Annotated in this window: 52 protein-coding genes, 2 tRNA genes, 2 rRNA genes and 1 pseudogene (1 of these 57 cut by a window edge); 37 read left to right on the top strand and 20 right to left on the bottom strand. The window is 71.0% G+C overall.

What is annotated here, in order from left to right:
• Positions 1-1,413: the 3' portion of a glycosyl hydrolase 115 family protein gene (locus TBIS_RS01760; RefSeq protein ID WP_206771192.1), read on the top strand. The gene continues 1,653 nt to the left of window position 1, outside the view; 1,413 of the gene's 3,066 nt are visible here — the last part of the coding sequence; its start codon lies off the left edge, out of view; the stop codon is at positions 1,411-1,413.
• A 192-nt stretch (positions 1,414-1,605) separates the two neighbouring features.
• Here TBIS_RS01760 and TBIS_RS01765 read toward each other — a convergent pair whose 3' ends face one another.
• Both TBIS_RS01765 and TBIS_RS01770 read right to left on the bottom strand, forming a co-directional pair.
• Complete coding sequence (locus TBIS_RS01765; RefSeq protein WP_242384296.1) at positions 1,606-2,751, bottom strand: glycoside hydrolase family 12 protein; 1,146 nt, start codon at positions 2,749-2,751, stop codon at positions 1,606-1,608.
• A 279-nt stretch (positions 2,752-3,030) separates the two neighbouring features.
• Positions 3,031-3,375: an STAS domain-containing protein gene (locus TBIS_RS01770; protein ID WP_158306165.1), complete on the bottom strand. Its 345-nt coding sequence runs from the start codon at positions 3,373-3,375 to the stop codon at positions 3,031-3,033.
• A 514-nt stretch (positions 3,376-3,889) separates the two neighbouring features.
• Between TBIS_RS01770 and TBIS_RS01775 the strand changes: the two genes are divergently transcribed.
• The 9 genes from TBIS_RS01775 to TBIS_RS01815 all read left to right on the top strand — a co-directional run bounded on the left by TBIS_RS01775 (position 3,890) and on the right by TBIS_RS01815 (position 8,437).
• Positions 3,890-4,099 (top strand): hypothetical protein, encoded by a 210-nt coding sequence (locus tag TBIS_RS01775; protein WP_013130617.1) that lies wholly within the window; start codon positions 3,890-3,892, stop codon positions 4,097-4,099.
• Between the two features lie 62 nt (positions 4,100-4,161).
• Positions 4,162-4,608: a hypothetical protein gene (locus TBIS_RS01780; RefSeq protein WP_013130618.1), complete on the top strand. Its 447-nt coding sequence runs from the start codon at positions 4,162-4,164 to the stop codon at positions 4,606-4,608.
• A gap of 86 nt (positions 4,609-4,694) precedes the next feature.
• Positions 4,695-4,767 (top strand) — tRNA-Thr (locus TBIS_RS01785).
• A 155-nt stretch (positions 4,768-4,922) separates the two neighbouring features.
• Positions 4,923-4,995, top strand: a tRNA-Met gene (locus tag TBIS_RS01790).
• Positions 4,996-5,077: 82 nt separating this feature from the next.
• A complete protein-coding gene (gene rpmG, locus TBIS_RS01795) occupies positions 5,078-5,242 on the top strand; it encodes a 50S ribosomal protein L33 (protein WP_013130619.1) in 165 nt (54 codons plus the stop codon).
• A 387-nt stretch (positions 5,243-5,629) separates the two neighbouring features.
• Positions 5,630-6,079 (top strand): MaoC family dehydratase N-terminal domain-containing protein, encoded by a 450-nt coding sequence (locus TBIS_RS01800; protein WP_013130620.1) that lies wholly within the window; start codon positions 5,630-5,632, stop codon positions 6,077-6,079.
• 2 nt (positions 6,080-6,081) lie between these two features.
• Positions 6,082-6,510, top strand: coding sequence for a MaoC family dehydratase (locus TBIS_RS01805; RefSeq protein ID WP_013130621.1), 429 nt, complete (start codon positions 6,082-6,084; stop codon positions 6,508-6,510).
• A gap of 74 nt (positions 6,511-6,584) precedes the next feature.
• Positions 6,585-7,634 (top strand): UDP-N-acetylmuramate dehydrogenase, encoded by a 1,050-nt coding sequence (locus TBIS_RS01810; protein ID WP_013130622.1) that lies wholly within the window; start codon positions 6,585-6,587, stop codon positions 7,632-7,634.
• 245 nt (positions 7,635-7,879) lie between these two features.
• Positions 7,880-8,437: a TMEM165/GDT1 family protein gene (locus tag TBIS_RS01815; RefSeq protein ID WP_013130623.1), complete on the top strand. Its 558-nt coding sequence runs from the start codon at positions 7,880-7,882 to the stop codon at positions 8,435-8,437.
• Between the two features lie 95 nt (positions 8,438-8,532).
• On the opposite strand, the gene TBIS_RS20005 is transcribed toward TBIS_RS01815, so the two are convergent.
• Complete coding sequence (locus tag TBIS_RS20005) at positions 8,533-11,442, bottom strand: AAA family ATPase (RefSeq protein ID WP_280938081.1); 2,910 nt, start codon at positions 11,440-11,442, stop codon at positions 8,533-8,535.
• A gap of 164 nt (positions 11,443-11,606) precedes the next feature.
• The gene (locus tag TBIS_RS01825) at positions 11,607-11,792 is read right to left on the bottom strand and encodes a hypothetical protein (protein ID WP_013130625.1); all 186 of its coding nucleotides are present in this window, start codon (positions 11,790-11,792) and stop codon (positions 11,607-11,609) included.
• A gap of 519 nt (positions 11,793-12,311) precedes the next feature.
• On the opposite strand from TBIS_RS01825, the gene deoC reads away from it, so the two are divergent.
• From deoC to TBIS_RS01840, 3 genes are all read left to right on the top strand, one after another.
• Positions 12,312-13,253 carry a deoxyribose-phosphate aldolase gene (gene deoC / locus TBIS_RS01830; RefSeq protein WP_013130626.1) on the top strand — a complete coding sequence of 314 codons (942 nt, stop codon included), beginning with the start codon at positions 12,312-12,314 and terminating at the stop codon, positions 13,251-13,253.
• Positions 13,254-13,257: 4 nt separating this feature from the next.
• The gene (locus tag TBIS_RS01835) at positions 13,258-14,694 is read left to right on the top strand and encodes an aldehyde dehydrogenase family protein (RefSeq protein ID WP_013130627.1); all 1,437 of its coding nucleotides are present in this window, start codon (positions 13,258-13,260) and stop codon (positions 14,692-14,694) included.
• A gap of 170 nt (positions 14,695-14,864) precedes the next feature.
• Positions 14,865-15,731 (top strand): aldehyde dehydrogenase family protein, encoded by an 867-nt coding sequence (locus TBIS_RS01840; RefSeq protein ID WP_013130628.1) that lies wholly within the window; start codon positions 14,865-14,867, stop codon positions 15,729-15,731.
• 211 nt (positions 15,732-15,942) lie between these two features.
• Here TBIS_RS01840 and TBIS_RS01845 read toward each other — a convergent pair whose 3' ends face one another.
• A complete protein-coding gene (locus tag TBIS_RS01845) occupies positions 15,943-16,521 on the bottom strand; it encodes an LURP-one-related family protein (RefSeq protein WP_013130629.1) in 579 nt (192 codons plus the stop codon).
• A 210-nt stretch (positions 16,522-16,731) separates the two neighbouring features.
• Between TBIS_RS01845 and TBIS_RS01850 the strand changes: the two genes are divergently transcribed.
• The 7 genes from TBIS_RS01850 to TBIS_RS01880 all read left to right on the top strand — a co-directional run bounded on the left by TBIS_RS01850 (position 16,732) and on the right by TBIS_RS01880 (position 22,304).
• The gene (locus tag TBIS_RS01850) at positions 16,732-16,941 is read left to right on the top strand and encodes a PspC domain-containing protein (protein WP_050760608.1); all 210 of its coding nucleotides are present in this window, start codon (positions 16,732-16,734) and stop codon (positions 16,939-16,941) included.
• Between the two features lie 113 nt (positions 16,942-17,054).
• Entirely contained in the window at positions 17,055-17,693 is a 639-nt protein-coding gene (lipB, locus tag TBIS_RS01855; RefSeq protein WP_013130631.1) for a lipoyl(octanoyl) transferase LipB, read from the top strand.
• A 96-nt stretch (positions 17,694-17,789) separates the two neighbouring features.
• Positions 17,790-18,560 (top strand): DUF72 domain-containing protein, encoded by a 771-nt coding sequence (locus tag TBIS_RS01860; RefSeq protein WP_013130632.1) that lies wholly within the window; start codon positions 17,790-17,792, stop codon positions 18,558-18,560.
• 351 nt (positions 18,561-18,911) lie between these two features.
• Positions 18,912-19,841 (top strand): metal ABC transporter substrate-binding protein, encoded by a 930-nt coding sequence (locus tag TBIS_RS01865; RefSeq protein ID WP_013130633.1) that lies wholly within the window; start codon positions 18,912-18,914, stop codon positions 19,839-19,841.
• A complete protein-coding gene (locus TBIS_RS01870; RefSeq protein ID WP_013130634.1) occupies positions 19,838-20,608 on the top strand; it encodes a metal ABC transporter ATP-binding protein in 771 nt (256 codons plus the stop codon). Before TBIS_RS01865 ends, TBIS_RS01870 begins: the two co-directional genes overlap by 4 nt.
• Positions 20,605-21,477, top strand: a complete 873-nt coding sequence (locus tag TBIS_RS01875; protein ID WP_013130635.1) for a metal ABC transporter permease — start codon at positions 20,605-20,607, stop codon at positions 21,475-21,477. Before TBIS_RS01870 ends, TBIS_RS01875 begins: the two co-directional genes overlap by 4 nt.
• The gene (locus TBIS_RS01880) at positions 21,474-22,304 is read left to right on the top strand and encodes a metal ABC transporter permease (protein ID WP_013130636.1); all 831 of its coding nucleotides are present in this window, start codon (positions 21,474-21,476) and stop codon (positions 22,302-22,304) included. The genes TBIS_RS01875 and TBIS_RS01880 overlap by 4 nt, the downstream gene beginning before the upstream one ends.
• Positions 22,305-22,344: 40 nt before the next feature.
• Here TBIS_RS01880 and TBIS_RS01885 read toward each other — a convergent pair whose 3' ends face one another.
• From TBIS_RS01885 to TBIS_RS01910, 6 genes are all read right to left on the bottom strand, one after another.
• A complete protein-coding gene (locus TBIS_RS01885) occupies positions 22,345-23,145 on the bottom strand; it encodes an SAM-dependent methyltransferase (protein ID WP_013130637.1) in 801 nt (266 codons plus the stop codon).
• A gap of 298 nt (positions 23,146-23,443) precedes the next feature.
• Positions 23,444-24,244, bottom strand: a complete 801-nt coding sequence (locus TBIS_RS01890) for an SAM-dependent methyltransferase (RefSeq protein ID WP_013130638.1) — start codon at positions 24,242-24,244, stop codon at positions 23,444-23,446.
• A 296-nt stretch (positions 24,245-24,540) separates the two neighbouring features.
• On the bottom strand, positions 24,541-25,341 hold the full coding sequence (locus tag TBIS_RS01895; RefSeq protein ID WP_013130639.1) for an SAM-dependent methyltransferase: 801 nt from the start codon (positions 25,339-25,341) through the stop codon (positions 24,541-24,543).
• Between the two features lie 320 nt (positions 25,342-25,661).
• The gene (locus TBIS_RS01900) at positions 25,662-26,462 is read right to left on the bottom strand and encodes an SAM-dependent methyltransferase (RefSeq protein ID WP_013130640.1); all 801 of its coding nucleotides are present in this window, start codon (positions 26,460-26,462) and stop codon (positions 25,662-25,664) included.
• A 508-nt stretch (positions 26,463-26,970) separates the two neighbouring features.
• Entirely contained in the window at positions 26,971-27,774 is an 804-nt protein-coding gene (locus TBIS_RS01905; RefSeq protein WP_050760401.1) for an SAM-dependent methyltransferase, read from the bottom strand.
• Between the two features lie 532 nt (positions 27,775-28,306).
• On the bottom strand, positions 28,307-28,654 hold the full coding sequence (locus TBIS_RS01910; protein WP_013130642.1) for an ArsR/SmtB family transcription factor: 348 nt from the start codon (positions 28,652-28,654) through the stop codon (positions 28,307-28,309).
• A 129-nt stretch (positions 28,655-28,783) separates the two neighbouring features.
• On the opposite strand from TBIS_RS01910, the gene TBIS_RS01915 reads away from it, so the two are divergent.
• The gene (locus TBIS_RS01915) at positions 28,784-29,872 is read left to right on the top strand and encodes an NADH:flavin oxidoreductase/NADH oxidase (protein ID WP_013130643.1); all 1,089 of its coding nucleotides are present in this window, start codon (positions 28,784-28,786) and stop codon (positions 29,870-29,872) included.
• Positions 29,873-30,117: 245 nt separating this feature from the next.
• Positions 30,118-31,080 (top strand): LLM class F420-dependent oxidoreductase, encoded by a 963-nt coding sequence (locus tag TBIS_RS01920; RefSeq protein WP_013130644.1) that lies wholly within the window; start codon positions 30,118-30,120, stop codon positions 31,078-31,080.
• Positions 31,081-31,341: 261 nt separating this feature from the next.
• Here TBIS_RS01920 and TBIS_RS20190 read toward each other — a convergent pair whose 3' ends face one another.
• Positions 31,342-31,773 carry a hypothetical protein gene (locus TBIS_RS20190; RefSeq protein ID WP_425263892.1) on the bottom strand — a complete coding sequence of 144 codons (432 nt, stop codon included), beginning with the start codon at positions 31,771-31,773 and terminating at the stop codon, positions 31,342-31,344.
• A pseudogene (locus tag TBIS_RS20195) lies at positions 31,719-32,276 on the bottom strand (maleylpyruvate isomerase N-terminal domain-containing protein); the annotation flags it as partial. The gene TBIS_RS20190 and the pseudogene TBIS_RS20195, both read right to left, overlap by 55 nt.
• Positions 32,277-32,609: 333 nt before the next feature.
• Between TBIS_RS20195 and TBIS_RS01930 the strand changes: the two are divergent.
• The 4 genes from TBIS_RS01930 to TBIS_RS01945 all read left to right on the top strand — a co-directional run bounded on the left by TBIS_RS01930 (position 32,610) and on the right by TBIS_RS01945 (position 36,074).
• Positions 32,610-33,062, top strand: coding sequence for a DoxX family protein (locus TBIS_RS01930; protein ID WP_013130645.1), 453 nt, complete (start codon positions 32,610-32,612; stop codon positions 33,060-33,062).
• Positions 33,063-33,273: 211 nt separating this feature from the next.
• Positions 33,274-33,606 carry a divalent-cation tolerance protein CutA gene (gene cutA / locus TBIS_RS01935; protein WP_013130646.1) on the top strand — a complete coding sequence of 111 codons (333 nt, stop codon included), beginning with the start codon at positions 33,274-33,276 and terminating at the stop codon, positions 33,604-33,606.
• 193 nt (positions 33,607-33,799) lie between these two features.
• Positions 33,800-34,606, top strand: coding sequence for an AfsR/SARP family transcriptional regulator (locus TBIS_RS01940; RefSeq protein WP_013130647.1), 807 nt, complete (start codon positions 33,800-33,802; stop codon positions 34,604-34,606).
• Positions 34,607-34,955: 349 nt separating this feature from the next.
• A complete protein-coding gene (locus TBIS_RS01945) occupies positions 34,956-36,074 on the top strand; it encodes a HesA/MoeB/ThiF family protein (protein ID WP_013130648.1) in 1,119 nt (372 codons plus the stop codon).
• 154 nt (positions 36,075-36,228) lie between these two features.
• Here TBIS_RS01945 and TBIS_RS01950 read toward each other — a convergent pair whose 3' ends face one another.
• On the bottom strand, positions 36,229-37,557 hold the full coding sequence (locus tag TBIS_RS01950) for an extracellular catalytic domain type 1 short-chain-length polyhydroxyalkanoate depolymerase (protein WP_013130649.1): 1,329 nt from the start codon (positions 37,555-37,557) through the stop codon (positions 36,229-36,231).
• Between the two features lie 417 nt (positions 37,558-37,974).
• Between TBIS_RS01950 and TBIS_RS19255 the strand changes: the two genes are divergently transcribed.
• The 4 genes from TBIS_RS19255 to TBIS_RS01965 all read left to right on the top strand — a co-directional run bounded on the left by TBIS_RS19255 (position 37,975) and on the right by TBIS_RS01965 (position 40,386).
• On the top strand, positions 37,975-39,156 hold the full coding sequence (locus tag TBIS_RS19255) for an XRE family transcriptional regulator (protein WP_013130650.1): 1,182 nt from the start codon (positions 37,975-37,977) through the stop codon (positions 39,154-39,156).
• Positions 39,153-39,410, top strand: a complete 258-nt coding sequence (locus tag TBIS_RS19490; RefSeq protein WP_013130651.1) for a hypothetical protein — start codon at positions 39,153-39,155, stop codon at positions 39,408-39,410. The genes TBIS_RS19255 and TBIS_RS19490 overlap by 4 nt, the downstream gene beginning before the upstream one ends.
• Positions 39,407-39,634 carry a hypothetical protein gene (locus TBIS_RS19495; RefSeq protein ID WP_013130652.1) on the top strand — a complete coding sequence of 76 codons (228 nt, stop codon included), beginning with the start codon at positions 39,407-39,409 and terminating at the stop codon, positions 39,632-39,634. The genes TBIS_RS19490 and TBIS_RS19495 overlap by 4 nt, the downstream gene beginning before the upstream one ends.
• Before the next feature lie 302 nt (positions 39,635-39,936).
• Entirely contained in the window at positions 39,937-40,386 is a 450-nt protein-coding gene (locus tag TBIS_RS01965) for a DUF2267 domain-containing protein (protein ID WP_013130653.1), read from the top strand.
• A 44-nt stretch (positions 40,387-40,430) separates the two neighbouring features.
• On the opposite strand, the gene TBIS_RS01970 is transcribed toward TBIS_RS01965, so the two are convergent.
• Positions 40,431-41,012 carry a CBS domain-containing protein gene (locus TBIS_RS01970; protein WP_013130654.1) on the bottom strand — a complete coding sequence of 194 codons (582 nt, stop codon included), beginning with the start codon at positions 41,010-41,012 and terminating at the stop codon, positions 40,431-40,433.
• 362 nt (positions 41,013-41,374) lie between these two features.
• On the opposite strand from TBIS_RS01970, the gene TBIS_RS01975 reads away from it, so the two are divergent.
• Positions 41,375-41,980 (top strand): CBS domain-containing protein, encoded by a 606-nt coding sequence (locus tag TBIS_RS01975; RefSeq protein ID WP_013130655.1) that lies wholly within the window; start codon positions 41,375-41,377, stop codon positions 41,978-41,980.
• A 26-nt stretch (positions 41,981-42,006) separates the two neighbouring features.
• On the opposite strand, the gene crcB is transcribed toward TBIS_RS01975, so the two are convergent.
• From crcB to TBIS_RS01990, 3 genes are read right to left on the bottom strand one after another with little or no spacing between them, the layout of a single operon-like run.
• The gene (gene crcB / locus TBIS_RS01980) at positions 42,007-42,381 is read right to left on the bottom strand and encodes a fluoride efflux transporter CrcB (RefSeq protein WP_013130656.1); all 375 of its coding nucleotides are present in this window, start codon (positions 42,379-42,381) and stop codon (positions 42,007-42,009) included.
• A complete protein-coding gene (locus TBIS_RS01985) occupies positions 42,378-42,725 on the bottom strand; it encodes a DUF190 domain-containing protein (RefSeq protein WP_013130657.1) in 348 nt (115 codons plus the stop codon). Before TBIS_RS01985 ends, crcB begins: the two co-directional genes overlap by 4 nt.
• On the bottom strand, positions 42,722-43,222 hold the full coding sequence (locus TBIS_RS01990; RefSeq protein ID WP_013130658.1) for a FluC/FEX family fluoride channel: 501 nt from the start codon (positions 43,220-43,222) through the stop codon (positions 42,722-42,724). Before TBIS_RS01990 ends, TBIS_RS01985 begins: the two co-directional genes overlap by 4 nt.
• 272 nt (positions 43,223-43,494) lie before the next feature.
• Between TBIS_RS01990 and TBIS_RS01995 the strand changes: the two genes are divergently transcribed.
• From TBIS_RS01995 to TBIS_RS02020, 6 genes are all read left to right on the top strand, one after another.
• Complete coding sequence (locus tag TBIS_RS01995) at positions 43,495-44,343, top strand: hypothetical protein (protein ID WP_013130659.1); 849 nt, start codon at positions 43,495-43,497, stop codon at positions 44,341-44,343.
• A gap of 242 nt (positions 44,344-44,585) precedes the next feature.
• A 16S ribosomal RNA gene (locus tag TBIS_RS02000) occupies positions 44,586-46,122 on the top strand.
• Positions 46,123-46,295: 173 nt separating this feature from the next.
• A 23S ribosomal RNA gene (locus TBIS_RS02005) occupies positions 46,296-49,336 on the top strand.
• Together the 16S and 23S rRNA genes form the textbook arrangement of a ribosomal RNA operon.
• Before the next feature lie 713 nt (positions 49,337-50,049).
• Positions 50,050-50,349, top strand: coding sequence for a hypothetical protein (locus tag TBIS_RS02010; RefSeq protein ID WP_013130660.1), 300 nt, complete (start codon positions 50,050-50,052; stop codon positions 50,347-50,349).
• A gap of 551 nt (positions 50,350-50,900) precedes the next feature.
• Positions 50,901-51,620, top strand: coding sequence for a YwiC-like family protein (locus TBIS_RS02015; protein WP_013130661.1), 720 nt, complete (start codon positions 50,901-50,903; stop codon positions 51,618-51,620).
• A gap of 231 nt (positions 51,621-51,851) precedes the next feature.
• On the top strand, positions 51,852-52,532 hold the full coding sequence (locus TBIS_RS02020) for a hypothetical protein (protein ID WP_013130662.1): 681 nt from the start codon (positions 51,852-51,854) through the stop codon (positions 52,530-52,532).
• Positions 52,533-52,884: 352 nt separating this feature from the next.
• On the opposite strand, the gene TBIS_RS02025 is transcribed toward TBIS_RS02020, so the two are convergent.
• Positions 52,885-54,411: an MFS transporter gene (locus tag TBIS_RS02025; protein ID WP_013130663.1), complete on the bottom strand. Its 1,527-nt coding sequence runs from the start codon at positions 54,409-54,411 to the stop codon at positions 52,885-52,887.
• 292 nt (positions 54,412-54,703) lie between these two features.
• Positions 54,704-55,318 carry a TetR/AcrR family transcriptional regulator gene (locus tag TBIS_RS02030; RefSeq protein ID WP_013130664.1) on the bottom strand — a complete coding sequence of 205 codons (615 nt, stop codon included), beginning with the start codon at positions 55,316-55,318 and terminating at the stop codon, positions 54,704-54,706.
• Positions 55,319-56,016: the final 698 nt, after the last annotated feature.

The raw sequence follows: 56,016 nt of genomic DNA on the forward strand, positions 1-56,016 counted from the left end.
CCGGCCAAGGACCTCGCCACCGACCCCGGCGCGGTGGTGTACGACGACGAGGCGAGCCCGTTCCGCCTCACCGCGTACCGGGAGATGGACCGGGTCACCGCTGAGTGGCGGCGGCTCGCCGAGCGGGCCGAGCGGGTCCGCGCCGCGCTGCCGAAGGAGTACGACGACGCGTACTACGAGCTCGTCTACTACCAGGTGAAGGCGACGGCGAACCTGTACGAGCTGCGCCGGGCGCAGTTCCTCAACCGCCACTACGCCGAGCAGGGCCGCGCGGCCGCCAACGACCTCGCCGACCTCGCCGAGGAGCGGTTCGCCGAGGACCAGGCGATGTCGGACTACTACAACAACGAGCTGGCCGGCGGGAAGTGGCGCGGCTTCCAGACCCAGCCGAAGATCGGCTACGGGGACGTGGCCCGGTACGGCCCGGACGCCGGATGGCAGCAGCCCGAGCGGGACAACGAGGCGCTGCCCGACGCGATCTACCCGCCGCTGCGGCGGATCGAGCTCCCCGAGAAGGCCGAGCTCGGGGTGGCCGTCGACGGTTCCGACTCGTGGTGGCCGCACGAGACGTCCCCGGCGACGCTCCCGGTGTTCAGCCCGTACCAGACCCAGCCGCCGCAGTACATCGAGGTGTTCAACCGGGGCACCGTCCCGTTCGAGTACACGATCGAGCCGGCCGTGCCGTGGGTGACCGTGACCCCGGCCGCGGGCCGGGTGGAGAAGGAGGTCCGCGCGGTCGTCGAGGTCGACTGGAGCCGGGCGCCCGTGGGCCGCACCGAGGTGCCCATCACCATCAGTGGGGCGGGTACGACCGTGGAGGTCCTGGCGATCGTCGACAACCCGGCCCTGCCGCGGCGGGAGTTCCGGGGCCACGTGGAGGCGAACGGGTACGTGGCGATCGAGGCCGACCACTACACCCGGGCGGTGAACACCGACGGGATCACCTGGACGCTCATCCCGGGCATCGGCCGGACCGGGAACGGCATGACGCCCTTCCCGGTCACCGCCGGACGCCGGACCCCCGGCGGGGACGGCCCGCGGCTGGAGTACACGGTCACCCTGTTCACCGCCGGCGAGGTCAGGGTCACGGCGTACCTGTCGCCGCGGAACAACGTCTTCGCCACCGACGGCCTGGCGTACGCGATCTCGATCGACGACGCCGAGCCGCAGATCGTGAACATCACCAAGGCCACCGGCGCCGACGACACGGCGATGAACCGCCAGTGGCAGCGGAACACCTCGGACAACATCAACGTGACCACGACCGTCCACACGGTCGGCGCTCCCGGGGTGCACACGCTGAAGTTCTGGATGGTGGACCCGACCGTGGTCGTGCAGCGGCTCGTGGTGGACACCGGCGGCCTGCTCGACAGCTACCTGGGGCCGCCGGAGAGCCTGCGGGTCGCGTCGTAGCCGGCCACGGCGGCCACGGTGACGGCCTCCTCCCGGGGGAGACGATCCCCGGCCGCGGCCTCCACGCCCTCCGCCGACCGGAACGGGCCGCGGCCGGGGAACAGGGCCGGTCCGGTGTATCACCGCACCGGACCGGCCCGCGGCTTCGCCGTACCGCCCGCCGTGGACCTCAGCGATCAGGGCACGGCGTGGTCAGGCGGTCTGGCACCGGGTGCCGTTGAGGGTGAAGTCCGCCGGATCGCCGTTCGACCCGGTCCAGGTGCCCTGGAACCCGAACGACACGGACCCGCCCGGCGGGATGCTCGCGTTGTACGACATGTTCTGCGCGGTCACCGTGGCGCCGCTCTGGGAGATCGTGGCGTTCCAGCCGTTGGTCACCCGCTGGCCGCTGGGGAAGGTGAAGGTCAGGTTCCACCCGTTGATCGCGGACGAGCCGGTGTTGGTGACGGTGACGTCGGCGGTGAACCCGCCCAGCCACTCGTTCTTGCGGTAGGCGACCCGGCACGCGGCGCCGCCGGGCGGCGGGCTCGCCGGCGGCGAGGTGGTGACCGGCGGGCTCGGCTCGGTGGGATCGGAGCCGCCGACGCTGTAGGAGAACTCGTTCACGGTGAGCCCGGTGCCGCCGACCCACGGCTCGAACCCGGCCTGCACGCTGGTGAGGTACCACGACCGCTGGGCGTACCCGCGGCGCACCGCGTCATCGAAGAACTCGCGCACCGCGAAGCTGATCGAGTCGACCGGGGTGGTGCGCACGTACGAGATGACGTTCCAGCCGGTGTTGCCGTACCAGACCTCCCAGGTGGCGCCGGCGAGGTTCACCGTGTCGACCCGGGAGCCGATCGGCTGGATCGAGCCGACCCGGTTGAGCCAGACCATGATCTCGGCGCCGGTGTTCTGCCCGTCGGTGCGCGGGGTCGGGTCGAACCACAGGTCGTACGAGGCGTTGTAGACCCCCGAGCTCGGGTAGGTCATCCGCACGCTGGTCCGGATGGTGTCGAACAGGCTGTCGGTCGCCTGCATGGGGAGCCGGCTCCCCGAGGAGCAGGTGCCGTAGTGGCAGCCGGCGAAGACGGACGGGTACGCGCCGGGTGCCCCGTTGGTGGGCTTGTTGTGGTTCGCCTGGCTCACCGTGAAGCCGGTGTCGGTCACGGTGATGCACTGCTGGATGTCGCTGCCCCAGTTGTTGTTCTGGACGACGTACTTGCCGCCTTGGATGGTGGTGGTGCCCCACTTCTCGCAGATCACGGTGTCCGCCTGCGCCGCCGAGGTGGCGATGACGAGCGAGGCGGCGACCGAGCCGAGCACGGTCAGCCCGGCGAGGAACCGTCGCATGCTCATGGCATGGACCATGACAGGGGCCGCGGCGGGGCGCATGGGTCGATTCCCGTCATGCCCGGCACGACCGTCGTGACCAGGGGGAACAGCGCGTCATCAGGTGAATCTTTCAGGGGTGCGCGCCGATTGACCCGTTGCCGGTGATTCGCCGGACCGTTCCGGCCTTCGGGTGGCCGGCGGCGGGATTCCGATGCGCCGGATCCGTGGTCCGGATCCCTTATGGCGTACGAATGGAATTCGTTTCGGTACGGATTTCTCCCCGGGCCAGGGCCGGTGGGCGGATCAATTCCGGGCGGGCTCCGGGATGGCGGCGGCCGAGTCGAAAACCGGGAAGAGCCGGTTGAGATTGGTCCACTGCAGGATCCGCTTGACCTGGCCGCGCGGGCCGATGAGCGCCAGGTCGCCGTTCTTCTCCCGCAGCTTGTTGAGCAGGCGGACGAGCATGCCGAGGCCGGTGGTGTCGATGAAGTTCACCGCGGTGAGGTCGACGGCGAGCCAGGGGCCGTGGGCCGCGATCGCCGTGAGCACGGGACGGCGCAGCTCGTCCACCGCGTAGAGGTCCAGCTCACCGCGCAGGCTCAGCACCGTCCACTGAGTAGAGCCGGGCGTGTGTATGGTCCACGTCACCACCGTGCTCTCCCTGTCGTCTCGCCCTGGTCGCGGTCGATGGCTCGCCTCCCCCGAGGCCGTCCGAAATGCACTTAGTGGGACGAACTATTCAGCCAATTGTCAACGCGCGACAAGTTTTCTTCCATCGAGGGTAACAGTGTTTACCCTCGGTAGCGCGCATTGCAGGTGACCGGCAGCGGTCATTCCGTACGTAATTCGCCGTCGAATATTCGGCGGTGCACTTCGGGCATTCGCCCGCCGATCGCGCGCCGGGTCCGGAGCCCTGGACCGGTGTGCCCCGGCACGCCGTGATGGCGCATCGTCCCAGGCCGCGGCCGGTTCGAGCCGGCGCAGGCCCTACCCGGTGGCCCCGGAGCCAAGCGGAGGGTGGCCGCAAAGGCAGCGCCGCCGTGAGCGGGGGTGGGGACCGTGGGCCGCTCGGGCCGCGGGGACGGCCGTCCGCCGGTCACAAGTGAGCGTCGATACCCCGGGGATGTGTGGTGACCATGGGATTCGCGATAGCTTGTGGGCCATGCGCAGCCGATGGATCGGACCAGACGGTTATGAGATCGTGCCGGCCCGCATCGGCGGCAGGCAGGTCCTCCGCGTCCAGCGGTACGGCGACTTCGTCGCCGACTGCCTGTCCGTGGAGGAGGTGGCCCAGTATGTTGATCTGGCCGACCTGTGTGAGGTGATCCCGCTCCCGGTCCGGCGCGACGACACGCAGACCGCGGTCCGGTAGCCGGCACCGCCGCACGGCGTAACCCCCTCCGCGCCGGGCAACGAGACCACTGAGGGGGAACGATGCGCCTGCCGCTCACCGCGTGCCTGATGTACCGGGCGACGCTGGCCGTGTCGATGCTCGGTCTCGGTCTGACCGCCTGCGCCTCTCACCGGGAGACCCCCACGACCGCCCGGCCGCAGGTCTACGTGCTCAACTTCTACGGCGCCGAGGAGGGCCGGGCCGAACAGCGCCCGCGCGATCTGGTGCTCTCCGAGTTCACCACGATCAACGCGGTGACCTGGCAGAGCTGGGGGCCCACCCGGGCCGTCGGGCGGGGCAAGCTCTCCGGGATGTGGTGCCTGCCCGAGTGCGGGGACGCTCCGTACGACGCCACGGTGACCCTCGGCGCGGTCGTTCCGGTGCGCGGGAAGGGCTATTTCAGCAGGTACGCGGTGACGGCGCGGCTCCCGGACGATCAGCGGAAACGGGCGGACCTGACCGGGCGGCTGCCCATCCCCGGCGAGTGAGGAAAAGTCCCCGATTCGATTTCGCATCCGCCCCGGAGGGTGTGTATCGTATGTGGTGTCCACCGCGGACACCGCGGATGCGACAGGCCCCTATAGCTCAGTCGGCAGAGCGTCTCCATGGTAAGGAGAAGGTCAACGGTTCGATTCCGTTTGGGGGCTCTGGGCGAAGTCCTATCCGGGCGGGAGAGCTCGGATGGGGCTTTTGGCGTGGCAGGGATCTCCCCCTGGGTCCCGATCACGCAGACCGGTGCGATACGCGAACGCCGGTACCGATCGGGTATCCTGAGCACGCCGGTCCCTGTCATACCGGTCAAGGCGGAGTAGCTCAGTCGGCAGAGCAAGCGGCTCATAATCGCTGTGTCGCCGGTTCAAGTCCGGCCTCCGCTACTATCCACGCCGGGCCACCGCGAGACCGCGGTCCCGGCCTGGTTTGTGTCCGTAGTTCCCAGACCGAGAAAGGCACTCCCACGTGGCTTCCACCGACGTTAGGCCGAAGATCACGCTGGCCTGCCAGGAGTGCAAGCACCGCAACTACATCACGCGGAAGAACCGTCGGAACGACCCCGACCGGCTCGAGCTGAAGAAGTACTGCCCCAACTGCAAGACCCACCGCGTGCACCGCGAGACTCGCTGATCACGGGGTCGCGAACTCGCGCTTGCGGTTCCACGATCGTGTGCCACGATGGACCGGCGTTCCTGGGCGGGAGCGCCGGTTAGTCGTTTCTGGGCACGTTCGAGCGGCTTCTTCCGGTCCGGTTGAGCGGGCCGGCGCGCCATGGACGCCTTCCGGCCTCGCTTCGCGGCTCGGCCTCGCGTCGCGCCCCCACACGGCGGCCGATGGTCCCCGGGTACGGCGACCGCACCGCCGCCGGCTTCGGGGAGGGGATGCACCGGGAACCTGACCGGCGGGCCTCCGGGGGTCATGGGAACCCGGGACGCCCGGCGCTGCGGGACACCGCCCGGCCGCGGGTGCTGTTACCGTCGGCTCGACAGCTGTTCAGCCGCGAAGGAGCACGGCCTGATGGCGTTGAACCGTGATTTCATCGGGCGGTCCGGCAAGTCCTCCGCCCCTTACGAGGTCAGCCGCGTCAAGATCAAAGAGTTCGCCGAGGCGATCGGCGACATGAACCCGATCTACCACGACCGGGAGGCCGCCATCGCGGCCGGGCACCCGGACGTGGTCGCGCCGCCGACCTTCCCGATCGTGTTCAGCCTCGCGGAGGCGGGCAAGGTGCTCAGCGACCCCGAGCTCGGGCTGAACTACGCCATGGTCGTCCACGGTGAGCAGCGGTTCGAGTACGACCGCCCGATCTACGCGGGGGACCGGCTGCTCACCACCACCACGATCACCGAGATCCGCAGCGTCGGCCGGAACGAGTTCGTGACCCTGCGGAGCGACATCACCACGGTCGACGGGGAGCCGGTCTGCCGGGCCTACTGCATGCTGGTCGAGCGCGAGGGGGCGGCCTGACGATGACTGCCAAGGTCAAGTACGACGAGGTCGAGGTCGGCCAGGAGATCCCGGCCGCCGGCTACCGGGTCCGCCGGCTGGACCTGGTCAAGTACGCCGGCGCGTCGGGCGACTTCAACCCGATCCACTGGAACGAGCGCTACGCCAAGTCGGTCGGCCTCCCCGACGTCATCGCGCACGGCATGTACACCATGGCCCAGGGCGGCCGGTTCCTCACCGACTGGGCGGGCGACCCGGCGGCCGTGGTGGAGTACGGCGTCCGGTTCTCCTCCATGGTCGTGGTCCCCGACGACGAGGAGGGCGCGACCGTCACGGTGAGCGGGCGGATCGAGGAGAAGCTGCCGGACAACCGGGTCGTGGTGGCGCTCACCGCCACGTCGAACGGGAGCCGGGTGCTGTCCAAGGCGCGTGCCGTGGTCCGGCTCGCCTGACCGGCGGCTCACTATCCTGATCGCCCGGGACCGCCGAGGCGGCCGGTCCCGCGAGACGACCGACGAGGGGACGCATGACCGACCGGTTGGCAGGGGTACGGCTCGCGCCGTACACGACGTTGCGGGTGGGCGGCCCGGCCCGGGCGTTCGCGGAGGCCGGCTCGGCCGAGGAGCTCATCGGGCTGGTCGCCGGCGCCGACCGGGACGGCGAGCCGGTGCTGGTGCTCGGCGGCGGGAGCAACCTCGTCGTGGCCGACGAGGGGTTCGCCGGGCTGGTCGTCCGCGTGCGCAGCCGGGGCGTGGCCGTCTCGGCCGAGGGCGAGCGCGTGGTGGTGACCGCCGAGGCCGGGGAGGACTGGGACGCGCTGGTCGCCCGGTGCGTGGCCGAGGGCCTGGCCGGCATCGAGTGCCTCTCCGGCATCCCCGGCCTGGCCGGGGCCACCCCGATCCAGAACGTCGGCGCGTACGGCCAGGAGGTCGCCCAGACGATCACCTCGGTCCGGGTGTACGACCGGCGGGCCGGGGCGACCACCGTGCTCACCCCGGAGGAGTGCCGGTTCGGGTACCGGCACAGCCTGTTCAAGGAGGATCCGGGCCGGTACGTCGTGCTGAGCGTGAGCTACGCGCTCACCCGGTCCCGGCTCTCAACGCCCATCGCCTACCGGGAGCTCGCCGCCGCGCTCGGCGTGGAGCAGGGGGAGCGCGCGCCGCTCGCCGAGGTCCGCGCCGCGGTGCTCGAGCTGCGGCGGCGCAAGGGCATGGTCCTCGACCCCGGGGACCCGGACACCCGGAGCGCCGGGTCGTTCTTCACCAACCCGATCCTCACCCGCGAGCAGGCGGCCGAGCTTGAGCTGCGCGCCCCGGGCTTCCCGCGGTGGGACATGCCGGACGGGACGGTGAAGGTCCCGGCCGCGTGGCTGATCGAGAACGCGGGGTTCCCCAAGGGCTACGCGCGGGGCCGGGCGCGGATCTCCACCAAGCACACGCTCGCCATCACCAACCCGTCGGGCGAGGCCACGGCGCGCGAGGTGCTCGCGCTCGCCCGGGAGATCCGGGCCGGCGTGCAGGAGAAGTTCGGGGTGGAGCTCGTCAACGAGCCGGTGATGGTCGGGATTTCGCTGTGAACGTAACCGCCCGACCGGGCCGTGCGGGCCGGTAAGGTAGTTGAAGCCCGAAGGGGAGTAGTCCGGAATTCACCGATCGACATACTGGCCTGAGCCCAGAGGGGTTCCGGCCCGGTCGTGAAGCCCATGTGGCGGACGAGACCTTCGGCCCGACAGCCGTACGTTCGTGCTGCCGGGCCGGAAGTCCGACCGCCTCAGGGCGCGGGGAACGGCCCGGCAGACGCCCGAGTCGAAAGGCGTCTCGCGTGCAGGCCTTCTGGACCTCTCTGGCAGTGATCTTCGTGGCCGAGCTGGGCGACAAGAGCCAGCTCATGGCCATGACCTTCGCGACCCGGTTCAGGGCACTCACCGTTCTCACCGGCATCACCCTCGCCACGCTCCTCGTCCACCTGGTGAGCGTCGTGTTCGGCCGCGCGGTCGGCGACGCGCTCCCCGAGGGCCTCATCTCGGTCATCGCGGGGCTCGCGTTCCTCGGCTTCGCCCTGTGGACGCTCCGCGGGGACGAGCTCAGCGAGGAGGAGAAGAGCAAGGCGGCCACCGTGACCCGCAACGCCCTGATCGCGGTCACCGTGGCGTTCTTCCTCAGCGAGCTCGGCGACAAGACCATGCTCGCCACCATCACGCTCGCCACCCAGCACGGCTGGTTCGGCACCTGGATCGGCTCGACGCTCGGCATGGTCGCCGCGGACGCCGTCGCCATCCTCGTCGGCCGCTACCTCGGCACCGCCCTCCCCGAGAAGTGGATCAAGTACGGCGCGGCCGCGGCGTTCGCGGTGTTCGGGGTGCTGCTGCTGATCGGGTAGCTCGCCCTCCGGCCGATGGCGGCGAGGAGACGGGCCGAGAACGGCGAGGAGACAGCCGTCCCGCCGGCCTCTCGAGCAGAGCGCCGCGGGGCGCGTCAGTCGAGCAGTGAGAGCCGATGGGCCGCGGCCGCCGCCTCGCCCCGGGTGGCGGCGCCCAGCTTGGCGAGGATGTTCGAGACGTGCACGCTCACCGTCTTGGCGGAGATGAACAGCTCCGCGGCGATCTCCCGGTTCGTCCGGCCGGCCGCCACCAGCCGGAGCACCTCCCGCTCCCGCGGGGTCAGCGCAACGCCCCCCGCGCTCCCCGCGCCGGCCGTCCCCGGGCCCGCGCTTCCCGCGCGGGCCGTCCCCGGGCGGCCGAGCGGGATCTGGTGGCGGCGGGCGAGGGTCTCGATCCGGGCGGCCAGCGGGGCGGCGCCGAGCTGGGTGGCGATCGGGTGGGCCTCGCGCAACCGCACGGCCACCCCCTCCCGGTCCCCCGACGCCACCACGGTCTGGGCGGCGTGCACCAGGGCCAGCGCCCGCTCGTACGGGCGGTTGAGCCTCCGCCACATCTCGGCCGCCGTGTCGAACGACCCGCGGGCCACGTGCCGGTACGCCTCGCAGACCGGCCCGTGACCCTCCACGGGCCGGTCTCCGTAGCTCAGCTCCGCCACCCTGGCGCGCAGCGCGGCGGCCCGCTCGGGGGCGACCGCGGCGGCGGCCTCGCAGGCGTACCTGATCGTCGCGGAGAGCCGCCACGCCAGCAGGGGTTTGTTCCGCAGCGGGGCGTCGAACAGCCGCTCGGCCACCTCGATGGCGCGCAGCGGCTCGCCCATGAGCAGGTGCCAGCAGATCAGCAGGCGCGTGTTGTTCGCCAGCTCCTGGACCCCCTCCGCCTGCACGTCGGTCAGCGCGCGCAGCTCCGCGAGGCCGGCCCGGGCGACGTCCTGCTCGCCGCGGGCGATCGCGATGTCGGTCCGCACCCGGAGGCAGTGCGCCCGCACCCGGGGCGCCGGGTCCATCGCCAGGGCGCGCTCGACCACCTCGACCGCCTCGTCCCACCGCCCGAGCGAGACCAGGGCCTCGGCGCGGTTGTTCGCGATGAACACTCCCTGGTGGCGGTACCGGCCGTACTGCCGGGCGAGCCGCTCGCCCTCGTCGGCGAGCGCCACCGCCTCCTCCGACCGGCCCAGGTTGTCGAGCGTGTCGATCTTGTTGGCGAGCGCGCGCAGCACGACGAGCGGGAAGTTCAGCCGCTTGCCCAGGCTGATCGCCCGATCGTCGAGCACGCGGGCCTGTTCCAGGTCCCCGGCGAGCCAGTGGCCGAGGGAGAGGTTCAGCACCAGGTCGGCCTCGTTGCGCTCATCGCCCTTCCGGCGGGCGATCTCGAGGGCCTCCTGGGTCGCCTTCGTCCCCTCGGTCACCTGGCCGTTGAGCAGGAGCACGTAGCCGAGCCGGAGCAGGACCGTGGTCCGCGTGTCGCTCGGCTCGGGGACGAGCCGTTCGGCGCGCCGGAGATCGTCGAGCGCGCCGGGCCGCCCCCGCTGGAAGTTGATGTTCGCCCGGCGTACCAGCAGCTCGGCCACCCGCTCCGGCGCGGTCTTCTCGTCGAGCTCGGCGAGCGCCGCCTTCACGTACCGCAGCCCGCGCTCCATGTCGCCGGAGACGAAGGCCGCCTCCGCGGCACGTTCCAGCACGCCGACGTGGTCGGCCCCGATCCGCTCGGCCGCGTCCGGGACCTTGTCCCAGAGGGCGAGCACCCGGTCGAGGAACTGGGCCTGCTCGGTGTACGCGAAGGACCGGTGCGCCGCCTCGGCCGCCTCCCAGGCGGAGATGAGCGCCCACAGGTCGTTCCGGGCGGCGTACCAGTGGTGGGCGATCTCGAAGGCGGCGCGGCCCGGCGGGACGAGCGCGTGGTCGTTGCCGATCTCCTCCGCGTACCGCGCGTGCAGCCGGGCGTGCTCCCCGGGGAGCAGCTCGTCGTGGACGGCCTCGCGGATGAGCGCGTGCCGGAAGGCGTACGCCCGCCCGTCGGCGACCTGGAGGACGTTGGCGGCGATGGCGGGGCGGAGCGCGTCCTCCAGCTCGGCGTCGGAGAGGCCGCTCACCGCGGCGAGCAGGTCGTGGCCGACCCGGACCCCGCCGGCCGCGGCGATCCGGAGCACCTGCTGGGTCCGCTCGGGCAGCCGATCCACCGGGCGGAGGATGAGGTCGTGGAGCGATTCGGGGACGGCGCAGTCCTCCCCGGCCTCGAGCAGGGCCTCGACGAAGAGCGGGATCCCGCCGGATCGTTCGAAGATCGTGGTGACCCGGTCGTACTCCGGGGTGGTGCCGAGGATGCCCGCCACCTGCAGGGCGACCTCGTGCCGGGTGAACCGGGGGAGCTCGATCCGGACCACGCTGCCGAGCCGGCCGAGCTCGGCGAGGACCGGGCGCAGCGGGTGCGTCCGGTGGAGCTCGTCGGACCGGTAGGTCAGGACCATGAGGACCGGCGCGGCGGTGAGGTTGCGGCTGAGGAACGCGATGAGGTCCCGGCTCGACCGGTCGGCCCAGTGGACGTCCTCGATCGCCAGGAGCACCGGCCGCCGCTCGGCCAGCCGTTCGACGAGGATGAGGATCAGCTCGAAGAGCCGGATGCGGGCCGACTCGGTGTCGCCGTCCGCGTTCGGCTCCCCGAACTCGGGGAGGAGCCGGGCGAGGTCGCGCGCGGCGCCGTCCGGGAGCAGGGCGGTCACCTCGGCCGCGCTCAGCTCGCGCACGAGCTGCCGCAGCACCGCGATGAACGGGGCGTAGGCGAGGCCTTCGGCCGAGAGCTCCACGCAGCCGCCGATGAGCACATGGGCGCCGTCCAGCCCGGCCTCTTCGGCGAACCGGGCGAGCAGCCGGGTCTTGCCCACGCCGGCCTCGCCGCCGATCAGCACGGTGGTGGTCGCCCGCTTGCGTGCCTGGTCGAACGCGTCACGGAGGCTCTCCAGCTCCGCATCCCGTCCCACGAATGCTGGGCTCACCGGTCGGCGCGTCATGGGGACAAGCATCTCACGCCCGTCCGACAGAATTCGCGCGCATTTTCGATATCCGCGGCCTGACCTGCGGCAACGCCACCCGGGGCGGGCGCGGGGCTGGCGGGGTCACGGAGGCCGTCCGGCCCGGCCGGGAGGGAGGAACCGGCCGGGCGCCGTGGACCGGGTCATGACCACTGCCGTCCGCGCAGCGCGATGCGCGGCGCGCGCCGCCGCCCGACCGGTTCGGCCTCCTCGTCCTCGTTCCGCTTGCGGGACCTCCGCGCCTTGCGGGCGCGGGCCTCGCCGAGCGCCTCATCCCGGAGCTCGTCCATGTGCATGAGCACGAGCTGGTACTGAAGCTCGGGAAACATGTGAAATCCTTCCTGTCCGTCGCTTGGGGTGCGCTTTTCCGTGGGGCGGGCCCGCGTTCCCCACGGAATCCAGCGTCCGGCTAAGGAGGCCACCGCCACATCGGGCAAATGCCGTAACTTCGGCCCATTCCGGGTCGGCCGATGGGCTTAGGACCCGCCCTAAGGAGGACGGACCGGCCCCGTGCGGCCTAAGGCGGCGGCGGTCCGGCCTCAGGCACCCGGCGGCGGCTCGGCGTCCCGGATCCCGCGGCGGGCAGGGCGGTGGACACGCCCGCGGAGGACGCGGTCCGCGTCCGCGGCCCCCGCACCGACTCCGGCGCGGTGGACACGTCCCGAAGGGGTACGCGCCGTGGGAGACGCCCCCGCCGGCGGGCCTCCGCCACGCGGCGGCGGTCCGGCGTCCGTTACGGGCCGGCAGGGGCGCAGATCCGCAGTCGGCGGACGGGACGTCCGATACCCCTGGAGCGGGCGGGTTTGGACACGCCCCTCCGGGTCGGCAATGCTGGTTGCGTGTCAACCATGACTGCTCCGCTTGCGGAGGTCGCCGCATCCAACGCGTCCCTGCGGGCGTTCCTGCACGGCCTGCCCGGCGTGGACCGGGTGGGCGCGGAGGCCAGGGCCGCGATGCTCGGCACGCGATCGATCAAGACCACGGCGAAGAAGCACGCCATCGACCTCGCCATCCGCATGCTCGACCTCACCACGCTCGAGGGCGCGGACACCCCGGGCAAGGTGCGGGCGATGTGCGCGAAGGCGGTACGGCCCGACCCCTCCGACCCGGACGCCCCCTCCGTCGCCGCCGTCTGCGTCTACCCGGACCTGGTCCCGGTGGCCGTGGCGGCGCTGCAGGGCACGGGGGTGAAGGTGGCCTCGGTCGCAACGGCGTTTCCGAGCGGGCGATCCTCGCTCAATGTGAAGGTGGCGGAGACCGAGTACGCGGTCGCCGCCGGCGCGTCCGAAGTGGACATGGTGATCGACCGGGGCGCCTTCCTCGCCGGCGACTACCTCAAGGTGTACGAGGAGATCGCGGCGGTGAAGGCGGCGTGCGCCGGACGCGCGCACCTGAAGGTGATCCTGGAGACCGGCGAGCTCGCCACGTACGACAACGTCCGGCGGGCCTCCTGGCTCGCCATGCTCGCCGGGGCGGACTTCATCAAGACCTCGACCGGCAAGGTGTCGCCGGCCGCCACGCCCGCCGTGACCCTGATCATGCTGGAGGCGGTGCGCGGCTACCTGAAGGCCACCGGGCGCCGGGTCGGGGTGAAGCCGGCGGGTGGCATCCGGACCACCAAGGACGCCATCAAGTACCTCGTGCTGGTGAACGAGACCGCCGGCCCCGACTGGCTCGACCCCGAGTGGTTCCGGCTGGGCGCCTCGTCGCTCCTGAACGATCTGCTGATGCAGCGCCAGAAGCTGGCCACCGGCCGGTACGCAGGCCCCGACTACTTCACCCTGGACTGACGCCATGTTCGAGTACGCGCCCGCGCCCGAATCGCGGGACATCGTCGATATCCAGCCGTCGTACGGCTTGTTCATCAACGGGGAGTGGGTCGAACCCCACTCCGAGGAGCGGCACCCGACCGTCAACCCGGCCACCGAGGAGCCGTTGTCCGAGATCGCCTGGGCGGACGAGGCCGACGTGGACCGGGCGGTCGAGACCGCGCGCAAGGCGTTCGTCACCTGGTCGGCGATGCGCGGCGCCGAACGGGCGAAGTACCTCTTCCGGATCGCCCGGATCATCCAGGAACGAGCGCGCGAGCTCGCCGTGCTGGAGACCCTCGACAACGGCAAGCCGATCCGCGAGTCGCGCGACGTGGACCTGCCGCTGGTCGCAGCCCACTTCTTCTACTACGCGGGCTGGGCGGACAAGCTCGCCTACGCCGGGCTCGGCCGGCCCGGGAGGGAGCCCCGGCCCATCGGCGTGGCCGGGCAGGTGATCCCATGGAACTTCCCGCTGCTCATGCTGGCGTGGAAGGTCGCCCCCGCGCTCGCCTGCGGCAACACGGTCGTGCTCAAGCCCGCCGAGACCACCCCGCTCACCGCGCTCGCCTTCGCCGACATCTGCCGGCAGGCCGACCTGCCCCCCGGCGTGGTCAACATCGTCACCGGTGCCGGGGAGACCGGAGCGGCGCTGGTGCGCCACCCCGGCGTGGACAAGGTCGCGTTCACCGGCTCGACCGAGGTCGGCAAGCTCATCGCCAAGGCCGTGGCGGGGACGGGCAAGCGGCTCACCCTGGAGCTCGGGGGCAAGGCCGCCAACATCGTGTTCGACGACGCGCCCATCGACCAGGCGGTCGAGGGGATCGTCAACGGCATCTTCTTCAACCAGGGCCACGTGTGCTGCGCGGGGTCCCGGCTGCTCGTCCAGGAGTCGATCGCCGATGAGCTGATCGAGGCGCTCAAGCGGCGGATCGCCCTGCTCCGGGTCGGCGACCCGCTCGACAAGAACACCGACATCGGCGCGATCAACTCGGCCGAGCAGCTCGCCAAGATCCGTGAGCTCGCCGAGTCCGGGGAGGCGGAGGGCGCCGAGCGGTGGTCGCCGCCGTGCACGCTCCCGGACCGGGGGTACTGGTTCCCGCCGACGGTGTTCACCAACGTGGCGCAGTCGCACCGCATCGCGCGGGAGGAGATCTTCGGCCCGGTGCTCTCCGTGCTCACGTTCCGCACCCCCGCCGAGGCGGTGGAGAAGGCGAACAACACGCCGTACGGCCTCTCCGCTGGGGTGTGGACGGAGAAGGGCTCGCTCATGCTGTGGATGGCGTCCCGGCTCCGCGCCGGGGTGGTCTGGTCGAACACGTACAACCGGTTCGACCCGGCGTCGCCGTTCGGCGGGTACAAGGAGTCGGGTTACGGCCGCGAAGGTGGTCGGCACGGTCTGGAGGAGTACCTTGCGTTGTGATGATCCCCGTCGCCGCCGCCTGATCCGCGGCGGGGGCGGCGTCACTTTCCCGCGCGTCCATCGCTACCCCCGGCTCGCGGTGTGGCGCGGCCGGTACGCCCACCGGGGCGGGGTCTGCCGGTGCGGCCACACCGACCGTCCCGCGCGTCCGCTGCAGATTGGAACCTTCGATGACTGAGCGCCTGGCGGTACGGAAGACGTACAAGCTGTTCATCGGCGGGGCGTTCCCGCGTTCGGAGAGCGGAAGGTCGTACGTGGTGCACTCCTCCTCCGGTGAGTTCCTGGCGAACGCGGCGAAGGCCTCGCGCAAGGACGCCCGGGACGCGGTGGTGGCCGCCCGGAAGGCGTTCCCCGGCTGGTGGGGCGCGACGCCGTACAACCGGGGGCAGATCATCTACCGCGCCGCCGAGATGCTCGAGGGCCGCCGGGCGCAGTTCGCCGCGGAGACGGCCGCCCTCGAGGGGATCGACCTCGAGCGGGCCGGGGAGCTGGTGGACGCCGCGGTGGACCGGCTCGTCTGGTACGCGGGCTGGTCGGACAAGATCGCCGCGGTGCTCGGCTCGGCCAACCCGGTCGCCGGGCCGTACTTCAACCTGTCGTCGCCGGAGCCGGCCGGGGTGGTCGCCGTGATCGCCCCGCAGACGGCGTCGCTCCTCGCGCTGGTGAGCGTGATCGCCCCGGTGATCGTGACCGGCAACACCTGCGTGGTGGTCGCCGCGGAGCGGGCCCCGCTGCCGGCGATCACCTTCGCCGAGGTGCTCGCCACCTCCGACCTGCCGGGCGGGGTGGTGAACATCCTCACCGGCTCCACGGAGGAGCTCGCCCCCTGGCTCGCCGGGCACATGGACGTGAACGCCATCGACCTCACCGGGGCCGGGCCGGAGCTCGCGGTCCGCTGTGAGGAGCTCGCGGCCGAGAACCTCAAGCGGGTGCTGCGCCCGCCGGCCATGCCGATCGACTGGTCGGCCGATCCGGGGATCGAGCGCATGGCCGCCTTCCTCGAGATCAAGACCGTGTGGCACCCGATGGGCGCCTGACCTGCCCCGGCGGTGGGCGTCCGGGCCTGCCGTGGCCGCCCGCGCCGGCGGAGGGCGTCCGTACCCGCGCCGATGAGCGCCGGACCCGTTCCAGGGGTGGGCGCCCTGGGTCTGCGGCCGCCGCGCGCGTGATCCAGGCCGCCGGAACCCGCCGCCGGGCGGTGCCGGGCCGATCCCGGGCCGGTGGGCCCCGCTCACCGGCCCCGGCCGATCACCGCCCCTCGAGCGCGTCGAGGGCGATCGCCATGGCGATGACGAGCCGCCGGTCCAGGCGCGGGTCGCGGACGTTGATCAGGTAGGTGTCCCGGATGCCCCACCGGCTGTCGACGGAGAACGCGATCGACGCGCCGATGCTGAAGTCGAAGTGGTACGGCAGCCAGGAGAGCGCGTCCACGAAGCGCCGCAGCACCGCCACGACCGGGTTGCGCTCCTGCCCGGTGAGCGTGGGCAGGCCCGGCTGCTGCAGGTGCCAGGTGGAGCGGAGCAGGGAGCGCATCCCGCGCTTCCAGAACTTCCCGATCGGCTTCCCGGCCTCGTCCACCACGTCGTACTCGCCGGCGAAGTCGACGACGGTGCGCGCCTTGAAGCCGGTGAGGACCCGCGAGCGCGACTCGTCGGTGTAGACGGTCACCTGCTCCTTGAGGGCGAGCCGTTTCTGCTCGGCGAACGCGACCACGGGCCCGGGCGTGCCGTCCGGCTCGGCGAGGTGGACCGTGTACTGATTCACCATCACGGTGATCTTCTGGCGCAGTAGCAGCCGGGTCTGCTCCTGAAGTGCAGCGAGCTCCATGCGTGACTCCGTCGGGGAATTCAGCCGTCACCCTATATGCCCGGAAAGGCGACGAAGATCACTGTTGGTGGCCCCTGATCCGGGATCACCGGGCATCCCTGATCCGGAAATCAGGGTCATCTCAGGGTCACCGCAGGAACGGCCCGCGCCCCACCCCTCGTTGACCTGGGTGAACGTCCACACCGGCCGGTGGTGAAGGGGGTTTCCGTGGTGTACCGGTCGAGAGAGCACAAGATCATCGCGGGGGTGTGCGGCGGCATCGCGGAGCGCTTCGGCATGAGGCCGACCACGGTCCGGCTGCTCTTCCTCCTCTCCTGCATCCTCCCCGGGCCGCAGTTCGTCATCTACCTGCTCCTGTGGATCCTGCTGCCGAAGGCCCCGCCCACGTACGCTCCGCCGTACCACGGCCGCCACTGGTGACCGGGCGCCGCTGATCGGGGTGCCGGGGCCGCTTGACCGGGGGGTGCCGGGGGCAGGGCCGCGCCGTATCCTCGACACGCCGCCATATCCTCGACAGGCGAAGAGGTGACGCGATGTTCCAGCCAAGGCCCCTGGCGCTCATCCAGGACGATCTGGTCGAGTACGAGAAGGCCATGGAGCGCATGGCCGCCATGGTCGAGGAGCGGCAGAAGGACGAGCGGCCCGACACGCTCTGGCTCCTCAGCCACCCCCCGGTGTTCACCGTGGGCAAGCGGACCCGGGCCGAGCACCTGCCCGACCCGTCGTTCGGCATCCCCGTGGTGCCGACGAACCGGGGCGGGCAGCTCACCTATCACGGCCCGGGCCAGCTCGTCGGCTACCTGATCGTCCGGCTCCGGCCGGGGGAGGGCATCGTCGACTACATCCGCGAGGTCGAGCTCCGGCTGGTCGAGGCCCTCCGCAGGCTCGGCGTGCCGGCCGAGCGGCGGGACACGCCCCCGGGCTCCGAGCTGCTCACCGGGGTGTGGACCACGAACACCAACCGGAAGATCGTCTCGATCGGCATGCGCTCCAGCCGCTCGGTCACCAGCCACGGTTTCGCCCTCAACGTGGACGGCGACCTCACCCCGTGGACCCTCGCCGTGCCGTGCGGCATGCCCGACGTGGAGATGACCTCCATCCTCCGGGAGCTCGGCCACGCCTCGATGGAGGAGACCCGCCGGGTGGTCGCCGAGGTGTTCGAGGCCTCCTGATCGCGCCCGCCCCGGGGACGTGACCGGCCGCCCAGGCCGGGTAGGGAGGACGGTGAACCCCGGCCGCCGGCCGCGGCCGCCGAGGAGGGAAGGGGCATGCCGATCCTCGTCGGAACCTCGGGATGGCAGTACGACTCCTGGTCCGGGCTGCTCTATCCCGGCGTGCCCCGGCGGCTGTGGCTGGAGCGGTACGCCGAGGCGTTCGCCACGGTCGAGAACAACAACGCCTTCTACCGGCTGCCGAAGCGGGAGACGTTCGAGGCGTGGCGGGAGCGGACGCCCGCCGACTTCGTGATGGCGGTGAAGGCGAGCCGGTTCCTCACCCACATCAAGCGGCTCAAGGACCCGGAGGAGCCGGTCGACCGGCTGATGGGGGTGGCGGCCGGCCTCGGCGGCAAGCTCGGCCCGATCCTGCTTCAGCTCCCGCCCACCCTCGAGGCCGAGCCCGAGCGGCTCCGGCGCTGCCTCGCCCGGTTCCCGGACGGCGTCCGGATCGCGGTCGAGCCCCGGCATGCGTCGTGGTGGAGCGGCGAGGTCCGGGACCTGCTCACCGGGTACGGCGCCGCGCTCTGCTGGGCCGACCGACTCGGGCGGCCGGTGGGCCCGCTGTGGCGCACCACGGACTGGGTCTACCTGCGCTTCCACGAGGGGGCGGGCCGCGACTGGCCGCACTACGGGGAGCGGGCGCTCCGCTCGTGGGTCGACCGGCTCGGCGGCGTCGCCGACGCGTACGTGTACTTCAACAACGACCCCGGCGGGGCCGCGGTGCGGAACGCGATCGACTTCGCCGGGTACGCCCGGGCCGCCGGGTACGCGGTGACCCGGGCGAGACTGCCGGAACGACCGCCGGCGGCGAGCCCGGTCTGACCCTCGGCGGCCGCGCCGCCACGGCGTTCCGGCTCGGTCAGGGGCCGGCCTGCCGTACCCTCTGCCTGGGACATCCCCGCGGGCTGCCCGTGGGACATCCCCGCGGGCCGTACCGTGCGGGTGAGCCGGGCGTGCGGGACCAGAGTGCTGACCGTCGCGCGCGAACGGGCGCTGACCGCCGCGGGAGGCCGGGGTGCCGACCGCCGTGCGGGCCCGCGCCGCGCCCGGGCGGGACGAGCGCCGCCGGGAACACGGCAAAGAGAATGAATTTGACAATCATTTTCATTTGCCGGAGGATGGCGTCAGATGTCCCGTATGGCCCTTCTCAGCCCTCCGGCCTAAGGAACCACCGTGCTGTCGCTCATCTCCCGGTCGCTGTGCATCGCCCTGCTCGTCCTGACCGCCGTGGCCTGCGGCGGCGCGAGCGGGCCGCCGTCCGCCGACGGATCGCGGCTGAACGTGGTGGCCACCACCACCCAGGTCGCCGACTTCGCGGCGAACATCGGCGGGGACAAGGTGCGGGTGCACGGGCTCCTCAAGCCGAACGTGGACCCCCACGACTACGAGCCGACCCCGCTCGACATGCGGATGCTCGCCGAGGCCGACGTCGTGGTGAAGAACGGGGTGGGCTTCGAGAAGTGGCTGGACCAGGCGATCGAGGCCTCCGGGTTCCGCGGCACCCTGGTCGATGCCTCCCAGGGCGTACGGCTCCGCACCGGGGAGGGGGCGAGCGCCGACCCGCACATCTGGCACGACCCCCGCAACGCGAAGACCATGGCGGCGAACATCGCGCGCGCCTTCGCCGCGGCCGATGCCGCCAACGCCGCCGTCTACGAGCAGAACCTCGCCGCCTACCAGGCCCGGCTCGACGAGCTCGACGCGGAGATCGAGAAGAAGATCCAGTCCATCCCGGAGGACCGGCGCAAGCTCGTCACCGACCACGACACGTTCGGGTACTACGCCGACCGTTACGGGCTCACCGTGGTCGGCTCGGTCATCCCCAGCTTCGACACCTCGGCCGAGCTGTCCGCCAAGCAGATCACCGACCTGGTCGCCAGGATCAAGGCTGCCGGTGTGACCGCGATATTCTCCGAGGCATCGCTTCCGCCGAAGACGGCCGAGGCCATCGGCCGGGAGGCGGGGGTGCGGGTCGTGGCCGGTGAGGACGCCCTGTACGGCGACTCCCTCGGACCGGAGGGCTCGGCCGGAGCGACCTACCTGCAGATGATGCGGCACAACACCGACACGATCGTCGCCGCTCTCGGGGGTGCGGCCACATGACCGAGCGACCGCCGTCCACGCCCGCGCTGATCCTCGACCGGGTGAGCGTCGCCTACGGGGACGTCCCGGTGCTCGAGGACGTCACGGGCACCGTGAACCCGGGCGAGTCCGTCGCCCTGATCGGCCCCAACGGCGCGGGCAAGTCCACGCTGATCAAGGCCGTCCTCGGCATGGTCCCCGTGGTCCGCGGCCGGATCGAGGTGCTCGGCGGGCCGCCCGCCCAGGCCCGCCGCCACGTGGCGTACGTGCCCCAGGCCGACACCCTCGACCCCGACTTCCCCATCTCGGTCGAGCAGGTGGTGCTGATGGGCCGCTACCGGTGGATGGGCCGGTTCCGCCGGGCGTCCCGGGCCGACCGGGAGGAGGTGGCGGCCGCGCTCGAGGCCGTGGGCCTCGCCGACCGGGCGCGTGACCGGTTCGGCACCCTCTCCGGGGGCCAGCGCCAGCGCGTGCTCCTCGCCCGGGCGATCGCCGCCCGGCCCCGGCTGCTGCTGCTCGACGAGCCGTTCAACGGCGTCGACGCGGTCAGCCAGCACGCGCTCCTCGAGGCGCTCGCCGGGCTGAAGGCGCAGGGGACCGCGGTGGTGGTGAGCACCCACGACCTCGCGATCGCGCACCTCGCCTGCGAGGAGGTGTGCCTGATCAACCGGCACCAGTTCGGCTTCGGCCCCACCGGCGAGGTGCTCACCCCGGAGCGGCTGCGCGCCACGTACGGCGGGCGGGCGCTGGAGCTGCGCGGCGACCGCGTGATCGTGGGGCAGACATGAGCCTCATCGAGCCCTTTCAAACGCCGTTCATGGCCCGGGCGCTCGCCGAGCTGATCATCCTCGGCGTGCTCGGCGGCACGGTCGGGGTCGTGGTGCTGCTCCGCCGGCTCGCCTTCCTCAGCGACGCGCTCAGCCACACGATCTTTCCCGGTGTGGTCGCCGGCTACCTGCTCGCCGGGGAGGACGGCGTGTTCTGGGGCGCGCTCGCCGCCGGGATCGCCACCGCGGCGCTGCTCACCCTGCTCACCCGCCGGGTGGCGCAGGACGCCGCGCTCGCCCTGCTGCTCACCACGCTCTTCGCGGCCGGCGTGGTGCTGGTCTCCCGGCGGTCCGGCTACGCCTCCGACCTGACCGCGTTCCTCTTCGGCCGGGTGCTCACCGTGACCCCCGAGCAGCTCTGGCAGACCGCGGCCGTGGCGGCCGTGGTCATCGCGCTGCTCGCCGCACTGCGGCGGCCGCTCCTGCTCCGCGCCTTCGACCCGGTGGGGGCCGAGGCGGCCGGGGTCCGGGTGGGCCTGCTCGACCTCGTGGTCAACGTCGCGGTCGCGCTGACCGTGGTCGCGGCCGTGCGCGCGGTCGGCATGGTCCTCGTCATCGCGCTGCTGATCGTCCCGGCCGCCGCCGCCCGGGTCCTCTCCGACCGGCTCACGGTCATCGTGCCGCTCGCCTGCCTGATCGGCGCGGCCGGCGGGTGGCTCGGGCTCGTGGTGAGCTGGGAGGCCTCGATCGGGTACGGGCTCCGCCTCGCCTCCGGCGGGACCGTGGTGCTCGTCCTCGTCGCCATGTACGGCCTCGCCCAGGCCGCCGGGCTGGTCCGGCGGCGGGTACGGCTCGGCCGGGCGCGCACCGGGCTGGAGGCCGTGCAATGACCTGGTTCGACTCGAGCGTGCACCGGGCGCTGGCCGAGGCCGTGCTCGTGGGGGCGCTCGGCGGCGTGGTCGGGGTGCACGTGCTCATCCGGCGGCTGCCGTTCTTCACCATGGCGCTCACCCACGCCACCTTCCCGGGGATCGTGATCGCGGCGCTGCTCGGGGCCGACCTCTACCTCGGCGGGGGTGTGTTCGGCCTGCTCATCACCCTCGCCGTGGTGCTCTTCTCCCGGGTGCGCGGCCAGGACTTCACCGCGGCCACCGGCATCGCGCTCGCCGGCGGGTTCGCCCTCGGGGTGGTCCTGGTCTCCGCCCAGGACGGCTTCGCCAAGGACCTGACCGCGTACACGGTCGGCGACATCCTCGCGGTGAGCGCGCGGGACCTGGCGATCACCGCCGGCATCGCGGCCGCGGTGACCCTCCTGCTGGTCGTTTTCCGCCGGGAGCTGCTGATCACCGCGTTCGACCCCGTGGGGGCGGCCGCCCTCGGCCTGCGCACCGCGCTGATCGACTTCATCCTGCTCGCCGCGGTCGTGGTGACCGTGGTGGCGACCGTGCCCGCGCTCGGCGTCATCCTCACCGTCGCCCTGCTCGTGGGGCCCGCCGCGACCGCGCGGCTGCTCACCGACCGGTACGCGCTGCTCTTCCCGATCTCGGCGGCGATCGGCGTCTCGTGCGGGGTCGCCGGGGTGTGGCTGTCGACCGTGTGGAACGTCGCGGCCGGGGCCTCGATCGCCCTGCTCGTCGGCGTCGTGTTCGGCCTGGTCTTCCTCGGCTCGCACGGTGCCGCCCTGGTGCGACGGCGGGCGGCGGCCCGGCCGCTGTGACGCACGCCCCCGGCCGAGCGCCGGGGAGCGGACCCGGTGATCAGCCGACGACGCCGACCCCGCCGTAGACCACGGCACCCTCGGTCCGGGTGCGCACCGGCTCCCCCTCGCGTGGCCGCCACTCGTCGACCGTCACCACGCCGGGCTCGACGAGCTCGCACCCCTCGAAGAACCGCAGGATCTCCTCCCGCGTCCGGGCGACCGCCTCCCCGGCCGAGGACCGGGCGTAGACCCGCCTTATCGCGGCGACCCCCTTGTCATCGAGCCGGCCCGCGGAGCCGTGGCTGATCACCAGGTGGCTGCCGGGGGCGAGGCGGTCGCGCAGCTTGGCGACCGCGGGGTAGGCGGCCTCGTCCGGGAGGAAGTGGAGGATGGCGACCAGCAGCAGGCCGACCGGCTCGTTGAAGTCGAGGTGCTCCGTGACCTCGGGGTTGTCGAGGATGCTCTCCGGCTCGCGCAGGTCGCCCTGCGCCACGGCCACCTGCGGGTTGCGGCCGAGCAGGGCCCGGGCGTGTGCCAGCACGATCGGGTCGTTGTCGACGTAGACGATCCGGGAATCGGGGGCCTTGCGGAGTGCGACCTCGTGGACGTTCTCCTGGGTGGGCAGGCCGGTGCCGATGTCGAGGAACTGGCGGATGCCCTGGTCGGCCAGGTACTCCACGGCGCGGATCAGGAAGCGCCGGTTCGCCCGGACCTCTTCCTGAGCGTTGGGGGCGGCCTGGATGAGCTTTGCCGCGGCCTCCCGGTCGGAGGCGAAGTTGTCCTTGCCGCCCAGCAGGTAGTCGTAGATGCGGGCCGGGCTGGGCACGCTGGGGTCGATTCCCGGTGGGATCTTCTCCATGATCACATCACGTCGGCGAGCATCGATGATCATTGACTGTAACGAGCATTCGTCCCCTTGGTCACTGGGTTCGCCGCATTCGGTCACGGATTCCCGATGAGCCCGCCATCGACCGCCCAGGCCGTGGTGGGCCGGGCGGCGCGCGGCCGCCGCGGCCTGACCATCGACGCCCTCCGGCCGCCGGGTGCCCGCCCTTCGCCGTGGCCCGTACGGCGGCGCCGTACGGCGGGGCGGGCGAGGCGTGATCGGATGGCGCACCGGCCGGTACGCCGGTGGGCCGGCGTCGCGGGAGCGGCGGTCAGCGGAGGACCCCGACCCCGGCGAAGCCGCCCACGCCGGGAAGTCCCGGCATGATGACCTCGTCCTTCCGCGGGCGCCATTCCCTGATCCGGACCAGGCCCGGCTCGACGAGCTCGAATCCGTCGAAGAACCGCGCGATGTCCTCCCGGGACCGCGGGACCGCCACGCCGGCCTGGGACTGGGTGTAGATCCGCCTGCCTTTCTCGAGCGTCCTCTCGTCGAGGTCACCGGCCGAGACGTGGCTGATCACCAGGTGGCTGCCGGGGGCGAGCCGGTCGCGCAGCTTGGCGACCGCGGGGTAGGCGGCCTCGTCCGGGATGAAGTGGAGGATGGAGACCAGTAGCAGGCCGACCGGCTCGTTGAAGTCGAGGTGCGCGGTGACCTCGGGGTTGTCGAGGATGCTCTCGGGTTCGCGCAGGTCGCCCGCCACCGCGATCGTCTGCGCGTTACAGGCGAGGAGCGCGCGGGCGTGGGCGAGCACGATGGGGTCGTTGTCGACGTAGACGATCCGGGAATCGGGGGCCTTGCGGAGTGCGACCTCGTGGACGTTCTCCTGGGTGGGCAGGCCCGCGCCGATGTCGAGGAACTGGCGGATGCCCTGGTCGGCCAGGTACTCCACCGCGCGGACGAGGAAACGCCGATTCGCTCGCGCGCTCTCCTTGATATTGGGCGAGAGCTCCAGCAGCTTCTGCGCGACCGCGCGATCGACGGCGAAGTTCTCCTTTCCCCCGAGGAAGAAGTCGTAGATGCGGGCCGCGCTGGGCACGTCGGGGTCGATGCCCGGCGGAACCTGTTCCATGGCACACCCCATCGACGAGCGCTGATGATCTTCAAATTCTGGCGATCGTTTCCGGTTTAGCAGTGCTCTGCCAGGGGTGCGGTGGTTCGCACAAGGTGGCGGCGGACGCCGGTCGGCGATCTCACCGGTGCGCCGGCGCCCACCTGAGCCGCCGCCCCGCGTGGTGCCGGATCCCTCGGCCCGGGGCGGCGCGGGCGCCGCTCCCCGCCGGTCCGGCGGTGGGCGACGACCGTCACGGGTGCGGTACGGCCGGCGTCGGTCCCGGTGCGCCGGGCCGCTCAGGGAGGCGTCGCCGATCAGCGGAGGATCCCGACCCCCGCGTAGCCGTCCACGCCGGGAAGCCGCGGCAGCTTGACCTCGTCGTCCCGCGGGCGCCAGTCCTCCACCCAGACGAGGCCGGGCTCGACGACCTCGAATCCGTCGAAGAACCGCTCGATCTCCTCGCGCGTCCGTGGGATCGCCGATCCGGCGGAGGACCTGGCGTAGATCTGCTTCACCTCCGCCAGCCCCTTCTCATCGATCTGGCCCATGGAGGCATGACTGATCACCAGGTGGCTGCCGGGGGCGAGGCGGTCGCGCAGCTTGGCGACCGCGGGGTAGGCGGCCTCATCGGGGATGAAGTGGAGGATGGCGACGAGGATCAGGCCGACCGGCTCGTTGAAGTCGAGGTGCGCGGTGACCTCGGGGTTGTCGAGGATGCTCTCGGGTTCGCGCAGGTCGCCCGCCACCGCGATCGTCTGCGCGTCGCAGGCGAGGAGCGCGCGGGCGTGGGCGAGCACGATGGGGTCGTTGTCGACGTAGACGATCCGGGAGCCGGGGGCCTTGCGGAGTGCGACCTCGTGGACGTTCTCCTGGGTGGGCAGGCCGGCCCCGATGTCGAGGAACTGGCGGATGCCCTGGTCGGCCAGGTACTCCACGGCGCGGATGAGGAAACGCCGGTTCGCCTGGGCCGCCTCCTTGGCGTTGGGGGCGTGCTCCAAGATCTTCTCGGCGGCCGCGCGATCGACGGCGAAGTTGTCCTTGCCTCCGAGCAGGTAGTCGTAGATGCGTGCCGGGCTCGGCACGTTGGGGTCGACCCCCTGCGGAAACTTGTCCATGTGTCACACTCTGACGGCGAGCTTTGATGATCTTGAACAGGTAGCGGTTCTTGCCGATCGCGGGCCGTGCCGAGGTCCGGGCCGCAGCCGAGGAGCGCCGTAACCGGCGGGCGGCCTCTGGAGCCATCGCCCGGGCTCCGCCGTTCACCGGGACCGGACCGAGCCCTTCGCTGAGCGCCGCCACGGCCGGAGCCGCCACGGCCGGAGACCGTGCGGTCCGCCCGGGGCCGCGGGGCCGCCCTCCGCGCGGAGGCCCGGCGGAGGGCGCGCGAAGCTCGCTCCGGGCCGCGGCGCTCACCGGGCCCAGGTCGAACGGCGGGTCAGCGGACGATCGCGACCCCGGCGTAGCAGTCACTGCCCTGCATCCGCGGGATCCGGTCCTCGCCCTCCGTCCGGCGCCAGTCGTCCGGCCAGACCAGGCCGGGCTCGACGAGCCCGTACTCACCGAAGAACCGCTGGATGTCGCCGCGCGACCGCGGGACCAGCGCGCCGGCCGACGACTTGGCGTAGACCTGCTTGCCCTCCTGGACGGTCTTCTCGTCCAGATCCTCGGCGGAGATGTGGCTGATCGCCAGGTGGCTGCCGGGGGCGAGCCGGTCGCGCAGCTTGGCGACCGCGGGGTAGGCGGCCTCGTCCGGGATGAAGTGGAGGACGGCGACGAGGAGCAGGCCCACCGGCTGGCCGAGGTCGATGTGCTTCGTGACCTGGGGGTTGTCGAGGATGCTCTCCGGCCGGCGCAGGTCGCCTTCGACGGCGACCACGCGCTTCTCATCGGCGAGGAGCGCGCGGGCGTGCACGAGCACGATCGGGTCGTTGTCCACGTAGACCACGCGCGAATCCGGGGCGTGCCGCAGCGCGACCTGGTGGACGTTCTCCTGGGTGGGCAGGCCGGTGCCGATGTCGAGGAACTGGCGGATCCCCTGCTGGGTCATGTACTCCACGGCGCGGATGAGGAAGCGCCGGTTCGCCCGGGCCACCTCGCGGGCGTTGGGGGAGAGCTGCAGAACCTTCTCGGCGGCCGCGCGGTCGGAGGCGAAGTTGTCCTTGCCTCCGAGCAGGTAGTCGTAGATCCGGGCCGGGCTGGGCACGGTCGGGTCGATTTTCGGCGGGACCTTATCCATCGTCACACCCCGTCGGCGAGTAATGATGATCTTTAACTCTAGCCATCGGATTTCCCGATAGCCATGGCTCGCCGGTGAGCGTGTGTTTCAGCCGGGGTGCCGATGGCGGCGCCAGATGCCGTCCAGACGTGGCAAAACGTTCCAAATCCTCACACGGTGCCTCGTTGCTCGCCCGATACGCGCTCTGGTACGGGCGCCGCATCGGTGACCGAAACCGCGTGCCCGTTTTCCGCGGGGTGCGATGCCCGATATCACCCTCCGCCGAGGCGGTCCCTGGGGCCGTCACGCCCGGCCGGCGTCCGGAACGCGGGCCCGGCCGTCCGGAATGGCGGCCGGGTGCATCGGGCCGCGGCCGGGCCGCCGGTCAGCGGAGGGTCCCGGCCGTGGCACAGCGGTCACCGCGGCCGGAGCGGAGGCGCGGCTGATCACCAGGGCGGGGTGGATCCGGCTTCGGGCGCCGCCGGTACCGGCCTCGACGGCCGGGCCACCCGGTGAGCGCGAGCGCCGATCATCGGAGGATGCCGACGCCGGCGTAGCTGTCGACGCCCGGGAGCCGGGGGAGCCGTACCTCGTCTTCTCGCGGGCGCCAGTCGTCGGGCCAGGGGACTAGGCCGGGCTCGACGAGCTCGAACCCGTCGAAGAACCGCAGGATCTCCTCCCGTGACCGTGGGATCGCCATGCCGGCCGACGATCGGGCGTAAATCTCCTTGCCCTTTTCGATCACGTCTTCGTTGAGGTCGCGGGAGACGGAGCCGTGGCTGATCACCAGATGGCTCCCCGGGGCGAGCCGGTCGCGCAGCTTGGCGACCGCGGGGTAGGCGGCCTCGTCCGGGATGAAGTGGAGGACGGCGACGAGGAGCAGGCCCACCGGCTGGCCGAAGTCGATGTGCTGTGTGACCTCGGGGTTGTCGAGGATGCTCTCCGGCCGGCGCAGGTCGCCTTCGACGGCGACCACGCGCTTCTCATCGGCGAGGAGCGCGCGGGCGTGCGTCAGGACGATCGGGTCGTTGTCCACGTAGACCACGCGCGAATCCGGGGCGTGCCGCAGGGCCACCTGGTGGACGTTCTCCTGGGTGGGCAGGCCGGCGCCGATGTCGAGGAACTGCCGGATGCCCTGCTGGGTCATGTACTCCACGGCGCGGATCAGGAAGCGCCGGTTCGCCTGGGCCCCCTCTTTGAGGTTGGGGGAGAGCCGCAGCAGGTTCTCCGCCGCCTCACGGTCGGCGGGGAAGTTGTCCTTGCCGCCGAGCAGGTAGTCGTAGATGCGGGCCGGGCTGGGCACGGTCGGGTCGATCTGCGGCGCGTTCTCCATGCGGCACCCCATCGGGAGCAGTGCGATGTCGAATGCGGCGACAACAGCGGTCCTTTCACTTTAATGATCATTTGTCCCCGCTGTCAGCGCTTCGCAACGGATCGGCGCGCCGTACGGCGGGGAGTGGTGATGCGCGACCGAGACCGCCGGCGTGAGGTCGGCACCCCTGCGGCCCGATCCGCGCTCCGCCGCTCCCGATCCCGTTCGCCGGTCTGGAGCCACGCATGGGCCTCATGCCCGCGGTCGGCGTGCACGCCGCCGCCGTGCTCGCCGAGCTCGGCCGTACCGCGAGGAGATCGCCGGACTCGCCAGGCGCGAGATCAGGCGACCGGCCCGGCGGCGACCGAGACGAACGAGGTTCGGAGTCCGCTGCGTGGCGGCGACAAGGCGGCACGGCCTCATCGATGCGCGATGGGCGGCCGGGTCACCGCGCCGTCCGGGCGCCCGCCGGCGGATCAGGCGCGACGGGGCGTTCGCGCGGGATGCGGGAGAAGCGCTGCCGATCACTGGATGCTGCCGAGGGCCGGGGCGGTCACGCGCCGGTGCGCCGGCGCTGGGCGGCGTCGGCGGCGAGCACCGCGTCGAGCAGCCCGGGGAAGAGCCGGTCGAGATCGTCGCGGCGCAGCGCGTTCATCTTCGCCGTGCCGCGGTAGACCTGGGTGATGACGCCGGCCTCGCGCAGCACCCGGAAGTGGTACGTCGAGGTCGACTTGCTCACCGCGAGCTCGATCGCGGAGCAAGGGGCCTCGGTGCCGAGCTCGGCGAGGCGGCGGACCACTTGGAGCCGTACGGGGTCGGCGAGCGCATGCAACACCGCCTCAAGCCGGATCTCCTCCGGCTTGGGGTGCTCGAGTACGCGGCCCGGCGCGGCGGATGGCACGGCTCTCCTTATCGGTCGACCGGCCCTCATTGTATGACACCTTTCGTAGTTCGACAGTATTCGTAGTACGATGACCGTCGTAGTTCGATGCGATGAGGCGCATCGGCCCGATCCGGAGGAGCGATCCCCTTGAGCGTGTTGTTCGAGCCGTTGCGGCTGCGCGGGCTGACCATCCCCAACCGGGTGTGGATGTCCCCCATGTGCCAGTACTCCGCCGCGGAGACCGGCCCCGACCAGGGGGTGCCGAACGACTGGCACTTCGTCCACCTCGGCACCCGCGCCATCGGCGGCGCCGGTCTGATCATGGTCGAGGCGACCGCGGTCACCCCGGAGGGGAGGATCAGCCCGTACGACCTGGGGCTCTGGAACGAGCGCCAGCAGGAGGCGTTCGCCCGCATCACCCGCTTCCTGCGGGAGCACGGCGCGGTCCCCGCCATCCAGCTCGCCCACGCCGGCCGCAAGGCGTCCACCGACCGGCCCTGGCTCGGCGGCCGTCCGGTCGGCCCGGAGCACCACGGCTGGCGGCCGGTCGCGCCCAGCCCTGTCCCGTTCGCCGACGGCCACCCGGTCCCGGCCGAGCTGAGCGTCGAGCAGATCAAGGGGCTGGTGGAGGCCTTCGCCGCGGCCGCCCGGCGGGCGCTCGCCGCCGGCTTCCAGGTCGTGGAGATCCACGGCGCCCACGGCTACCTGATCAACGAATTCCTCTCGCCGCACAGCAACCACCGCACCGACGCGTACGGCGGCTCCTTCGAGAACCGGATCCGGTTCGCGCTCGAGGTCGCCGACGCGGTGCGGGCGGTCTGGCCGGATGACCTGCCGGTCTTCTTCCGCGTCTCCGCCACCGACTGGCTCGCCGAGAACGGCCGGGCGGGCTGGACCGTCGACGACACCGTACGGCTCGCCAAGGAGCTGCTCGCGCACGGCGTCGACCTGCTCGACGTCTCTTCGGGCGGCATCACCGGCGGGGTGACCATCCCCGCGGGGCCCGGCTATCAGGTCCCGTTCGCCGCCCGGGTCAAGGCGGAGACCGACCTCGCCGTGTCGGCGGTCGGGCTGATCACCGAACCCCGGCAGGCGGAGGAGATCGTGGCCTCGGGCAAGGCCGACGCGGTGATGCTCGGCCGGGAGCTGCTGCGCAACCCCTACTGGCCCCGGTACGCCGCCCGGGAGCTCGGCGCCGAGCCCGGCTGGCCCAACCAGTACCACCGGGCGGTCTGAGCCGCCGACCCCAGCCCGCGCCGCCGGGGAGATCGACGGCGTTCCGGGATCCGGGAAGAGCCACACCGATCCCGGGCCGCGCGCCAACTCCGCGCGGCCGTACGAGACCGCGGCCCGCACGAGGACCGACGGCCGCGAGCGGCGGCAACGGCGCCGCCGCAGCGGTCCGGCCGGGCGGCCTCTGCCGACGGCAAAAACACTCCCGTGCCCTGCCGAGACGTCCGAGGGATGGGTACGGGCGCGGTATGGCAGAGATCGGTTACACCCTGCTGTGCGAGCAGGCTCCGCCGCGGCAGCTCGTGGACGACGCGGTGACGGCCGAGCGGATCGGCTTCGGCTTCGCGGTCATCTCCGACCACTACTTCCCGTGGCTGGAGGAGATGGGCCACTCGCCGTACGCGTGGTCCGTGCTCGGCGCCGTGGCCCAGGCCACCGAGCGCATCCCGCTCATGACCTTCGTGACCTGCCCGATCATGCGCTACCACCCGGCGGTGGTCGCGCAGAAGGCGGCCACCATGGGCGTGCTGAGCGGGGGCAGGTTCACCCTGGGCCTCGGCTCCGGGGAGAACCTCAACGAGCACGTCGTCGGGCTCGGCTGGCCCGCGGTGAGCGCCCGGCACGAGATGTTCCGGGAGGCCGTCGAGATCATCAAGGATCTGTTCGAGGGCGGCTACCGCTCCTACCGGGGCGCGTACTTCGATCTCGAGTCCGCCAAACTCTACGACCGGCCCGACCCGCCGGTGCCGATCGCGATCGCGGCCTCCGGCGAGCGGTCGGTGAACCTCGCCGTCGAGTACGGCGACGCGCTGGTCTGCGCGGATCCCGACGGCGACCTGGTGCGGCGGTACCGGTCCATCGGGGGCGAGGGCAGGCCGGTCTACGGGCAGGTCGCCCTCTGCTACGACCGGGACCGGGACGCGGCGGTCGAGCGCGCCCACCGCCTCTGGCGCTGGTCGGTCACCGGGTGGAAGGTGATGTCCGAGCTTCCCGCGCCGGTCAACTTCGCGGCCGCGACCACGACCGTGCGCCCGGAGGATGTGGCCCGGCAGGTGCCGTGCGGCCCGGACGTGGACGCCGTGGTCGCCGCGGTGCAGCGGTACGTCGACGCGGGCTTCACCCACGTCGCCCTGCTGCAGATCGGCCACGCCGAGCACCAGCGGGAGTTCTTCGACTGGGCGGAGAAGGAGCTGCTCCCCGCGCTGCGGTGACCGGTGCGCCGCCCGGCCGCGACCGGTCCGCCGCCCGGCCGCGCGCTCATGCCCGGCCCGGGCGGCGTCGCGCCGCCCTGCCGGGCGCCGCGAGATCGCCGCGGGCCGCGGGCCGTACGGAACCCGCGTGCCATGGGCGCGCCGGGTCCGCGTACGCGCGCGGCGCTCTAAGGCCGCGGACGGAGGAGCGGGTCCGTGGCCGGGTACCGGTCCCATGGATCCGGCGTCCGGGCCGCCCGGCGGCGTGGGCGGCGGGCGAGGTCACTTGAGGACGATCGTGGCCTTCTCCCGCCACAGCTCGAGCACGCGCCGGTCGCCCTGCACGTCGATGCCGGTGGAATCCGTGCGGTTCCACAGGAACACGTAGAGGCGGGCCGCCGGGCCCGAGATCACGCAGTCGGCCGGGCCGGCTCCGGAGGTGACGGTCCGCCCCTCCGGCTCGATCCGGATGGTCCAGGCGGCCTCGTGGTCGGTGGCCCGTGCCGCGAGGCTGACCGGAGGGTCGGCGACCAGCCGGCCCCGGGGCCGGGCGTAGAAGCCGGCCAGGAGCCGTCGGCCGCGAAGGCCGGGTCGAACGGCGTGATCGCGTGCCCCGCCGCGAGCTCCGCGTCGACGCGGTGGATGGCGGTCTCGTGCGCCTGGCGGCGCGCCCAGAACGCCAGGGGCGAGGGGGCGGGCAGGAAGGCCCAGCACTCCAGGTCCGGGTCGGCGTCCTTCAGCGTCCGCACCAGCTCCGCGTGGCTCTCGAGGTACCAGTCGAGCAGCCCGTCGTCCGGCGGAGCGGTGAAGAAGCCGCGCCGCTCATCCGGGCCGTACGGCTCCGCGCGCCCGGTGGAGACGAACGCCGTGGCCCACCGGTGCACGCCGCCGGTGTGCCGCAGCAGGTCCCGGATCAGCCAGCCGGGACAGGTGGGCACGGGTGCGCCGAGCCCGGCCTCCTTCGCCGCCTCGGCGAGCCGCCGCCCGGACCGGTCGAGTTCCCCCAGGTATCCGGCGATGTCCATGGGCGAATCCTCGCACGGGAGCCGTCCGGCGGGAACACCCCGGCGGGAAACCGAACCTTTTTCCAGAGAAAGGGAAAGTTTCACCCCCGGCCGGTGATCGCCAGGGCGGGTTTTCCTTCGATGCCCGCTGAAATTCGCAGGTGACGCCGGGAATACGCCCGAACCGGTAAGGAATGCTTTCCGGAACGGCATCGCCGGTGTTTTGCCGAGCCCACCGGCGGATGGGTATCCGTGTTCCGGGGATCGGCGGTGCGCGGCGAATCTCCGGGAGAACCGGCCCGAGCCCGGCGAGCGCTCCCAGACGGGCCATCCCCGATGGGCCGGAGAATGCGATGTCCCGGTCCGTTGATGTCACGCGCCGGTGCCCGATCCGGCTTTTTCTCCAGGCATTGCGCGGATGAGCGCAGCCCGGAACCGGCCGCGGGTACCGACCGGGGAGACAACGCCGCCGATCCCCATCGGCCTGCCGGGCATGTCACGGGTCCGGTGCCGGAAAGGGAAGCCCGTATCGCGCGAGGGGAGACGATGAGACTCGATCGGTTCCACGGGGGCGTGCTGTCCCTGTTCCGCATGGTCGTCGGCCTGCTGTTCCTCACCCACGGCGCGGCGTCGCTGTTCAACGTCTTCGGCGGCCACATGGGCACGGGGCAGGCCATCCCCGCCGGCGCCTGGCCCGGCTGGTGGGCCGCGCTCATCCAGCTCGTCTGCGGCGGGCTCGTGCTCGTCGGGCTCTTCACCCGGGTGAGCGCGCTGCTGTGCTCCGGCTCCATGGCGTACGCGTACTTCGTCGTGCACCAGCCGAAGGCCCTGCTGCCGCTGCAGAACGGCGGTGAGCTCGCGGCGCTGTTCTGCTGGGGGTTCTTCCTCATCGCCGTGCTCGGCCCGGGGCCGTGGGCGGTGGAGCGGCTGATCCCGCGCCGGGCCAAGGGCGGGCGCGAGGGCAGCAGGGCGTCCCTGGCGACGCCGGCCGGGGCCTGACCGGCCGGAACGGCGCCCACCGCTGATCGATGCGGCGGGCCGCACCGCCGCGCGGCCGGCCGCGGGCGACCCCATCCGGCCGGTCCCCGGCGTCCGAGCCGCCCCCGGCGCCCGGCCCTCGTGCGCGTCCTGACGGCCGGGCGGCCGGTTGCCCCGGCGGCCCGGCCGCGCTATGTGGTCGGATGGGTTGTCGTCGACGGAGGGATGAGCCGTGGAGTGCATCGAGGTCAGGGTGACCGCCGGCAGCCGTGAGGAGGCGGAGCGGATCTGCACGGAGGCGGTCTCCCGCCGGCTGGCCGCGTGCGCGCAGGTGGTGGCGCCGATCACCTCGACATACCGGTGGCAGGGCGAGATCGAGCGGTCGGAGGAGTGGCTGCTGCTGCTCAAGACCACGGCCGGCCGGTTCGAGGAGCTCGCCCGGTGCGTGACCGAGCTGCACTCGTATGAGGTCCCGGAGATCATCGCGGTTCCGATCACGCACGGCTCCGCGGCTTACCTCGACTGGGTGAGGCGGGAAACCGCTCCGGAGAGTGCCGCGGAATAAGACCGCGCGTGGTCCCGCGGATACTCACCGTTTTCCGGCGGACGTATTTTCGGACGAGTCCACGGCCTGAACCGGTCATATGTTCTTGACAATCACGATAAATATCGGTAATGCTTATCCGCACAATAGGCGGATATTGAAATTGTGCCCGTACGGCGGCTGACCGAGGCTGACGGGACCGTGGACCGGGGGCATGGGCTTCGATTTCCGTTTCTTAGGACCCCTGCAGGTATGGCGGGGCGGCCGGTTCATTGAGATTCGCGCGCCGAAGCAGCGCGCGCTGCTGGCCGTTCTGGCGATCCGCGCCGGTCAGGTCGTTTCCATCGACCGGTTGATCGAAGAACTGTGGGGAGGTGCCCCGCCTCCTTCCGCGCGGACCACGCTGTACTCGCTCGTGTTCCGGCTCAGGCGGCGCCTGCACGCCGGCGTGGAGGTGATGGGCACCCGTTCGCCCGGTTACCTGCTCCGGGTGGCGCCGGGCGCGCTCGACTTCCGGCGGTTCGAGGCGGGCCTGGTCCGGGGCCGGGCCGAGCTGGCCGCGCAGGACCACGCGCGGGCGGCGCGGACCTTCCGCGACGCCCTCGCGCTGTGGCGCGGGCAGGCGTTCGCGGACGTGCCGGAGATCCCGCTGGTGCAGGCGGAGGCGCGGCGCCTGGAGGAGCTCCGGCTCACCGCGCTGGAGGACCGGATCGAGGCCGACCTCGCGCTCGGCCGGCACGCGCTCGTCGCGGCCGAGCTGTACGCGCTCGTGGAGGAGTACCCGCTGCGCGAGCGGCTGTGGGAGATGCTCATGCTGGCGCTCTACCGGAGCGCCCGCCAGGTGGACGCGCTGCGCGCCTTCGAGCAGGCGCAGCAGGCGCTCGCGGGCCATTGGGGGCTCACCCCCGGGCCGGGCCTGAAGCGGATGTACGAGCGGATCCTCGCCGCCGACCCGGGGCTCATGCCGATGGAGCGTTCCGAACCGCCGCCGACCGCGCTCGGCGACCCCCGCGACCGGTGAGCCCGGCCCGGCCGGGCCGTACGGCGGCGCGGCGGCGGGCCGGCCACCGCGGGCCGGCACCGCAGAGCGGCACCGCGGGGCGGTGTGCGGGTACGGCACCGCGCCCCGGGCCGGCGTTCCCGCGGCCCCGGCCACCGGCGTCCGTGCGGTTCCGGTGGGCCGTGACCGGGGCGGTGAACCGGTTCGGCGGCTGTGCGCCGCGCCAGCGTCGCGCCAGATCGCCGGGGCACACTCCGGGTGAACGCGGACTGAGGGGAGCCTACATGGTGAAGATCAGCGAGGAACCCTTGCCGGTAGGGCTCGTGACCACGTCGAACTCGATAGGCAACTGAACCGGCGGGATCCAGGCATGGAGAGCCGTCTCGACGTACCCACGTGGCGGCCGCGGCTGCGCGACAGCGTGATCGTGCAGCGCGATGGGGACGAGCTGCTGTTCATCTGCACCGGCGACCGGACCGTCAAGCGGTTCAGCGCCGACGAGCGGGCCATGCGCCTGCTCCCGTTGCTGACCGGCCGGAAGACCGTGGCCGAGCTCGCCGAGGCCGTGGGCGCCGCCTCGGTGGAGGAGATCCGGCCGGTGCTGCAGGTGCTCGAGGAGGAGCGCCTGCTGAGCAAGGCGTCCGACTTCGACGGCGACTTCCTGACGCTGGGCAGCCGCCGCGCCTACTACTACGACCGGCAGCTCCGCCTCTTCCAGGACTTCTGCGACGAGGAGCTGCTCGCGGACCTCAGCGGCGTCGACGTGCAGCGGCGCCTCGATGGGGCGACGGTGGTGATCTGCGGTGTCGGCGGGCTCGGCGGCTGGATCGCCCACCTGCTCGGCCTGGCCGGGGTGGGGACGCTCCGGCTCTGCGACTTCGACCGGGTCGAGCTGACCGATCTCGCCCGGCAACCGCTCTTCACGGTCGAGGACGTGGGCAGGTCCAAGGTGGACGCGGCGGCCGCCCGCATCGGTGACCTGAACCCGCACGTGACCGTCGAGCAGTTCATGCGGAAGATGAGCGGCCCCGATGACCTCGGCGACCTGGTCGCCGGGGCCGACCTGGTGATCGCGGCGGCCGACGAGCCGAGCCCGGTCGACGTGGCCACCTGGATCTCGGAGGCCTGCCGGGAGGGCATCCCGCACATCATCGGCGGCGGGTACGCCTACCACCTCGGCGTGGTGGGGACCACGGTGATCCCCGGCCGCTCGGCGTGCTGGGAGTGCGTGCGCTCGGTGACCCTCGCCGAGCACGGCCGGGCGCAGGCCATCACCCTGATCCCGAGACGCCAGCGCACCGGCGGGCTCGGGGTGCTGAACGGCCTGGTCGCCAGCGTGCTGGCCTGGGAGGCGATCCGGGTCGTGGTCGGGCTGCCCCCGGCGCTGACCGACCGCTGGCTCGAGATCGACCTCTGGTCGCTCACCAAGCGGGTCCGCTCCATCGAGCGGCGGCCGGACTGCCCGGCGTGCGGGGACGCCGGGGCCTGAGCCGCCGGCGACGCCCGGCATCCGGTCCCCGCCGCAGGCCCGGTATCCGATTCCCGCCCGGAAACAGGCGCCGCTCACCACCGTGCGACGGTGCGCGGTGGTGAGCGGCTTCGGCAGTGTCTCCGTCGGTGGTGGCGGCGGGGACGTCGCTACGTCAGCTCACCGCGCAGGACACGCCGTTGAGGCTGAACGAGGCCGGCTTCCCGGTGTTGCCGGTGTGGACGCCCTGGAAGCCGAAGCTGGTGGAGCCGCCGGGCGGGATCAGCGCGTTATAGCTGACGTTCCGCGCGGTCACCTGGCCGCTCGACGGCGAGATGGTCGCGTTCCACGCCGAGACGACGGACTGGCCGCTCGGCAGCGTGAACGTCAGCTCCCAGCCGTTGATCGGGGAGCTCCCGGTGTTGGTGATGGTCACGGACGTGGTGAAGCCCGTGTTCCAGGCGTTCATGTCGTACTGAACCCGGCAGGTGCCGGACGGCTGCGGGCTCGGCGACGCGGGCGTGGACGGCGAGGGCGACGGCGATGCCGGCGTGGACGGCGAGGGGGACGGGCCGGGGCCGGTCTGGTCGAGGCCGAAGAACGCGATGGCCATCTGGGCCATGCCGGCCTGCGGCAGGTCGTGCCCGGCGCCCTGGATGCTGATCGCCTCCACCGGGACCTGGACGCCGGTGCCGCCGTACCGGGTGCGCGTCCAGTTCCACTGCGGCCGGTCGGTGTACGAGGGGGTCTGGCTCAGCCCGTGGACGTTGGTCCACTGCTTGATCTGCTCCTGGAAGTTCGGGTAGCGGAGGATGTTGTCCTCGGTGCCGTGCCAGATCTGGATGCGCGGCCACGGGCCCTGGTACCCGGGGTAGGCGGCGCGGACCAGGTCACCCCACTGCTGGGGCGTCCTGATGAGCTGGCCGTTGGCGCAGGCGCTGTTCCAGCTCGAGCCGTCCGTGGTGGCGAAGCAGCCGAACGGCACGCCCATGAACGCCGCCCCGGCCTTGAACACGTCGGGGTAGGCCCCGAGCAGGACGTTGGTCATCATCGCGCCGGAGGAGGCCCCGGTCACGTAGACCCGGTCGGGGTCCGCGTTGTAGCGCTGCAGGACGTAGCGGACCATCGACACGATCGCCAGGGAGTCACTGCCGCCGTTGTGGCGGAGCGTCTCCGGGGAGGAGACGTCGAAGCACTGCCCGCTCCGCGTGGCGGACGGGTAGATCACGATGAAGCCGTAGCGGTCCGCCAGGGAGGCGAACTCGGTGCCCGCGTAGAAGGCGGGGCCCGATCCGGTGCAGTAGTGCACCGCCACGAGGACCGGCGGCCGCTGCTGGACCCGGTCCGGCACGTAGAGGTGCATGCGCAGGTTGGTCGGGTTGGGGCCGAAGTCGGTCACCTCGACCAGGGACGCCGCCGAGGCGGGCAGCGCCAGGATCGCTCCCGCGACGGCGAGCAGCGCCGCGATGACCACGGCGACCAACCGTCCGGCTGTGCTCCGCATCGCTGTCCTTTCCGGTCTCGCGCGGAGACCCTCGCGACTGGCGGGTCAGAAACTATCGGCATGATCTGCGAAACATTTCTGACCGGGAAGGACCCGATGATCGCGGGGTGGACGCCGGTGAGCTCAGCTGCTGATCTGCGCACGTGACGCGGACGGTGCGATGAAAGTTTCGTGCACGCCTGTCCGGTGGTGCCGCCTACGGCCCGGATGGAGCGCCTCCGCGGCCGGCCGCGGAGTGGGCCAGGGCGCCGCCGGTCCCTTGGTACCGCCTCTATCCGGCGCGGTGCCTGCCTTTTCGGATATCTCTCCAGTCGCAGATGCGGTCCCCTATATCAGCGGTGCCGGCCGGGTCGAACGCGCAATCTTTTATGATCGAATTTTGTTGCGATTTTCGCAACCGAGGCTTAGGATCGAGGCATGGCCGGTGACATCACAGCAGCGCGAGTGCGGCAACTCATCAAAGAGAGCGGCCTCACGCAAGCGGAGTTCGCCGGCAGGGTCGGCCTTGACGCCTCCAAGATGTCCAAGTCCCTCTCGGGCGTCAGGCGATTCACCTCACTCGACCTGGCGCGGATCGCCGACCTGTGCGGGGTCACCGTCGACTGGCTGCTGGGCGTGGATTCCCTCACACCATCCCTGGCCACGCGCACGGCGCCCCTCTCGTCCTCGGCCGACGCCGCCATCAAGGAAGCGGAACGCCTCGCTCGCATGCGCGCCGACCTCGCGTTCCTCGGTTACCGGCGCGAGGTGCCCGCCTTCGAGCTCACCGGTGGGTCCCTCATCGACCAAGGAACGGATCTCGCCCGCAAAGCGGCCGAACACGCCGCACGCGAGCGGATCAATTTCTGGGAGACGAGAGACCTCGCGGACGCGGTGGAAAAGGCATTCGGTGTGGATGTTCGTATTTATGAGTGTCCGAATGCCTTCGATGGCCTCGTATGGTCCGATGAACATTCCCCGCTGATCGTCGTCAGCACATCACGGCTCTCTGCGCAAAGACTCCCGACGCGGCAGCGTTTCACCATCGCCCACGCGCTGGGTCACCTGCTCGCCCGGGACGACCGGCGGCTCATCGTGGACGAGAACATCCACGATCGCGAGCACAAGTCGACGAAGCAGGAGATGCTGGCGAACGCCTTCGCCGCCGAGCTGCTCCTACCCGCACGGCTGCTTCGCGACGAGGCCGCGCGCACCCGCTGGACTCGCGAGGATTTCGCCGCATTGGCGTGCCGGCTATGGGTGGCGCCTAACACGCTCGCCTGGCGGCTCTTCAACCTCGGCCTCATCGACCGCAACCGCTGCGAGGATTTCGGGCGATTGACGGCATGGGACGCCGCGTCCATTGCCGGAGTGGCGGGAACGTTCGGGGAATGGCTTCAGTCCGCATCTCGCGCCCGCATGCCGTTTATGCTCGTGCGTGATGCGTTTCAGGCGTACGCTGATGGGAAGTCCACACTGCGCCCACTCGCGAACCTGCTCGGAGTTGACACGGATCTGCTCCGGCAGGTGATGCACGGGAAGAAAGAGGACTCTCCCCTCGCGTCATGGCCTATTACTGGTTCCCCGACACCACTGTGCTCTGCAACTTCGCCGCCGTGAGCGAGCTGACGCTCTTAGCGCGGATTCTGCGCGGGCGCGGCCGCTGGACAGAGGCGATCGCCTATGAGGTGAGCAGATCCGCCAAGGTCTATCCGGAGCTCAACACCATCGCGTCAGACGGGTGGCTCGGGGAGCCGATCGAGATCGACAATGACGACGAAATAGAACAGATCGAGCGGGTGCGGCGCGCGGTGTTCGGCGGCACGGTGCACGAGCCCCTCAAGCACCTCGGCGAAGCGCGACCTGCTACGTGATCCTCAACCGGCCGGAATTCCGTGGTTCGTACTGGATCACCGATGACCGTGACGCCCGGGAGTACGCCCAGTTCCAGGGGATCACCACGCTGGACACCGCGGATCTGCTCGCCGAGGGCGTGATCGAGAACTGCTGCGGGACCAGCGAGGCGCTCAGGTTGCTGCGGCGCATGCAGCAGGAGGGCCGGAACGTCCGGATCCCGCGGGATCTGGGCCAGCGGTGACGCCGGTGCCGGGGTTGCGATGACGCCGGTGCCGGGGCCGCGAACGGCCGCGGCCTGGGCGGCATCGGTGCGAGAGCCGCTCCGGGACGCGGAGCATGCAAGCCGCAGGTACGCCGGGAACCGGCGCGTGCCCGGCGCGGAGGCGCGGTAAGGCCGAGAGCCCGGCTCCGGCGCGCTCGGACGTCTCGGGCGAGGCGCATCACCCCGGGCATCAGGGGTACGGCTACGCGGAAAAGGCAGGCACGGTCCAGGAAGGACGCCTGGACGGCCTGATCGCATCCGACCCCGAGACAGGAGCGACCATGACCACTTCCGTGGCTCACGTGCACAGCATCGAGCACACGATCCACACCACGAACCGCTGGCTCAACCACCTGTCCGAGGCCATCGGCACCTCGGACCGGGAGTTCGTCCACGGATTACTGCGAACGTGGCTGCACGCCGTACGGGACGCCCTCACCGTGCAGGCCAGCGCCCATTTCGCCGCCCAGCTCCCCGACCTGATCCGTGGCATCTACTACAACGGCTGGAACGCGAGCGCCGTGCCGATCCGGCGGGACAGGCAGGAGTTCATCGACCACTTCGCCACGTCCGGCCGGATCGCCCACTCGGACGTGCCGAAGCTCGCCCCCCTGGTCACCGAGTTCCTGTGCCGGGAGCTCTCCGAGCCGGTGGTGAAGCAGGCGCTCGCCCAGCTTCCGCAGGACGTCCGCGCCCTGCTGCGGCCGAAGGCCATGGCCGGGACGGGATGACGCGGGACCGGTCCGGCCGCCCGGCCCGCCCGGCTCCGGGCCGTTCAGCCGGCCCGGGTCACCCGGACCACCCCCGGAACGGTCCGGATCAGCTCCTCGGCCTCCCTGCTGTCCCACTCGCCCAGGCCGCCGCGGAGCTCCACCTCGCCGTCGCGCACGACCACGTCGCAGGACGCGGCGGCCGGGCACTCCCGGCGCAGCAGCTCGACGATCACGTCGCGGAGGGTCTCGTCGGGCGTGGCGAGCATCGCCATGAGATCGCGGCGGGTGACGATGCCGACCAGTTCGAAGCCGCGGATCACGGGCACGGTCTTCACCCGCATGTTGATCATGAGGTCGAGGAGGGCGGAAACCTCGGTGTCCTCGGTGACCGTGACCACGGTGCGGCTCATGACGTTGGCGACGCGCAGCGACGTCTCCGGGAAGTTCCGGTCCAGGGTGTTCGCCGCCCTGAGCTCCGCGGTGAGCAGATCGATCTCGCTCACCATGCCGGCCAGCTCGCCGCGCTCGCCCACGACCGGGGCCGCGGTGATGTGGTTGCCGTACAGGACCCGGATCGCCTGCCGCACCGTGTCGTCCGGGCGCAGCGTGATCACCGGGGTGCGCATCACCTCGTAGACGAACATGGCCACCTCTCGGAGCGGAGTCCGCGGACGCAGACCGCCGGGGAACCCGGCATAGGGCTTGCTGCTCGCTGCCGCCGAGGTTATGCACGCCGCCGTCGCCCGCCCAGGGACCAAGGTCCCCGCCGGTCCCGCGGACGTCCCGGGTGCGCCGGCCTCCGCATCGCCGGGCCCCGGTGCCGAGCCGCGGTCCGGCCGGAGGTTCGCGCCCGCGGGCGAGGCCGGGCGGGCGCCCGCGCCTCCGGGCCGGACCATCACCGGTCCCGGGCCGGGCCGCCGGGACTTTCGGCCCACGGCGATGGGCTTTCGTCCCTTGGGACGCGCGCCCGCACGGTGTGGAATTCGGACAGGGAGGGGTGATCCCGATGCTCGTTCGCGAGGTGATGACCTCGCCGGTGGTGACCGTTCCGGTCTCCTGGTCGGTCCGGCAGGCGATCCGCCTGCTGTACGACAAGGACATCACCGCGGCGCCAGTCGTCGACGAGCAGGGCCGGATGGTCGGGATCATCAGCGAGATGGACCTGCTGCGCGGGGAGTTCGACACGGACCGGAGGGTCTTCCTCCGCCCCAGCGCCCCGGTCGATCTCGCGCCCTCGCCGGGCATCGAGGAGGTCATGACGCCGAACGTCCGGACGGTCCAGGAGGACGACGACGTCATGGCCGCCGTGGACCTGATGATCACAATGGGGGTGAAGAGCGTCCCCGTTCTGCGGGGCGAGCAGCTGACGGGCATCGTGAGCCGCCGGGACCTGATGGGGATGGTCGCGTACGGCGACGCGAGGATCCGCGACGACGTGCTGGCGGCGCTGCGTGACTCGGACGAGACGTCGGCCTGGCGGGTGGCCGTGCACGACGGGGTCGTCGAGCTGTACGGCGATGCGGCGGACGCGAGTGCCGCCCGCAAGGCCGAGATGATCGCCCGCTCGGTGCCGGAGGTGGTGGATGTCGTCCTCCGCGGCGGCGGGTGGTGAAGGGGGAAAACGGCGGGGCGGTCGGCTCAGCCGAGCACACCGGCGAGCAGGAGGCCGGTGACGGCAGCCGGCACTCCGAGCAGGAGGCCGGCGAACGCGTTGACGCCGGCCGCCCACGTCGACCCTTCTTCGAGCAGCCGCACGGTCTCGTACCCGAAGGTGCTGAACGTGGTGAACGCCCCGCAGAAGCCGGTCCCCAGCAGCGTGGTCACTCCATCGGGGAGGCCGCGGGCGAACTGCAGCCCGAGCAGGCACCCGAGGAGGAACGAGCCGGTCACGTTGACGGTGAGCGTGCCCCAGGGGAAGACGCCGCCGAGGCGCCGCTGGACGAACCGGTCGGTGAGGTAACGGGCGGGCGCCCCGATCGCCCCGCCGGCGAAGACGAGCAGGATCGTCGTCATGCCCTCTCCTCCGCCTGCCCGGCCGCGGGGTAGCGGCGGACCTCCACCGGGTCGCAGACGACCAGGCCCTCGGTGATGAGCTCGTCGAGGACGAGGCGGAACGCCTCGATCCGCTCCGCGTCGTCGACGATGATGATCGTGACCGGCTGCGCCTCGCTGAGCGAGAGCAGCCTGCTGGTGTGGATCTGGGATGAGTGCCCGTAGCCCTCGATCCCGCGGAGCACGGTCGCCCCGGCCAGCCCCATCCGGTGGGCGCGGTCCACGATCTCCGCGTACAGCGGCCGGTGGTGGTACTGGTCGTTCTCGTTGATGAAGATCATCAAGCGCCGGGCCTGCTGCCTCATGGTGCTCCTCCTCTGCGCCGCCGGTGCGCGGCCCGCCGGATGGCCGCGCCGGCCGCGTCCTTCCCGAGCCGGACCGCGGCGAGCCCGGCGAGGATGCTGCCGAGCGCATACCCGCCCGCGACCGCCCATGCGCCGTGGTGGACGAGGGTCACGAGCTCGTTGGCGTAGGTGGAGAACGTCGTGTATCCGCCGAGCAGGCCGACCCCGGTGAACGGGCGCAGGTAGCGGCGGCCCGGCAGCGCGTCCACCACGGCCATGAGCCCGCCGATCGCGAGGCAGCCGGTGACGTTGACGAGGAAGGTCGCCCAGGGGAACCCGTACGGGTGGGCCGGGATGGCGGCCCCGGCGAGGTGGCGCGCCACGCTCCCGATGCCGCCGCCGAGCCCGATCACCGCCAGCACGTCCCAGGTCCGGGCCGGTGCCGTGCCGGCCGCACGCCGCGGCGACGGTACGGCACGCCGGATGCGGCCGCCCGATCGATGGGCTCGCCTCCTCATGCGGCGGCTCCTCTCCTCCTCGGGGTTCGCGGGAGCGGGGTGGCCGAAGCGGTGAGCACGCCGTCCTCGGCCCGCCCCTTCCGGCGGCGGTGACCGGTCCATTCTCCGGTCTGCCCGGTGCCTCGCCCTCCCGGGGATGGGCCGGGGTACGGATCACGGCGCGCGGCCGGGAATCGCATCGGCGGCCGGGGAATCCCAGTGGTGTGGACCCGCGGGAATGCGGGGACAACGCCATACACCGAATGGTGCATTTCGGGACATAGCGTGGGGTTATGGACGCCGCATACGTTGGCGACATCTATGCAGAGCATCTCACCGAGGCTGATCTGCAGTTGCTCGCCGAAGCCGCGGGTCACCAGGGCGGAGCGGCGGAGTTACGGCGCGACCCGGCGATCATCCCGGATCTGCTCGATCACCCGAGGGTCTTCGCCGTGCTGTTCGGGCGATCCGGATCGGCGTCCCGGGATCTCACCGCGATCTCGCCGTTCCTGTTGTTCGCCGCCGCCGTGCACCGGGCGGCCGCCGAGCTCGCCGTACGGGGCGCGGTTCCGTATCCGCGGGTGCCGGCGGCCGACGTCCGGCAGATGTCCGGGTTCCTGGAGTCCCCGTCGCGGCGGCTGTTCCTCGCCGAGCTGCTCTCCTCCTTCGTCCGGGTCACCGGCGGCCGGTACTGGGTGCGGACCGAAGAAGGGGAGCGGCTGCGCGAGCTGACCGAGCTGGACCTGCCGCGGCTCGCCGAGATCCTCGACGCGGTCCCGGAGACCGACCGGCCGGGGGTGCTGCGCCGGCTGGGTGACGTGGCGCTCTTCCTCGCCGGGGTCCTGCCGGGATACGCGATCCGGCACGTCTTCGGCGGGGTCGACGCCACCGCGCTGTGGTTCACCGTCCGGGGCGCGGCCGAGCCGTGGGCCGGGGAGCCGGCCGGGACGGCGGCCGAGGAGCCGGCGGTGGAGATGCTCGAGTACCTCGGCTCCCACTGGTACCGCCGGGCCTGGGAGCTCGCGCCGGTGCGCTCGGCGCGGCTCGCGGTGCTGCCCGAGGTGGCCGAGGGCTTCCGGCCCGCCCGGCGCGTCCTCAACTACGTGGCGGGCCGCTACCTGTTCGCCGCGTCCGGCCGCTGAGCCGTGACACACGGTGCCGGCGTTTCCCCAGGTCATCGAGGGAATCGCCGCGACGCGCCCGGCTCGATTTGCATCTTGCGCGGAGATGATTACCCTCTTCTACTGACAGCGCGCGGGGAACGCGCGGAGGAACCCCCAAGGAGATCGATCCGAGAGGGTGTTCCGCACGGGCCCTGCGGGCGACGAGGCGAGAGCCTCCCGCACCTTGAGAACTCAACAGCGTGCCCTGTGTTACGAGACCTCGACTGGAGAGTTTGATCCTGGCTCAGGACGAACGCTGGCGGCGTGCTTAACACATGCAAGTCGAGCGAGGACCGCACCTTCGGGTGTGGAGCCGAGCGGCGAACGGGTGAGTAACACGTGAGCAACCTGCCCCTGGCACCGGGATAGCCCCGGGAAACTGGGATTAATACCGGATACGACCACTTCCCGCATGGGATGGTGGTGGAAAGGTTCCCCCTTGTGGGGTTCCGGCCAGGGATGGGCTCGCGGCCCATCAGCTAGTTGGCGGGGTAACGGCCCACCAAGGCGATGACGGGTAGCCGGCCTGAGAGGGCGGTCGGCCACACTGGGACTGAGACACGGCCCAGACTCCTACGGGAGGCAGCAGTGGGGAATATTGCGCAATGGGCGGAAGCCTGACGCAGCGACGCCGCGTGGGGGATGAAGGCCTTCGGGTTGTAAACCTCTTTCAGCAGGGACGAAGTTGACGTGTACCTGCAGAAGAAGCGCCGGCCAACTACGTGCCAGCAGCCGCGGTAATACGTAGGGCGCGAGCGTTGTCCGGAGTTACTGGGCGTAAAGGGCTCGTAGGCGGCTTGTCGCGTCGGCTGTGAAAGCCCACGGCTTAACCGTGGAATTGCAGTCGATACGGGCAGGCTAGAGGGCGGCAGAGGGGAGTGGAATTCCCGGTGTAGCGGTGAAATGCGCAGATATCGGGAGGAACACCGGTGGCGAAGGCGGCTCCCTGGGCCGTCCCTGACGCTGAGGAGCGAAAGCGTGGGGAGCGAACAGGATTAGATACCCTGGTAGTCCACGCCGTAAACGTTGGGCGCTAGGTGTGGGGATCTTTTGTGATCTCCGTGCCGTAGCTAACGCATTAAGCGCCCCGCCTGGGGAGTACGGCCGCAAGGCTAAAACTCAAAGGAACTGACGGGGGCCCGCACAAGCGGCGGAGCATGTTGCTTAATTCGATGCAACGCGAAGAACCTTACCAGGGCTTGACATGCTGGGAAATCCCGCAGAGATGCGGGGTGCCTTCGGGCGTCCAGCACAGGTGGTGCATGGCTGTCGTCAGCTCGTGTCGTGAGATGTTGGGTTAAGTCCCGCAACGAGCGCAACCCCCACCCTATGTTGCCAGCGGGTTATGCCGGGCACTCATGGGGAACTGCCGGGGTCAACCCGGAGGAAGGCGGGGACGACGTCAAGTCATCATGCCCCTTATGCCCTGGGCTGCAAACATGCTACAATGGCCGGTACAATGGGCTGCGATCCCGTGAGGGTGAGCGAATCCCCAAAGCCGGTCCCAGTTCGGATCGGGGTCTGCAACTCGACCCCGTGAAGTCGGAGTCGCTAGTAATCGCGGATCAGCAATGCCGCGGTGAATACGTTCCCGGGCTTTGTACACACCGCCCGTCACGTCCTGAAAGTCGGCAACACCCGAAGCCGGTGGCCTAACCCCCTTTTTGGGGGAGGGAGCCGTCGAAGGTGGGGCTGGTGATTGGGACGAAGTCGTAACAAGGTAGCCGTACCGGAAGGTGCGGCTGGATCACCTCCTTTCTAAGGATGATTCATTCCATCACCTCGGTGATGGAACACACTTCAAACCACAGACGAGGTCCGGGGATGCCGTTGGCGTTCCCGGCCGTGGGCACGCTGTTGGGTTCTGAGGGTGCGGGTAACCCGCCCTCAGAAGCTTGAGAACTGCATAGCGGTGTCGCGTGTGCGCGAACGAGCAAGTTACTAAGGGCACACGGTGGATGCCTTGGCACCAGGAGCCGATGAAGGACGTGGGAGCCTGCGATAAGCCTCGGGGAGCCGGCTACCAGGCGTTGATCCGGGGATTTCCGAATGGGGGAACCTGGCCCGAGTTGTGTCGGGTCGCCGCCGTCTGAACGCATAGGACGGTTGGTGGGAACGCGGGGAAGTGAAACATCTCAGTACCCGCAGGAAGAGAAAGCAATCGCGATTCCCTGAGTAGTGGTGAGCGAAAGGGGAAGAGGCTAAACCGGTGGCGTGTTAAAGCCGGCAGGCGTTGCGTTACCGGGGTTGTGGGACGCTCCTTTGCAGTCTCTGCCGGGGCTGCGGGCAGTGAGAAATCGGTGGGATAGCCGAACGCTCTGGAATGGGCGGCCGTAGACCGTGAGAGCCGGGTAGGCGAAATCTTGCCGACTGCCTGGGGGTGTTCCCGAGTAGCACGGGGCCCGAGGAATCCTGTGCGAATCTGCCAGGACCACCTGGTAAGCCTAAATACTCCCTGGTGACCGATAGTGGACGAGTACCGTGAGGGAAAGGTGAAAAGCGCCCCGGTGAGGGGTTGTGAAATAGTACCTGAAACCGTGTGCCTACAAGCCGTGGGAGCTTGGCAGCGCCCTTTGGGTGTTGTCGTGATGTGACCGCGTGCCTTTTGAAGAATGAGCCTGCGAGTTGACGTGCGTGGCGAGGTTAACCCGTGTGGGGGAGCCGTAGCGAAAGCGAGTCTGAATAGGGCGTTGAGTCGCGTGCGTCAGACCCGAAGCCGGGTGATCTACCCGTGGGCAGGGTGAAGCTCAGGTAAGACTGGGTGGAGGCCCGAACCCACCAGGGTTGCAAACCTGGGGGATGACCTGCGGGTAGCGGTGAAAAGCCAATCGAACTCGGTGATAGCTGGTTCTCCCCGAAATGCATTTAGGTGCAGCGTCACGTGGTCCTTGCCGGAGGTAGAGCACTGGTTGGCCGATGGGCCCTCACAGGTTACTGAGGTCAGCCAAACTCCGAATGCCGGTAAGTGTGAGCGTGGCAGTGAGACCGCGGGGGATAAGCTTCGTGGTCGAGAGGGAAACAGCCCAGATCACCGGCTAAGGCCCCGAAGCGTGTGCTGAGTGGGAAAGGATGTGAAGCCGCTGTGACAGCCAGGAGGTTGGCTTAGAAGCAGCCATCCTCTAAGGAGTGCGTAATAGCTCACTGGTCTAGTGGTTTTGCGCCGACAATGTAGCGGGGCTCAAGCACACCGCCGAAGCCGTGGCGTCTTCCGCGTGTGCGGGGGACGGGTAGGGGAGCGTCGTGCGGCGGGTGAAGCGGCGGGGTGACCCAGCCGTGGACGCCGTGCGAGTGAGAATGCAGGCATGAGTAGCGTTTCAGAAGTGAGAAACTTCTGCGCCGGATGACCAAGGGTTCCTGGGGCAGGTTGATCCGCCCAGGGTAAGTCGGGACCTAAGGCGAGGCCGATAGGCGTAGTCGATGGGCAACGGGTTGATATTCCCGTACCCGCCGTGGCGCGTTCTGCCGCTTCGGTGGCAGGTAAGCGATGGGGGGACGCAGGAAGGTAGCCCATCCCAGGCGGTGGTTGTCCTGGGGTAAGCATGTAGGGTGCGGGGTAGGCAAATCCGCCCCGTGTTAAGCCCGAGATGCGATGCCGAGCCGATTGTGGCGAAGTGGGTGATCCTCTACTGCCGAGAAAAGCCTCTAGCGAGCGCTATGGCGGCCCGTACCCTAAACCGACTCTGGTGGTCAGGTAGAGAATACCGAGGCGTTCGGGCGAACCGCGGTTAAGGAACTAGGCAAATTGCCCCCGTAACTTCGGGAGAAGGGGGGCCTCTGCTGGTGTAGGCACGTGCTGCCGAAGCTGGTGGGGGCCGCAGAGAATAGGCCCAGGCGACTGTTTACTAAAAACACAGGTCCGTGCGAAGTCGTAAGACGAAGTATACGGACTGACGCCTGCCCGGTGCCGGAACGTTAAGGGGACGGGTTAGCGGCCTTTCGGGGTTGCGAAGCTCGGAACCTAAGCGCCGGTAAACGGCGGTGGTAACTATAACCATCCTAAGGTAGCGAAATTCCTTGTCGGGTAAGTTCCGACCTGCACGAATGGCGTAACGGTCTGGGCACTGTCTCAACCGCGGACCCGGCGAAATTGCACTACGAGTAAAGATGCTCGTTACGCGCAGCAGGACGGAAAGACCCCGGGACCTTCACTGCAGCTTGGCATTGGCGTTTGGAATGGCTTGTGTAGGATAGGTGGGAGACTGTGAAGCGGGCACGCCAGTGTCCGTGGAGTCGCCGTTGAAATACCACTCTGGCTGTTTCGGACGTCTAACCCGGGTCCCTTATCGGGATCGGGGACAGTGCCTGGTGGGTAGTTTGACTGGGGCGGTTGCCTCCTAAAGGGTAACGGAGGCGCCCAAAGGTCCCCTCAGCCTGGTTGGAAATCAGGCGTTGAGTGTAAGGGCACAAGGGGGCTTAACTGTGAGACCGACGGGTCGAGCAGATGCGAAAGCAGGGCCTAGTGATCCGGCGGTGGCGAGTGGAAGCGCCGTCGCTCAACGGCTAAAAGGTACCCCGGGGATAACAGGCTGATCATCCCCAAGAGTCCATATCGACGGGATGGTTTGGCACCTCGATGTCGGCTCGTCGCATCCTGGGGCTGGAGTAGGTCCCAAGGGTTGGGCTGTTCGCCCATTAAAGCGGTACGCGAGCTGGGTTTAGAACGTCGCGAGACAGTTCGGTCCCTATCCGCTGCGCGCGTAGGAGACTTGAGGGGGGCTGTTCCTAGTACGAGAGGACCGGAACGGACGAACCTCTGGTGTGCCAGTTGTGCCGCCAGGTGCACGGCTGGTTGGCTACGTTCGGTTGGGATAACCGCTGAAAGCATCTAAGCGGGAAGCCCGCCCCGAGATGAGGTCTCCCTCCGGGTTAACCGGGTAAGGCTCCCAGTAGATGACTGGGTTGATAGGCCGGTGGTGGAAGCGCGGTAACGTGTGGAGCCGACCGGTACTAATAAGCCGAGAGGCTTGCTCTTCCGCACCGCGACACCCTATGCGTTCTCAAAAGGCGTCATAAAAGGCCCCACATCGTGGGGCTTTTTATTTTTGCCCGCACATCGCGCATCGTGCGTAGTGCGGCATCGCACCATCCTGGGCATTGCCCACAGCCGCTGCTCCGGCACCGACGCTGTCTGATCACCCCACCGATCGTTCACCTGATCCACCTCGCCGGTCCTCGGCACCGGGGGACCGACGCCTCGGCAGCGCTCGGCCGATGCGATGGCGCTCGCGTGCAGGCCATCCCGGTTCGCCCCAGGGTGTACAAACGCCGATCGGTATCCGGTGACGAGCCGCTGAGCGGCCGCGTCCGATACGCGGGAGAGCATGCCGGCGAACACGAGCCCACAGCCGCCTTGGACGCCGCGATCGAGTATGCGTTCGTCGAGCGTTACGCCGGCGCAGCCCGGGCCGCCGCGGCGGTATCACGCTGCCGGTGACCCACCGCTTCGCCACAGTCGTCACGGCGGACCTTGTCGTCGTCCTCGAACCGCGGCCGTGTCGTCGAGGTGGGCGGCCGCGCCGGGCTGATGGCTGCCCGCGGCCACTACGCAGAGCCGTACGAGCTCCAGGGCTTGGGTTTCCGCTGACACGCGGTCACGACGTGGGCGGCCGCCCTCAGCATGGACCGCTTGACCGCCCCGGGGCGATCTCCTAGTCGGCACCGCGGCGGGGCTGGGACGATACAGGGATGACCACAGAGAGCCCGCCTGATGTGAACGTGACCGCGCTGGCGATCAACGTCGAGATCCCGGAGCCCTTGCGGTGGACGGACTCCCGGCGCGACGTGGAGTACGTCCTCACCACGCTCAACGTGCGGCTGCTGCCGGACGGTCGGCTTGCCGCCAAGGCCTACGGCCGTCCCGTCGCGGGCGGCCCGGGCGCGTACACGTCCTTCCGGGTCCCCGGCCGCCCCGAGCTCGCCGACCTGATCAAGCGGGCGGCCGACCGGGCGGCGCAGCTCTGGGCGGCCCACCGCGGCTTTGACTGAGGCGCCATCCGGCGCGACCCAGAGGTCTTCGGCCGCGTGCAACGCGTCAATGCCGATGCCTCCGCATGGCTCGGCCGATGTGTTGTCGCTCCCTTGCGGGCCGTATCGTGGTCCGCCCCCGGGGTGGGGAAGTGCCGATCCAAGGCATGGAGCCGGCGATGGTACCGGGTCCGGCAGCCCGGGCACCCCCCGGGACGGTGGCCCCGAGCCGAGGACATGGCCCAGTGGCCCGCGCCTACCGTTCAGCGCGTCGTCCGAGCGGGCGAACCCGCTCGGCCCGTTCCTGTGGATGGTCAGGAGATCGGCGCGCCGCACTCGTCCTGCTCGTCTGAGTGACGACGGCGGGCGGTGAGCCTCCCACGGCTCGCAGACCGGCTGAGGACCCCCTTCGTTAGCCTGGCACCAGGCCGTCGGTGCGTTCGGCCACCGGCCGAGCGCACCCGGCGCGACGAAGGCGCGCATCTCCACGGATCACGGAGCGCACCATGGACCATGCTGCATCCGCGCCCGATAGGACCGGTAAGGCGTCCCGCTCCGCGGCGGAACGCCCCATGGCGGGACGCCGTCTGCGGCGGTTCGTGCCACCCCAGCACGGCGCATGGGCGATGCTCGCCGTGCCGTACCTGGCCGGGCTCCTCACCGCCGGGTTCCACTGGCCCGCCGTGCCCCTGCTCGGCGCCTGGATCGCCGGGTACCTGCTGTCCTACTTCGTCTTCCAGGCCCTCAAGTCCCGCCGCCCTCGGCGGTACCGCGACCAGCTCCTCGGCTACGGCCTGATCGCCGCGCCGCTGTTGCTCGTCGTCGTGGTCGCGGCGCCGCGCGTGCTCTGGTACGCCCCGGCCTACGCCGTGCTGTTCGCGATCAACGCCTGGTACGCGTGGCGGCGCCGGGAACGCGATCTCGCCAACGACCTCGCCTCGATCGCCGAGAGCTGCCTCATGGTGTTCGTCGTGGCCACGATCGCGGACACGCCGCCGTCCGCGGTGCTCGTCCCGTTCCTGCTGTGCGCCGCATACTTCGCCGGCACCGTGCCGTACGTCAAGACCATGATCCGCGAGCGCGGCAACGTGGCCTACTATCGCTGGTCGATCGGCTACCACGTGGTCGCGCTCGCCGTCGCCGCGTACCTGAGCCCGTGGGCCGGTGTGCTGTTCGCCTGGTTCCTGGCCCGCGCGGTCCTGTTCCCCCGGCACGGCCTCACCGCCAAGCAGATCGGCGTCACCGAGGTCGTCAACTCGGTGCTGCTCCTCACCTGCATCGCCCTGATCTGAGGCCCGGACGGCCATGCCGGCGGCGGCCGGAGACGCCGTGGCCCGCCTGTCCGACCGCCTGGGTGCCCGGCCGGCCCGCCCGGCCGCGGCCTCCGGGCACACCGCCGTGACCCGTACCCGGGGGAGACGCTGGCCGGTCACCATTCGGGATGGATCACCGCGCGGGCGAGCCGCGGAGCCCGAGGAATCCGCGCCGGCGCGGCTTCGTGATCCGTGTGGTAGGAAGGCAGCATGATCAAGAGTCAGCGAGCTGATCGGTTGCAGGGATCCTCGCGTGCGGTCCGCATCCTGGGCTCACTGGCGGGCGCCCTGGCGATCGGAGCGGGCTTCGGCGCGGCGACCGCGTTCATGAACGCGCTCTCGCTCAGCCACGCCGATCTCGAGAGTCGCGCCTACACCGAGAGCGGCTGGTCGTACGCGGAGATCATCAGCGTGCTGCTCGACTCCGGCTGGGCCTGGGCAGGCTGTGGAGTCGTGGTGGGCTGGGCGGTCACGCGCGGTGACGGCGGCCGCCGTTCGGGACTGGCGCTCGGTGCCACCGCCGCCGCGCTGGCCCTGATCGCGGCCACGATCGCCTACGGCATCGGGGAGGCCATCGCCGACGGCGGGCAGACGCCCTGGTTCGGCGCGGACGAGCTCGTGTGGGGGACCGCGGCCATCGTGCTCGGAGCGCCCCTGGGGGCGATCGGCGCCTGCGCCAGGTGGCCCGGGGCCCTCGGCCTGCTCGCGCGGCTGACCGTGCCGGTCGGCGCCGCCGTACAGATGATCGTGCTCCCACCCGGCAGGAACGAGGTCGTCCAGGCCATAGGGAAGACGATCGTGTGGACCGCGGCGGCGGTGAGCATCGCCCTCATCGTCGCCCACTTCGTCGTCACGCGGCGCCGCAGCCGACCGGCCGCCGAGACGCCGTGACCTCGGCGGCGACGCCGGCAGCCGGTGCGCGAGCGGGTCACCCGAGGCGACCGATCACCACAGGCCGTCACGGCGACAGGCCGGGTACGGCCCTCCGGCCGTGCCCTGCGGGTGATGGGCGGGTGTTCGGCGTCGCCGGGCGCGGCCGGCTCCGATGCCCGTGACCCGTACGGCGTTGACATCGCCCCGGCGCGGATCTTCGGTTCCCTTCCGCGGGTCCGCGACCCGTACGGCGTCGGCGCCGCTCAAGTGGCGCCGCCGGAATTCGACGGCCCGGATTCCTCGCTCGCCGTACGCACCGAGGCACGGTGGTCGGCGTGTTCCGTGAGCACCGGGCGCGGGTCGCTCCTTCTCACCCGGCCACAGGGCGGCGAGCCGCCGGATCAGCGTGACCGCCGCCTCGATGACCTCGCCGATCGCCTCCCGGTTCTCCCAGGTGGCCACGCCAGAGGCAGGTGAGCGTGGCGAGGGCGGAGATGCCCACCAAGCAGGCGAGCGCCCATCGGTATCCGGTGACGAGCCGCTGAACGGCCGCGTCCGATACGTGGGAGAGCGTGCCGGCGAACACGTGATCGTGCATTGCCGGCGGCAACGGAGCCGTGATGATCGACAGGCTGAGCGCGGTGCCCACGACGATGCCGACGCTCTGCAGCATGAGCCGCATCGCGTTCATGATGCCCAGCCGGTTGGACGGAAGCTCACTGAGCAGCACGGTGGCATTGGACGGCAGGAACGTTCCCGAGCCGAAACCGAGTACCAGCAGGCCGGCCATGATGGCGAGTGCCGGCGCATCGGCGCCGATGACGAGAAGCAGCGTGCCCAGCCCGGCGGTGCTCAACGACGAACCGAACATTGCCAGGGAACGCGGGCTGAACCGGCGCTGCAGGAAGCCCGACGTCACCGAGGCGATCATCGCGGCGATCGAGAGCGGGAGCAGCTTCAGGCTCGCCTCCACCGCGGTATCGCCGTGCACGGCCTGGAAGAACAGCGCGATGAGAATCACCACCCCCATCCGCGCGATCGAGCTGAGGAAGGACGCCAGCGTGCCCAGGCCGAACGTGGGGTCACGGAACATCCGGATGTCGACCACGGGGTGCGGGCTGCGCAGCTCCCAGGCGATGAACACCGGAAGCAGCACGACGAAGAACGCGAGCCCGGCCAGGATCACCGGATGCGCCCACCCCAGCCGGGTCACCTCGGAGAGCGCGAGGAGAAGCCCGCCCAGGCTGAGCAGGATCATGAAGCTGCCGGGCAGGTCGAGCCGCTGACCGTCCTCGCCGGGAGCGGGACGCCGCAGCACGATCGCGCCCCATATGAGGCATGCCATGCCGAGGGGCACGTTGTACCAGAACAGCCAGCGCCATCCGAGATGCTCGACCAGAAGACCGCCGAGGGTGGGGCCGGCGAGCTGGGAGATCGAGAAGGACGCGGTGTACACCCCCATGCCCTCGCCGAGCCGGTGGCGGGGAAAGGCATCGCTGATCAGCGCCGCGCTATTGGTGAGCAGCATGGCCATGCCGGCCGCCTGCACGACCCGCATCCCCACGATCAGCCAGGGATCGGGCGCCATGCCGGCGAGCAGGCTGGCGAGCGTGTAGACGCCCAGGCCGCACAGGTACATGGTGCGCCGGCCGAACATGTCGGCGAGCCGCCCGAAGATCACCGTCAGGACGGTGGTGGTGAGCTGGAAGGCGAGCAGGATCCAGCTCGCCGCCGCGGCACTCGCCTTGGTCTGGTCGACCAGCTTGGGAAGCGCGACGTTGAGGGCGTTCCCCCCGATCGTGGCGAGCACGCTCGCCATGCAGACGACCGACAGGGCGCGCCACGCATACCGGAGCTGTTCGCGCTCCTGGCCGGCCGGTAGGCCCGCCGAGCTCATCCGGCTCTCAGCATGACCCGGGACGCCTTGGACACCGCGCCTCCTCTTGGACCCTGATATCAGAATCCAATTCCAAGATCCGAGGTCAAGCGGCTGGCCGCCGCAGCGCCGAGCGCTTTTCCCACAGGCGCCGGCGATACCGGTCCGCGGCCCGTACGGCGTTGGCGCCGCTCATGTGGCGCCGCCGGAGTTCGGCGGCCCGAATGCCTTGCACGCCGTACTCACCGAGGCGTGGCTCGCCGTACGCACCGAGGCGCGGTGGTCGGCGCGTTCCGTGTGCACCGGGCGTGGGTCACTTCGTCTCACCCGGCCACGGGGCGGCGAGCCGCCGGATCAGCGTGACCGCCGCCTCGATGACCTCGTCGGCCTCCTCCCGGGTCTCGCAGGTCGCCACCTCACGGCCGGCCTCGCCGATCACCGTGGTCAGCACCGAGACCGTCATGCGGTCGAGCGGACCGGTGCCCGCGCCGAGCAGCACCGCGTTCTGCCGGACCCACTCCCGGCCGCGGGTGCGCCGCATCAGCTCGAAACCGGGCGGCCCGTCCCCGTCCATGAACATCCGTACCAGGTCGCGCCGCTCCCAGGAGCCCTCGAGGACGGCACGCGCCCCGGTGATGAACAGCTCGACCGGGTCGGTCACCCCTGATGCGCGGGCCTCGGCCACCGCGGAGGCCGCGGCCTTCTCATGCGCGGCCTGATGCTCCTCCCACAGCGCGAGGAACAGCTCGCTCTTCCCCCCGAAGTGGTGGTAGAGGCTGCCCACGCTGGAGCCCGCCCGGGACACGATGTCCGCGACGCTGGTCTCGGCGAAGCCCTGCTCGCAGAAGACCTCGCGGGCCGCGCGCAGCATGTTCTTCCGCGTCTCGGCGGTGCGGCTCCACTCCCAGGAGCCGCTCTTCCGTGCCATCGGGTTCTCGCTTCCGTGACCGCCTTTCATTGCTCGCCATCGATCCTAGAATCCGATTCCGGTGCCCCTTCCGCCCGGCCGTCCGCGGCCGCCGGGCGTCCGGAGCGCGATTCCCGGATATCGGCCGGGAAAGTGACCGCGCCGTTTTCGCTAAACATTTTCCGATCAGTATCTGGCGGATCACCGCCGGCCGGAGCGACGCATCGCAGCACCGGCCTCGGCGGCCGCGATCACCGTGAGCCGGATCCCGCTGCCGCGTCCCGGGATCACCGGGCCGATGCGTCACCGCACCGCCCGGCCGGTCACCGGTCCGGGGTCTCCAGATCAGGCCCCGCGCGGGCGGACGGCGGTTCCGGCGTTCCGCTCTCGCGGCCGCCACCCGCCGCAGCGGTGGGCCATGGCATCCGGTCCGGGACAGGCGCCGGGATGAGGCGGGAGAAGGCCGCCGTACCTCTCGGGCTCCCGCGCGCCGGGTCGGGCCCGCCCGCGAGATCAGCACGCGGCCCTGTCCCGTGCCACGCTCGCAGAGGCATGGCCGGGTACGGCACGGCCGGGAGACCGCCGCGCGGCCGAGGACCGCGCGGACCGTGCGTGAGCGGGCAGGCGTTCCCGACCGCGGGCCTGGCATACCGCCCGCGTGCCGGGCCCCGCCCGCCCACCGGCTCGGCCCACCGGTCCGCCGCGCGCACCGCGGGAAC

It is taken from the genome of Thermobispora bispora DSM 43833, from assembly GCF_000092645.1.
GTDB lineage: Bacteria > Actinomycetota > Actinomycetes > Streptosporangiales > Streptosporangiaceae > Thermobispora > Thermobispora bispora.

Coding starts and splice junctions, on each gene's coding strand:
- TBIS_RS01890 (WP_013130638.1), bottom strand. CDS start 24,244: ATGGAACAGGTTCCGCCGGGCATCGACCCCGACGTGCCCAGCGCGGCC.
- TBIS_RS01825 (WP_013130625.1), bottom strand. CDS start 11,792: ATGTTTCCCGAGCTTCAGTACCAGCTCGTGCTCATGCACATGGACGAG.
- TBIS_RS02030 (WP_013130664.1), bottom strand. CDS start 55,318: ATGGCACGGAAGAGCGGCTCCTGGGAGTGGAGCCGCACCGCCGAGACG.
- TBIS_RS01965 (WP_013130653.1), top strand. CDS start 39,937: ATGACCACTTCCGTGGCTCACGTGCACAGCATCGAGCACACGATCCAC.
- TBIS_RS01900 (WP_013130640.1), bottom strand. CDS start 26,462: ATGGATAAGGTCCCGCCGAAAATCGACCCGACCGTGCCCAGCCCGGCC.
- TBIS_RS01995 (WP_013130659.1), top strand. CDS start 43,495: ATGGACGCCGCATACGTTGGCGACATCTATGCAGAGCATCTCACCGAG.
- TBIS_RS01870 (WP_013130634.1), top strand. CDS start 19,838: ATGACCGAGCGACCGCCGTCCACGCCCGCGCTGATCCTCGACCGGGTG.
- TBIS_RS01895 (WP_013130639.1), bottom strand. CDS start 25,341: ATGGACAAGTTTCCGCAGGGGGTCGACCCCAACGTGCCGAGCCCGGCA.
- TBIS_RS01805 (WP_013130621.1), top strand. CDS start 6,082: ATGACTGCCAAGGTCAAGTACGACGAGGTCGAGGTCGGCCAGGAGATC.
- TBIS_RS01985 (WP_013130657.1), bottom strand. CDS start 42,725: ATGAGGCAGCAGGCCCGGCGCTTGATGATCTTCATCAACGAGAACGAC.
- TBIS_RS01765 (WP_242384296.1), bottom strand. CDS start 2,751: ATGAGCATGCGACGGTTCCTCGCCGGGCTGACCGTGCTCGGCTCGGTC.
- lipB (WP_013130631.1), top strand. CDS start 17,055: ATGTTCCAGCCAAGGCCCCTGGCGCTCATCCAGGACGATCTGGTCGAG.
- TBIS_RS02010 (WP_013130660.1), top strand. CDS start 50,050: ATGACCACAGAGAGCCCGCCTGATGTGAACGTGACCGCGCTGGCGATC.
- crcB (WP_013130656.1), bottom strand. CDS start 42,381: ATGACGACGATCCTGCTCGTCTTCGCCGGCGGGGCGATCGGGGCGCCC.
- TBIS_RS20005 (WP_280938081.1), bottom strand. CDS start 11,442: ATGACGCGCCGACCGGTGAGCCCAGCATTCGTGGGACGGGATGCGGAG.
- TBIS_RS01975 (WP_013130655.1), top strand. CDS start 41,375: ATGCTCGTTCGCGAGGTGATGACCTCGCCGGTGGTGACCGTTCCGGTC.
- TBIS_RS01920 (WP_013130644.1), top strand. CDS start 30,118: ATGGCAGAGATCGGTTACACCCTGCTGTGCGAGCAGGCTCCGCCGCGG.
- TBIS_RS01940 (WP_013130647.1), top strand. CDS start 33,800: ATGGGCTTCGATTTCCGTTTCTTAGGACCCCTGCAGGTATGGCGGGGC.
- TBIS_RS01810 (WP_013130622.1), top strand. CDS start 6,585: ATGACCGACCGGTTGGCAGGGGTACGGCTCGCGCCGTACACGACGTTG.
- TBIS_RS01905 (WP_050760401.1), bottom strand. CDS start 27,774: ATGGAGAACGCGCCGCAGATCGACCCGACCGTGCCCAGCCCGGCCCGC.
- TBIS_RS02020 (WP_013130662.1), top strand. CDS start 51,852: ATGATCAAGAGTCAGCGAGCTGATCGGTTGCAGGGATCCTCGCGTGCG.
- TBIS_RS01780 (WP_013130618.1), top strand. CDS start 4,162: ATGCGCCTGCCGCTCACCGCGTGCCTGATGTACCGGGCGACGCTGGCC.
- TBIS_RS01800 (WP_013130620.1), top strand. CDS start 5,630: ATGGCGTTGAACCGTGATTTCATCGGGCGGTCCGGCAAGTCCTCCGCC.
- TBIS_RS01880 (WP_013130636.1), top strand. CDS start 21,474: ATGACCTGGTTCGACTCGAGCGTGCACCGGGCGCTGGCCGAGGCCGTG.
- TBIS_RS01945 (WP_013130648.1), top strand. CDS start 34,956: ATGGAGAGCCGTCTCGACGTACCCACGTGGCGGCCGCGGCTGCGCGAC.
- TBIS_RS01840 (WP_013130628.1), top strand. CDS start 14,865: ATGACTGAGCGCCTGGCGGTACGGAAGACGTACAAGCTGTTCATCGGC.
- TBIS_RS02025 (WP_013130663.1), bottom strand. CDS start 54,411: ATGAGCTCGGCGGGCCTACCGGCCGGCCAGGAGCGCGAACAGCTCCGG.
- TBIS_RS01875 (WP_013130635.1), top strand. CDS start 20,605: ATGAGCCTCATCGAGCCCTTTCAAACGCCGTTCATGGCCCGGGCGCTC.
- TBIS_RS01990 (WP_013130658.1), bottom strand. CDS start 43,222: ATGAGGAGGCGAGCCCATCGATCGGGCGGCCGCATCCGGCGTGCCGTA.
- deoC (WP_013130626.1), top strand. CDS start 12,312: ATGACTGCTCCGCTTGCGGAGGTCGCCGCATCCAACGCGTCCCTGCGG.
- TBIS_RS01845 (WP_013130629.1), bottom strand. CDS start 16,521: ATGGAGCTCGCTGCACTTCAGGAGCAGACCCGGCTGCTACTGCGCCAG.
- TBIS_RS01835 (WP_013130627.1), top strand. CDS start 13,258: ATGTTCGAGTACGCGCCCGCGCCCGAATCGCGGGACATCGTCGATATC.
- TBIS_RS01860 (WP_013130632.1), top strand. CDS start 17,790: ATGCCGATCCTCGTCGGAACCTCGGGATGGCAGTACGACTCCTGGTCC.
- TBIS_RS02015 (WP_013130661.1), top strand. CDS start 50,901: ATGGCGGGACGCCGTCTGCGGCGGTTCGTGCCACCCCAGCACGGCGCA.
- TBIS_RS01885 (WP_013130637.1), bottom strand. CDS start 23,145: ATGGAGAAGATCCCACCGGGAATCGACCCCAGCGTGCCCAGCCCGGCC.
- TBIS_RS01775 (WP_013130617.1), top strand. CDS start 3,890: ATGCGCAGCCGATGGATCGGACCAGACGGTTATGAGATCGTGCCGGCC.
- TBIS_RS01930 (WP_013130645.1), top strand. CDS start 32,610: ATGAGACTCGATCGGTTCCACGGGGGCGTGCTGTCCCTGTTCCGCATG.
- TBIS_RS01970 (WP_013130654.1), bottom strand. CDS start 41,012: ATGTTCGTCTACGAGGTGATGCGCACCCCGGTGATCACGCTGCGCCCG.
- TBIS_RS19255 (WP_013130650.1), top strand. CDS start 37,975: ATGGCCGGTGACATCACAGCAGCGCGAGTGCGGCAACTCATCAAAGAG.
- TBIS_RS01950 (WP_013130649.1), bottom strand. CDS start 37,557: ATGCGGAGCACAGCCGGACGGTTGGTCGCCGTGGTCATCGCGGCGCTG.